Raw genomic sequence first — 57174 nt, forward strand, 5'->3', positions numbered from 1 at the left:
TCGAAGATGCGGTTGCGGATCGCTTCGGGAATGCCCGGCCCGTTGTCCTCGACCGAGAAGCCGGGATTGCCGCGCTCGCCGCGGAAGGTCCGCACCTTGATCAGCCGGTCGCCGGCAATGCCGGCCAGCGCATGCTGGCTGTTGATGAGGAAATTGGCCGCCACCTGCGTCACGTGGTCGGCGTCCGCCATGGCCAGCAGCGGACCGGACGCGAAATCGGTGTCGATGATGATGCCGCTCGAGCGTGCGCCATAGGCGGTCACTTCGAGGGCCGCGCGGATCACCTGGTTGAGATCGGTCTCGGCCTGCGCCGCCGGATGCAGACGCACCATCGACAGGAAGCTCTTGACGATGCGGCCGCAGCGCTCGGCCGCGGCACGCACCTTCTCGGCGCGGACCTTGGTCTGCGGGTCGGAGGCGAATTCGTGCAGCAGCGTCGATTGGGCGACCACCACCGCCAGCGGATTGTTGAGCTCATGAGAAACGCCCGCAAGCAGCGAGCCCATCGCCGCCATCTTCTCGTTCTGGTGCAGCTTCTCGCGCTGCCGGTTGATCTCTTCCTCGGCGCGCAGCCTGTCGCGCAGGTCGCGGATCGAGCCGAAGATCAGGCGGCGGTCGGCGACCCGCATCTCGGTCGCCGTCAGCTCGATCGGAAACACCTCGCCGGCGGCATTCTGCGTCACGGTCTCGAGCCGCTGGCCGACCATCGGCGCGCCGCGGCCCGACATGTAGTCGGCGCCCGAGGAATAGCCCTTGCGGTAGTATTCCGGAACGACCGTGTCGAGCAGGTCCTTGCCGAGGATGTCGCTGCGCTGGAAGCCGAACATCTTTTCGGCGGCAGGATTGAATTCGATGATCGATCCGGCCTCGTCGATGACGATGATGGCATCGAGCGAAGCCTGCAGCATGGTGCGGCGGATCACCTCGCTGGCATGGGCGTCGGAGGGCGAGTGTTCGATGGCGTCGCCGATGGCGAGCGCGATGATGTGCAGCGTCGCCTCTTCCTCGTCGGTCCACTCGCGCTCGTCGACGCAGTCATTGACGGCAAGCGTGCCCCACAGATGGCCATGGGCGAAGACCGACACCGACAGGAACGATTTGATGTTCTGCTTTTCGAAATCGGTTCTCAGGAACCCTTCGAGATTGCGCGTATGCCCGGCAAAGATCTTGCCCTGCCGTTCGTCCTCGGCGACGCGCTCCAGCAGCGGGTCCGAATTGACGATAGACTGCATGATGACGGTCGGCGAGGCCAGTTCGCCGCCGAAGTCGGGGTCGATCCAGTAGGCGGATACCGACTGGGCAAAGCCCTGGCCCGGCAGTTCGCGCAAGCGGAACAGGATGCCGCGCTGGCACTCGATGGCCCGGCAAAGGGTTTCCAGTATGCCGTCCATCTCGCGCTGCCAGTCGCCGGCCTCGCGCAGCCGGCGAACGACGCGCACGGCCGCCATTGCCGCGCCCTGCCTGAAACCCTGCATGTCCGCGCTTGTTGCTTCGCCCGTCATTTTCAGCCGCTATTCCAAAATCTTGCCAGTTCGGTCGGGCCAATCCGATCGGCCCCATTCGACCGGCGAGCAACGGCTGTGAACCTGAGGCCCTTCAGGCCCTGGCGCTCAGTTGCTGTCGCCGGTCGGCAGCGAGAAGATATAGCCTTCGCCGCGCACCGTGCGCAGAAATTTCGGGTTGGCCGGATCCGCCTCGATCTTCTTGCGCAGGCGCATGATGCGGATGTCGACGGCGCGCGATGATTCCGGATCCTCGGTGAAGCCGATCGCCTCCGAGATCGCGGCGCGGGTCAGCAGCCGGTTGGCGCGGGTCAGGAAAACCTCCAGCACGTCGAATTCGCTCTTGGCCATGTCGATCACGGTGCCGTTGGCGCCCGTGACCAGCCTGCCGTCAAGATCAGCCTGGAACGGGCCGAAGGCGACGGAACGGCGGTCCGTCCTGGTCTTCCTGTCGAGGGGTTCCGTCGGCTGCGGCACGCGGCGCAGCACGCTGCGGACCCTGGCCAGCACTTCGCGCAGTTCGTATGGCTTGACGATATAGTCGTCGGCGCCGAGCTCCAGGCCGACGATGCGGTCGAGCGCCGTGCCGGCGGCGGTCGCGTAAATGATTCCGATCGGCATTCTCGAGCGCAGCCAGCGGCCGAGCGACAGCCCGTCCTCGCCGGGCATGGCGATGTCGAGAATGGCCAGATGAAAGGCCTGGGTCTCGATCAGGCTGCGCGCGGCGGCGGCGGTTTCGGCGGTCGCCACATCATAGCCGGCGGCGCCGAGATATTCGGCAACCGCGTCCCTCAGGTCGGGCTCGTCCTCGACGATCACTATTCTTGCCCGCACGATGCTCTCGCTCCCACTTTCAGTGGAAAGTAGATTGGGTATAAACATCATGTCCAGCACTCATATCGGGTTGCAAGGGAACGGTTGGAAAACATGGCTGCACGAGCCGTCATTGCACTTGTTTCCGTCGCCGACGTGGTCGCGACCGAACTTGCCGACCATCTCGAGCGGCGTGGCCATGATGTGCGCCAGGCGCGACAGCCCTGGGAGGCGGAATCGCTGCTGGCGGGCGCAGGCATCGATGTCGTCGTCGTCGGTGACAGTCTCAGCCAGGCGGAAGGGCGGGACCTGCTCAGGCGTTATGGCGGCCAGGGCGAGGGCGGCCGGGACGGGCCCGATTTCATCCTGATCTGCCGGCCGTCCGATCTCGTCGACAAGGTGCTGGCGCTCGAACTGGGTGCGGCCGACGTCGTCGAAAGCCCGCTCAATGTCAGGGAATTGGCTGCCCGGGTCGGCGGCCTGCTGTCGCGTCGGGGCAGGGGCACGCAGGAACTGATCGTGCTGGAGAACGCAACCGTCGATCTGAGATCGGCCATCGTCATGCACCGTTCCGGTACGGAGGAACAGCTTTCGCCCGGTCAGGTGGCGTTGCTCAGGCTGTTCCTGGCGAGCCCCCGCAAGGTGCTGACGCGAGACGACATCATCGCAGCCGCACCGGCCGAGAACGCCGACGCCTTCGATCGTTCGATCGATTCGCGCATCGTGCGGCTGCGCCGCAAGCTCGACACAGAGACCATCACCACCATACGTGGCGCGGGCTACAGGTTCGATCCGCCGCAGCAATTCGCCGACTGACTTTAGCGTAACCGGGCTGTCTTTCTGGCTGAGCATCGGATTTTCCTCCTGCCGATGCTCCCGCGGTCAGCGCACCACCAGCAGCGACGGACCGGATGGCATGTCGCTGCTCACGACGAATTCGTTTGCGTGGGCACGCTCCTTGAGGAGCACGGTGGCCAGGGCGGCAAAGCCAAGCAGGCCCTGCGCGTAAAGCAGGGCGGAAAGTACAGAGGCGGCGAATTTCGTCTTCATCGTTCCAACTCCCCAGAAATGCCAATTCTTCAAAATGAGTAGTATGTCGCGGGTCGCTTCAGGAAACTCCCGAAGTGCCCGCGCCGCCCACGGAGCCCCCCGCTGCGGCGCGGGCCTTCGGTCCTCTCGGCAGCAAGTTGCCGGAGGGGCCGCGCAATGCCAGCAACCGAAGGCCAACCCGCCAGAGGGCCTTGAGCCGGGTGATGCGCAGGCTGGAAACAATCCAGACCGAGGCGGAAAACAGGGCGACGTGCAGGGTAGAGATTTCGCTCGAACTCATCGCCGCCAGCCTTGCCACCGGACCGCCGGCAACCGTGCCGACACCACCTGTGACTGCCGCCGCGATGCTGATCCTGAAGAGCCAGGACCGCGTGTTCGTTTTCGTTCCCATGGTCGTTGCCGTCTGCTTTCGTTACGTCAACCTTGCGGGTGGCCGGTATCCGGATCATGCCGCCTGAAGCCGCGCTTTGTTGCCGGTTGGTTTCGGGATTGCCCTTTGATCTTTCATATTGAAACAATTCGAACTTTCGTTTTGCGGGGAATACCTATGTGCGGCATCTCACCACCGTCTGCCGGCGTGATCGTCGTCGCCGTGGTCGCCTGGCTTGTTAACCAGAGGAAACAGATTCGAAACAGAAACGAGCATTTCGCGAAATCTCCCCGAAACACGCCGCATCGATAAGCCGCTCATCGAATTGGAGCCGGCCTGACCGGCAGAGAGAGGGGACGTCATGCACACCACCATTTCCGCCAAGCTCATCAACATCACCGCAGCCGCGCTCACGGGTGCTGCACTTCTGTTCGGCGCCAACGCAGCGCACGCCGCCAACAAGATCGTGGCGCGGGTCTCGCTTTCGCAGCAGATCATGGAAGTCTCGGTCGACGGCCGGCCGACCTTTGCCTGGAAGGTTTCCACCGGCGACCGGGCGCATGTAACGCCGACGGGCTCGTTCAAGCCGACGCGCATGCATGAGATGTGGTATTCGAAGAAGTACGACAACGCGCCGATGCCGCACTCGGTGTTCTTCAGCGGCGGCTACGCGGTGCACGCCACCTATGCCATCAAGCGCCTCGGCCAGCCGGCCTCGCATGGCTGCGTGCGGCTGCACCCGGACAATGCGGCCGATTTCTACCAGCTGGTCGAGACCTTCGGGCCGGCCAACACCAGCATCGTAATCGTCAAGTAGCAGGCTGCGGGCAGGCCGGCGGACTGCCGCGCCCGCTCAGGACTCCCTCCGGAACATCCCGGCGGTATAGAGCGCAGCCAAAAAAAAGAGGCCGGGATTTTCCCGGCCTCTTTTTTGTTCAGTCCGGCAATGCCGGCATCAGCTTCGGATCCGGCTTTTCCGCAAGATGCGGCAGGTCCTTGCTGGCGATGAAGGTATAGAACATCGGCACGACGAACAGCGTGAACATGGTGCCGACGAGGATGCCGGTGAAGATGACCAGGCCCATCGAATAACGGGCCGCGGCACCGGCGCCGCTCGACGTGATCAGCGGTACGACGCCCAGCGCCATCGCCGCCGTCGTCATCAGGATCGGCCGCAGGCGCACCTTGGCCGAGGCGATGATGGCGTCGCGCCGCCGCATGCCATGCGCCTCGCGCTGCTGGTTGGCGAATTCGACCAGCAGGATGCCGTGCTTGGTGATCAGGCCGATCAGCGTGATCAGACCCACCTGCGTGTAGATGTTGAGCGTGCCGAGGCCGAGATTGAGCGGCACGATGGCGCCAAAGATCGACAGCGGCACCGCCATCATGATGATCAGCGGATCGCGGAAGCTTTCAAACTGAGCCGCCAGCACCAGGTAGATGACGATGACGGCCGCTCCGAAAGCGATCAAAATGGTGTTGCCCTGTTCCTTCTCCTGCCGGGACTGACCGGAATAGTCGATGAAGAAGGTGTCGGGCAGGCTCTCCCTGGCAATATCCTCGAGGACCTTCAGCCCGTCGCCGGTGGTGACGCCGGGCAGCGGCAGCGCGGAGATGGTCGACGAATTCAGCTGGTTGAACTGTTCGATCGCCGCCGGCGAGGCATTGTTGGAAATCTTCACAACGGCCGATAGCGGCACCATCTCGCCCGTCACGCTGCGCACGAAATACTCGCCGAGCTTGTCGGGATTGTCGCGGAATTGCTGCGGCACCTGCGGGATGATGTCATAGCTGTTGGAGTCGCGGTCGAACTGCGCCACTTCGGCGCCGCCGACCAGCAGCGTCAGCGTGCGGCCGATGTCGGCGATCGGCAGGTTCAGCGCGGCGGCGCGGTCGCGGTCGATGGTCACCGTCACCTGCGGCGAGTCATAAGACATCGAGTTCTGCACGACGATGAAGCGGCCGGAGGCCTGTGCCTTGTTCTTGATCTGCTCGGCCGCCTTGTACACTTCCGCGGAATCTCCGGTCGAGCGCACCACAAGGGCGATCGGCAGGCCGCCCCCGGAGCCCGGCAGCGTCGGCGGTGCGAAGACGAAGGCCTGCACGCCCGCCACCTTGGCGAGACGAGCCGTGATGTCGGCCTGCAGTTCCTTGGAATTGCGCTTGCGCTCCGACCAATCCTTGAAGGCAAAACCGACGAAAGCGCTGTTCGTCGAGCCGCCGAAGGCGACCGCCGAGAACTGCGCCCGCGTTTCCGGAATATCCCTCACCAGGCCGAGCATCTGGTTCACATAGGTTTCGGTGTAATCCGATGTCGCATAGGTCGGCGCGGTCACCAGCGAGAGCAGGAAGCCCTGATCCTCTTCCGGCGCCAGTTCGCTCGAGGTCTTGGTGAACATGAAACCGGTCACGCCGACAAGCGCCAGCACGATGATCAGCGTCAAAGGACGATAGTTCAGAGAGCCGGTGACGGCCCGCTCATAGACGTGCTCGACCCGCGCGAAAATGCCGTCGACAATGCGCTGGAAACGGCCGGGCGTGCCGGACTTCAGGAGGCGCGCCGACATCATCGGGGTGATGGTGACGGCGATGACGCCCGACAGCACGACCGAGCCGGCGAGCGTCACCGCGAATTCGCGGAACAGCGCGCCGGTCAGGCCGCCGGTGAAGGCCAGCGGCGCGAACACGGCCGCCAGCGTCATGGTCATGGCGACGATGGCCGAGGCGATTTCGCGCATGCCGCTGAACGCGGCCTGCATTGGCGACATGTGGTCTTCTTCCATGTGGCGGTGAATGTTCTCCACCACCACGATGGCGTCGTCGACGACAAGACCGATCGCCAGCACCATGGCCAGCAGCGACAGGAGGTTGATCGAATAGCCCACCGAAAACAACAGGAAGCAGACGCCGATCAGCGACAGCGGAATGGTGATGATCGGCATCATCACCGAACGGAATGAACCAAGGAACAGAAGGATGACCACGACGACGATGGCAACCGCCTCGCCGATGGTCTTGAACACCTCCTCGATCGAGGCGCTGATCTGCCCGGTCGCGTCGTAGACGACCTCGATCGTCATGCCTTTCGGCAGGGTTTCCTGGATCTGCGGCACGAGCTTGGTGAGCGCTGCCGCCGTGGTCAGCGGGTTGGCCGCCGGGGTCGGGAAGATGGCGAGGAAGGTTCCGGGCTTGCCGTTGAAGGAGACCCTGGTGTCGGTATTCTCCGCGCCGAGTTCGACGCGCGCCACGTCGCGCAGCCTCACCACATTGCCGTCGGTCGAGCGCAGGGGCAGTTCGGCGAAGGCTTCCGGCGTCTGCAGCGTCGAGCGCACGGTGATCGACGAGACGACATATTCGTTCTGGGTGTTGCCGGGCGCCGACAGGAAGTTGGAATTGTTGATCGCCGTCAGCACTTCCGCCGCCGTCACGCCGCGCGCGGCAAGTCGGATCGGGTCGATCCAGACGCGCATCGAGTATTGCTGGGCGCCGAAGATTTGCACGTCGGCGACACCTTCGACCGTCGACATGCGGGGCCGGATGACGCGCTCGATATATTCGGTCAACTGCTCCTTCGTCATGTTCGGATTCTGCATCGAGATGTACATCATCGCGAACTGCTGGCCGGTGCCCTTGACGATGACCGGATCCTTGGACGCGTCCGGCAAGGTGCCGCGCACGCCCTGGACCTTGGACAGTACTTCGGTCAGAGCCACGTCCGGATTGGAGCCGAGCTTCATCTGCACCGTCACGGTGCTGGATGACGGGCGGCTGGACGAGGTGACGTAGTCGATGTTCTCGGTCGAGGCGACGGCGCGTGCGATCGGGGCGGAAATGAAGCCCTGGATCAGGTCGGCGCTGGCGCCCGGATAGGCCGTCGTGATGGTGATCGCGGTTTCGTCAACCTTCGGATACTGCCGGATCGACAGGTTGAAGATGCCCTGGAAACCCAGGAGCAGGATCATGCAGCCAAGGACCGTCGACAGGACGGGCCGGCGAATGAAGAGATCGGAAAAGCTCATTGCTGGTCGGCCTGCTTGTTCGCCGATTTGGTCGGGTCGATCGTGTTGTCGACGTTGACGGACATGCCATTGAAGAGGCGGTTCTGACCCGCGGTGACGACCTCGTCGCCGGCCTTCAGCCCTTCGACGATCTCGACCATGCCCTGATTGCGGCGGCCGGGCTTGACGAAGACCTGAGACAGCACCAGCGCGGGCTTGTCGCCTTCCGCCGCCGGCTTGGCCGGGTCGGCAGCCGGCTTGGTGGCATCGGAAGCGGCCTTGTCGGCTGGCTTTGCAGCATCGGCTGCAGGTTTCATGGCGTCAGCCGCCGGCTTCATCGCATCGGCTGCCGGTTTCATCGCATCCGCCGGCTTGGTGTCCGCCGGTTTGGGGCTTGCAGCAGCAGCGGGCTTTTCCTCCGGCTTGGCGGGCTGCGCCGGGGCCGCGTCGGCAGGCTTGGCCGGCTGCACCACGAAGATATAGTCGCCATAGAGGCTGGTGGTCAGTGCCGTCTGCGGCAGCGACAGCACGTTCTGCTCCTCGGGCAGTTCGACACGCACCTGCACGAACTGGCCAGGGGTCAGCTTGCCGTCGGGATTGGCGACTTCCGCCCGGATGTTCACCAGCCGGCTGGACGGGTCGATCTTGGGGTCGATGCCCCGGATTTCGCCGGCAAACGGCATGTCCGCGCCGCTCAGGCCCAGTCGGACCGTCTGGCCGATCTTGAGCAGCGGGAGCTGCTGTTCGGGTACCGAGAAATCGACCCGCATCGTGTCGAGATCCTGCAATGTCACCACGGCGGTGCCGGGCGCCATATACTGGCCGATATCGATCTTCGGAATACCGACCGTGCCGCCGAAAGGCGCCGTCAGTTGCTTCTGGTCGAGCACGGCCTGCAGCTTGGTGACCTGGGACGCCGAAGCCGAGGCCGCCGCACGTGCGGTGTCCAGCGTCGAGTCGGAGCCGACGCCACGCCTGGTCAGTTCGATGGCGCGGGTCAGCGATACCTGATCGAGGGCGGCCTGCGCCTTCTGTGCGTCGAGATCGGCGCGCTCGACGGCATCGTCGAGCTGCAGCAGCACCGCATTGGCCGCCACTTTCTGGTTGGCGTGGAAAAGGATGTCCTTGACGATGCCGGTAGTCTCGACCGTCAGGTCGACACCGCGCACGGCGCGCACCGTACCGATCGCCTCGACGCCCGGCGTCCAGCTCGACGGCTTGGCGATGGTCGTTGAAACGGTCGCCGCCGGCGGCTTCATCGTGGCGAAATACTGCTTGATGCCGTTGTCGCGCAGGAAGTTGAAGCCGACGATGCCGCCGACCACGATGACCAGCACAGCCAGAACGACGATGACGAGAAAGATACGAAGTATGCGCTTGAACAAGGAATTCCCCTCAGTCGAAATCCGGCGCGAAGCTCGGACATCGGGACACATATCGACTGCGGGTCCCGATTTCAAATAGTGGCGGCTTTACTGTACCGTCTGGACGGTCTTGTCAATTGGGCCTAAGCTTGCCACGGGAGGCGCCATGAAAGTCCAACGACCGAACTCGCGCGAGAAGATCCTCGCGGCGGCGGCTGATGTTGCCCGCGAATCCGGGCCTGGCAGCCTGTCGCTGGAAGCGGTGGCCAGTCGCGCCGGCGTGTCGAAGGGCGGGTTGCTCTACAATTTCCCAACCAAGGCCAAATTGATGCAGGGGCTGGTCGAAGGCTATCTGCGCGATTTCGAGCAGGCGCTGGAAACCGCCAACAGCAACGACGATGGCAAAAATCCGCTCGCCGTCTATATCAGGCTGTCGGCCGATGATTGCGAGGAAAAGCGACCCTCGGCCTCGTGGATCTTTTCGGCGATCGCCGAGGATCCCGATTTCATGACGCCGATAAAGACATACAAGCGGCAGCTTTTCGAACGGCTGAAGGGCGAAACATCAGACCTCAAATCGCTGCTGGTCTGTTATCTCGCCATCGAGGGGCTGCGCAGCATGAACCTCTTCGATTCCGACGTGTTGTCGAAGGACGAACGGCAATTGCTGGTGGCGTCCCTGCTGGAAATCGCGGGATCACCCGATGCCGAGCATGCCTCCGGGACGCAATCCTGAAGGCCTTCAGCCGGCAGGCGCCGTTTTTGCACTCAAAAAGCCTTGCCCGTGTCGGGGTCGAAGAGCCGCAGCGCGTCCTCGCTGAAGGTGAAGCTGCTTGCCTGGCCTTTCGCGACGCGGGACGCCGGCGGCAGGCAGGCCGTCAGCCGCTGTGTGCCGATCCGCGCGGTGGTGACCAGTTCGGGACCGGTCAGTTCGACGACTTCTATTTCCACCGGCAGTGACGGCGCGGCTGCATCCGCCGCGACCCGCAGTGCTTCGGGCCTGATGCCGACCACGACCCGCGCTCCGTCCCGCACCGCGTTGCGGAACCGGGTGGGCAAGGGCAGGCTCGCATTGGCGCCATCGATGGCCAGCATGGCCCCTTGAACCGTCGCCTGCAGCATGTTCATCGACGGCGCACCGACAAAGCCGGCGACATAGAGCGTTGCCGGCTCGTTGTAGATTTCCTCGGGCGTGCCGAGCTGTTCGATCCTACCGTCGCGCATGACCGCGATGCGGCTCGCCAGCGTCATCGCCTCGATCTGGTCGTGGGTGACGTAGACGACGGTGGTCTGCAGCATCTGGTGCAGGCGCTTCAACTCGGTGCGCATTTCCAGGCGCAGCTTGGCGTCGAGGTTGGAGAGCGGCTCGTCGAAGAGGAAGACCTGCGGCTTGCGCACCAGCGCCCTGCCGATGGCGACCCGCTGGCGCTGCCCGCCGGAAAGCTGGCTCGGCTTGCGGTCGAGCAAGGCTTCGATCTGCAGCAGCCTTGCCGCTTCGTTCACCGCTTTTTCGCGTTCGTCGGCGGCAACGCCGCGCATCTCCAGGCCGAAGCCGATGTTGCGGCGCACGGTCAGGTTCGGATAGAGCGCGTAGGACTGGAAGACCATGGCGATGTCGCGGTTCTTGGGATGGACGCCGAGGATCGAGCGGCCGCCGATCAGCACGTCGCCGCTCGTCGCTTCGGCAAGGCCGGCGATGATGTTGAGAAGCGTCGACTTTCCGCAACCCGACGAGCCGAGCAGCACCAGGAACTCGCCGCTCTGCAGCGCGATGTCGATGCCTTTCAGCGTTTCGACGCTGCCGTAATTCTTGCGGACGTTGCGGATTTCAAGCGCGCTCATGCGTGGCTTCCCTTGGATGCATCGGTTCGCCGTAGTGACGGGGCAAGGTTGATATGGCGCGCGACGCCACCTGCGTCGCGGCCGCGAGCGAGGCGGTCAGCGTCTGGTCCTGCGCCAGTGCGGCCAGGAAGGCCGCATTGAAGACATCGCCGGCGCCGATCGTGTCGATGACCTTGACGTCGGGCGCGGTCGCCGTGACCAGCGCTCCGCCCGGGCCGATGGCGATCGCCCCCTCGGGGCCGCGCTTGACGACGGCGGTCGCGCCCTTCTTCATAGTGGACTGGATTTGCCGCGCGGCTTCGACCGGATCGGGCAGGCCGGCCAGGGTCACTGTCTCCACCTCGTTGAACAAGGCAAGGTCGCAACGCGCGAGCCACATACGGGCCGCCTTGCAGTTCGCCGGGGTCCAACCCTCCATCGGCCAACCGGTGTCCAGCGCCACTGCTATGTCGTGCCCGTTCGCCCAGTCGAAGAAAGCCTCGTAGTCGTGGGTGAGATCGTCGGTGAGGAAGGAGCCGCACAGCAGCGCATAGCCGCCGGCGAGCCGCTTGCCGTCGAGCACCGAAAGTACGTCGGCAAGGCTGAAGCGGGGCAGGTGGCCGCGCGTGGTGAAAAACGTCCTCTCGCCGTCGGGATGGGTCATGCCGACCGAAAGCGTCGTGCTCTCCGGGCGCACAGGCCATTTGTCGGCGCGCGCACCGAACGCCTCACGCAGCCAGCGGCCGAACTGGTCGTCGCCGACATTGGCGGCGATCTCGAAATCGATGCCCAACGCCTGCCAGGCGAGCCCGGTGTTGCCGGCCTGTCCGCCAACGCGCAGATCGTCATGGTCGACGACGGTTTCCGTTCCGGCCTTCGGCCAAGGCGCGACCGGGCCCACGATCAGGTCGACATTGACATTGCCGATCACCGCGAGCGGACGCATCACTCGCTCCTGGTGATCTTGGTGGAGCGCACGGGCGTGCCGGCATTGTCGACGCGGCTGTCGGCGAAGGCGATCATCAGGCGCTGCGCCACCGGCAGCATGGCGAAGACCGCGGCCAGACCCGTAGCCGGCTTGAAGGAGAGCGTGACCGCGCCAGCGATCGGCGATTGCCCGGAAGCGTCGAAGATCAGGAGCGGCGCGCCGGCCTCGACCACGGAAAGGGCCATCGCTGTCACCAGCTCCGTGGTCGGATCGTTGCCGCGAAACAGGATGACGCCGATTTTCGGCCCGAGCATCTCCATCGGTCCGTGGCGCAACTGGCCGCCCTCGAGGGAAAAACACGGCAGCCGCGACAGTTCCGTCAGGCCGAGCGCCAGCGCTTCGGCCACGCCTTGCAGCCGGCGCCCCGAGGTGACGATGCTTGTCACCTTTTCCAGCGCGGCGAGTGCCAGCGTGATGTCGTTGTCCTGTGGCTGATCCAGCGCGCCAAGAGCGGCGCCTGGGTCCTCACCCAATGCAGCAAGCATGGCCAGATGCAAGGCGAAGCTCACCGTCAGGCTGCGGGTGGCGGCGAAGGCCTGTTCGGTGCCGCCGGCGCCGACAAGGCAAGGCGCGGTGCGGGCGAGGAAAGAGCCGCCTTCCAGCGTCAGGCCGAAGACATCGGCGGCTGTGCTGCCGGCCTCCGCAAACCACCTGACGACCTCTGCGCTCTCGCCGGATTGCGAGGTGATGAGCACCGTCCTGCCGTCCAGCCGCACCGGCTGGCCGAGCTGTTCCGAGAGCGGCATCGCCAGCGCATCGATGCCGAGCGCGCGGTAGAGCGGCTCGACGGCGCGCCCGACGGCGTGCGAGCCGCCCATGCCGAGCAGCAGCAGGCGCCCGGTCTTCCGGATCGAGGCGGCGACGTCTGCCGCCATGGCAGCGTTGTTCTCGAACGACGCACGCGCATCCGCATGCTGGCGCGCCATCTCGCGGTCGATGGCGACCAGTCCGGCGGGCCGAGGTTTTTCTGCAGTCATCGTCATCCTTTCACACCGCCGCTGGTCAGGCCCGAAATCAGCGCGCGCTGCATGACCAGGCCGATCAGCACCGGCGGCAGAGCGGCCAGCACGCCGGCGGTGGCGATCAGCCCGTAGTCGGAAACACGGCCGCCCGCCAAATCGGCGATGGCGACGGTCAAGGTCTTGGCGCGCTGGTCGGAGGTGAACAGCAACGCGTAGAAGAATTCATCCCATGCGAGGAGCACGGCAAACAGCGCCGATGTCGCCATCACGGGTGCCGCGAGCGGCAGCGTGATGATGCGCAGCGTCTGGAACAGGCCGGCGCCGTCGATCATCGCCGCAGCCTCGATCTCGCGCGGGATGGAATCGAAGCCCGATTTCATCAGCCATGTGGTGAAGGGTGCCAGGATGGTCAGGTAGACCAGCGCCAGGCCGAAGACATTGTTGAGCAGGCCAAGGTGCGACAGGCCCATATAGAGGGGCACGGCGAGCGCCACCGGCGGCAGCATGTAGGTGGCGATGACCATCGACAGCGACCAGCCGATCGCAGGCGTGCGCGACACCGCCCAGCCGGCTGGGATGGCCAGGGCCAACGCTGCCAGCGTCGCCATGCCTGCGATCTCCAGACTGTTGCGAAGCGACGAGGTGAAGGCGGCGCCGGCGCTGTTTTCGACGGTCGACAGCAATGTCTGGTAGCGGGAGAAGTCGGCGGCCTGCGGCCACCAGCGCAGCGGCTTGGCGGCGAGATCGGCGGCCGGCGAAATGCTCATGATGAACAGCCAGGCGATGGGCGCCAGGATGACGGCGGCGAGCAGCAGCGCGCAGGCATAGACGAAGACGGTGAAGGCGGGGCTTCTGCGTTCCATCAGGCGGCACTCCCGGCGGTTTTTCTCACCAGCGCCGCATAGGCGACGGCGAGCACCGTGACGAGCAAGGTGACGATCAGCGCCAGCGACGCGCCGGAGCCGGCGCGCTGGAACGAAAAGGCTTCCTGGTAGACGAGGATCGACAGCGTGCGCGTGCTGTTGGCCGGGCCGCCGCGGGTCATCACCCAGATGATATCGAAGACCTTGAAGGCCTCGATGGTGCGCAGCACCAGCGCCACCATCAGCGGGCCGGCGAGATAGGGCAGGATGACAAAGCGGAAGCGGTTGAACGGTCCCGCGCCATCGACGAGCGAGGCGGCGGTGATATCGCGCGGCACCGCCTGCAAGGCGGCGAGAGCGATCAGCGCCACCAGCGGAAAGTTCTTCCAGCAGTCGGCGACGATCAGGGCGGCCAGCGCCGTCCCCGGCTCCCCCAGCCATGAGCGGTAGGCGTCGATGAGATTGAGTTGCGTCAGGGCGGCATTGAGCGCGCCATATTCGGGATTGTAGATCAACCGCCACAGCGTCGCGTTGACCACCGTCGGCAGCGCCCAGGGCAGGATCATCAGGGCGCGCAGGATGGCGCGGCCGTGGAACTGCTGATTGAGGAGCAGGGCGGCGAGAACGCCGATCACCATTTCGGCGGCAACGGAAATCACCGCGAACAATGTCGTGGTGACCAGCGTGCGCGAGAAATTCGAGCTCGACAGCATGTTGGTGTAATTGTCGAAGCCGACGTAATTGCCGCCGGTGCCGACCAGCTTGGCGTCGGTGAAGGAAAGACCGACCGTATCGACCAGCGGCCAGCCGATGACGGCGACCATGACCACGAGCAGCGGCAGGATCAGCAACCAGGCACGAGTCGTCATCCAGGTGCTCGACATCAGAGCAGCCTCTCCCTAGCGATCTTGGTTTCAGACATAGCACGGGCGGCACAAGGCCGCCCGTAACTGGAGAAAAGTGCTCAGAGGCCGCTGTTTTTGGCAGCGGTGTTCAGGGCGTCTTCCGGCGAGGACTGGCCGAGCAGCGATTCCTGGATGGCCTGCTGCAGCGCGGTCGACAGTTCCTGGTATTTCGGCGTGGTCGGACGCGGATACATGGCTGCCAGGCCGAGCTTGGCGGCGGCGATCAGCTCTTCCTGACCCTTGGTGACGGCCGGGTCGTCATAGGACGAGGCCCAGATCGGCAGCGACAGCTTGGCATATTGGTTCTGCGTCGCCTGCGAGGTCATGTATTCGATGTATTTCCAGGCTTCGTCCGGATGCTTGGAGACCGCGGTGACGCCGAGGCCCATCGAGCCGTTGACGGCCGAAACTTCGCTGATGCCGGTGACGCCCGGCGCCGGCACGACGCCGACTTTGCCCGAGACCTTCGAGTCCTTCGGATCGTTGGCCATGTTGTACATGTAGGTCCAGTTCAGCGCGAAGGCGGCGTCGCCGTTTTCGAAGACCTTGCGCACGTCCTCTTCCAGGAATTCCTTGGAATTCGGGTTGGTGAGGCCGGACTTGTAGCTGTCGACCATGTATTTCAGCGCCGAGAGGCCGCCGCCATTCTGGAAGTCCGGCTTGCCGTCCTTGAGGAAGTCGCCGCCATAGGCGCTGACCAGCGTGGTGTAGTCGCAGATCGCGGCCTCGGCCTGCGACCAGCTCCAGGCGATCGGCGTCTTCAAGAGGCCCTTGTCCTGGATGATCTTGGCCTGCGCGCCAAGCTCTTCCCAGGTCTTCGGCGGCGTCTTGATGCCGGCCTTCTCCAGGATGTCCTTGTTGTAGAACAGATATTTGGTGTCGAGGATCCACGGCATGCCGTAGTATTTGCCGTCGTACTGGACCGTGGTCCAGGCGCCGGGCAGCACGCCCTTCTTCATGTCGTCGGTGATCTTCGACGAGACGTCGACCAGCACCTTGTTGGTGGCGTATTCGGCCGGCCAGATGACGTCGAACAGCACGACGTCATAGCCGCCGCCAGAACCCTGAGCGAGCACCGTCTTGTCGTGCAGGCCTTCATAGGGGACGAATTCGAGATTGACCTTGACGTCGGGATTGGCCTTGGTGAAGGCGTCCGTCATGGCGCGCACATCGGCTTCGCTATAGGCGGCCTGCGCCATGAACAGCGCGTTGAGCGTCGTTTCGGCGAAAGCGTGAGGGACGAGCAGTCCGCCGGCGAAGACCGCGCCGACCAGTGTTTTGGTGATTGTCCTAAGCATCTTCTTCTCCCATTTCCGGTGTTGACGGGTCGGCGATGCGGGCGTTGCGCATCGTCTTCCCGGATCCATGTCGCGTGACCCGATGCTTTATCCGGCTGACCAGTGGCGACAGGCGGAGCGCCTTGGCCATCTTGTTTTGGGACATTCGGTTTGCATTAAGTCAACTCGCTTGACTTAATTACTCGATCAATATTCTAATGGAGTCAAGAGGGGAAAAGCCGGTGGACGACATCAGCCCGATCCGCGCCAAAAGCGGCACCAACCAGGAAGGCACCAGCGCACACAACCGCCGGGTCATGATCGAGGCGCTGCGCCTCAATGGCGCCCTGTCGCGGGCCGATCTGGCGCGGGCGACGCAGCTCACCAAGCAGGCTGTCTCCAACATCATCGAGGATCTCGAAAGCGATGGCCTGGTCGTCGCACTCGATGCGGTGCGCAAGGGCAGGGGACAACCCTCGACCCCCTACCGGCTGGTGCCCGAGGGCGCCTTCGCCATCGGCCTGCATATCGACCGCCATCTGACGCGCGCCGTGGCCGTCAACCTGATGGGCAGTGTGCTGGCGCGGGCCGAGGCGAACCTGCCTTTCGATGAGCCGTCGAAGGGCGTCGAGATCATTCTGGAGCTGATCGCTGGTGTGCGCCACGACCTGGCCGGCATTTCGGCCCAGTCGGAAAAGCGGCTGGTCGGCCTCGGCATTGCCATGCCCGGTCCTTTCGGCCTGAAGGATTCGGACGACAAATGGATGATGCCGGCCTGGCAGAAATTTCCGCTGCTGGAGACGCTGGCCAAAGGCACGGGGCTGAATGTCGGCCTGCAGAACGATGCCGCCGCCTGCGCCACGGCGGAGCGCATCGTCGGCGCGGCGCACGGCGTCGACCACGCGGTCTGCCTCTATGTCGGCTACGGCATCGGCGCCGGGCTGATCCTCAATGGCGAGCTCTATAGCGGCGGCCATGGCAATGCCGGCGAAATCGGCATGGCGCTGCTGGCGCCGGCCGGTCCGGGCTCGACGCCGCTCGAGCACCGCGCCTCGCTGGCCTCGCTCTACCAGCATCTCGGCCTCAATCCGGCGGACAGCGATATCTACGAACAGATGAACGCCCTGGTGCTGGCCGGGGATGCGAAGATGATGGCCTGGATCGACGGGGCAGCGCATGATTTGCGCTGGAGCGTGCATCTCATCGAGACGATCTTCGATCCGCAGACCGTGATCCTGACCAGCGGCGCGCCGGAGGCGCTGGCGCGCCGGCTTGTCGAGGCGATGCATCCGCTGCTGCCGTCGATCGCCGACCGGCCAGGTCGGCACCTGCCGCGCCTTCAGCTTGGCACCACCGACCCCTGGTCCATCGCGTTGGGTGCCGCCGCGGCGCCGATCAGCCGCGCCTTCGATCCGCTGTTCTCGGCGATCCTGAAGACACGCTCCGCTCCGGCATAGGAGTTTCCAAGGCCGAAGCCCCCCTGTCTCTGCGTCACACAGGGTTCATCGTGCGGACATAGCGTCTTTCCCAGTTCTTTGCTGCAATGCAATAGGAGTGGGACATGGTGGACATAGTTTCTAGTGAGGCGGGCATTCCGAGACCGGATCATCCGCTGGACAGTTCGGGCGGCGCGATGTGGTTTCTGCCGGCCTTCGGCGTGCTGGTGCTGGTCGGCGTGGTCTATGTCGGCTACGCGCTCAGCCAGGATCTGGCGGTGGCCAAGACCGTGCCGTGGATCCTGCTCGGCATCGCCTTGCTGATCGCGCTCGGCTTCGAATTCGTCAACGGCTTCCACGATACCGCCAATGCGGTGGCGACCGTCATCTACACGCGCTCCCTGCCGGCCGAATTCGCTGTCATGTGGTCGGGCGTCTTCAACTTCCTCGGCGTTCTCACCTCCAGCGGCGCGGTCGCCTTCGGCATCCTGTCGCTGCTGCCGGTCGAGCTGATCCTGCAGGTCGGTTCCTCCTCCGGCTTCGCCATGGTGTTCGCGCTGCTCGTCGCGGCCATCCTGTGGAACCTCGGCACCTGGTTCCTCGGCCTGCCGGCATCGAGTTCGCACACGATGGTCGGTTCGATCATAGGCGTCGGCCTCGCCAACCAGTTCATGGCGCCCGCTGGCAGCGCCACCAGCGGCGTCGACTGGTCGCAGGCGACCAATGTCGGCATAACCTTGCTGGTGTCGCCGATCATCGGCTTCTTCGCCGCCGCCATACTGCTCTATGCGATGAAGCTTCTGGTGCGCAATCCGGCGCTCTACGAGGCACCGAAGGGCAACACGCCGCCGCCATGGTGGATCCGCGGCCTGCTGATCTTCACCTGCACCGGCGTCAGCTTCGCGCACGGTTCCAATGACGGGCAGAAGGGCATGGGCTTGATCATGCTGATCCTGATCGGCGTCGTGCCGACGGCCTATGCGCTGAACCGCACGCCGGACATCAACTATCTCGAAGCCTACAAGTCGGCTTCGGCCAATGTCGAAACGGCGCTGGGCAAATATGTGAAGCCCGGCGTCACCGTGACCGATGCCAAGGACGCCAAGGCGGCCGTCCAGGACGCCGTGCGCACCCGGAGCTGGAGCGACAAGACGACTGTCGCCTTGCAGACCTACATCCACAACACGACGGCTGGACTGCAGCCCTATGCGTCGGTCGACACCGTGCCGACCGACCTGGTCAGCAACGCCCGCAACGACATCTATCTGATCGGCGAGGCGCTCAAGCTGATCGACAAGAAGCAGCTGCTGCCGATGCAGGCCGCCGATCTCAAGGCGGTGACCGACTACCACAAGGCCGTCGACAATGCGACGAAGTTCATCCCGCTCTGGGTGAAGATCGCAGTGGCACTGGCGCTGGGTCTTGGCACCATGGTCGGCTGGAAACGCATCGTCGTCACGGTCGGCGAGAAGATCGGCAAGAGCCATCTGACCTATGGCCAGGGCGCGGCGGCCGAACTCATTGCGATGGTGACCATCGGCATGGCCGACCGGCTCGGCCTGCCGGTCTCGACCACCCATGTCCTGTCGTCGGGCGTTGCCGGAACGATGGCCGCCAACGGCTCGGGCCTCCAATGGTCGACGGTACGCAACCTGCTGCTGGCCTGGGTGCTGACCCTGCAGGCTGCCATGCTCGATCGCGCTGGCCTTCGTGCTGTTCATTGTCTTCCGCCAGGTGTTCTGAGCGGGCGCAGTCCACTACGCAGAAACGGCGCCGCTTGCGGCGCCGTTTTCTTTTGGGTCTTAGGAATCGAGGAAATGTCGCGGCCCACGCTAGCCTGTCGATTTCAGGTCGGATCTTCTCTGTGCAGATCGTGGATGGTAACGCCGTCGGCATTGGCCGGCAGCGTCAGCCATTTGCGATGGCGCAAGGTGCGCTGCGTGTCTTCCAGGCCGGTTTCCCAATGCTCGCGCATCGAGGTGCCGGAGAACTCGTAGTCCTTGGCGTGACCTTCATAGCCCTTGTGCTGGTAGATCAGGTGCACGATGTTGACCAGGCCGGCGTCCGAATAGTCGGCGATCAGCGCTTCTTCCGCCGGCGTCAGCTGGTCCTTGGGCACGCGCTTGAGCGCGTCGAGCAGGCGCATCTTCAGGCCATGGATGCGCTTGAAATTGTCGGTGTTCTGGCGCGTGCGGCTGGAATACATGATGTCCTTGTGGCGCGACAACACGTCCGGCATGCTGCGCGGCAGCACGCCGCGGGCGCTGAACAGGTCGACCTGGAACACCAGCGACGAGCGGTCCTCCTCCTGGTCGAGCAGATACTGTAGCGGCGTGTTGGAGACGATGCCGCCGTCCCAATAATACTCGCCTTCGATGCGGACCGATGGAAAGGCCGGCGGCAGCGCGCCGCTGGCCATGATGTGCTCCGGACCGATGCGCACTTTCTCCGTGTCGAAGTAGACGAAGTTGCCGGTCCGGACATTGACCGCGCCGACGCTCAGCCGCTTCTTGCCGTCGTTCAGCACTTCGAAGTCGATCAGGCTCTCCAGCGTGTCTTTCAGTTCTGCGGTGTCGTAGAAGCTGGTCGCACCCTCGGCGCCCTGCGGCTCGAACCAGGGATTGGGGTTGCGCGGCTTGAAGAAGCCGGGCTGGCCCATGGTCATCGTCATCCAGGACGAGGTGCGGTTGCGGATGTCGCGGTAGATGTCGCCTTCCGGCGTGTAGGACCAGATCTTGCGGCCCGAGATCGTCTGCCAGAACTGTTCAAGCCGCTGCAGGCGGCGGCTGGGTTCGTTGCCGGCGATGATCGAGGCGTTGATGGCGCCGATCGAGACGCCGGACAGCCAGCTCGGCTCGCAGCCGGCATCGGCCAGCGCCTGATAGACGCCGGCCTGGTAGGCGCCGAGCGCGCCGCCGCCCTGGAACACCAAAGCGATGCGGTCATACTGAGCCGAGATCTCCGCGATCGTGGCGGCGGCTTCCTTGTTTCGGTGGCGTTCAAGCACGAATTTTCTCCGGCTGGGTTGTGCTGGTTGCGAGCCGGCTGTGATCACTGAGATAGTCGTGGACGACCTCGCCCAACCCAAGCGTCAGATCGGCCTTGAAGTGGACGGCGGACACGATGTCGAGCACCGGCAGCTTGGCTACGTCGGCCATGACATGGGGCCTGAGATCAAGCGCCGCCGGCGCCGTCCAGGCTTCCTTCAGCGTGATGTCGGTGAGGTAGTAGCGCACGAGTTCGCAGATGCGCGGCGTACCGTCGACATGCGGGATGATCTTGATCAGGAAATTGGGAGCGGCGAGCGCTGCCAGCACGGAATCATGATCGGCTTCCCGATGCTTGTAGCCCATCGTGCCGGTGGCGCACAGGACGCTGCCATAGTGCAGCGTGCCGACGATCACCTCGCCTTCATGGACGATCTTGGGGTTGGCCAGCTTCTTGGGAAAACCCCAGAGCTCGCGGCCACCGGCGATCGGCGCGTCGTCGTCGAGGTACATGGAATGGACGTAGCCGCCATGCTGGCCCTTGTACTTCACCGGGATGACCTGGCCGGTCTCGGTGTAGTCGCCGAAGCCGGTGGAGTCAGGCATGCGGATGAATTCGTACTTGACCAGCGGCTCGTCGATTTCCAGCGGCGCCGGCACGACTGCTTCGAGCGCCTCACGCGTCGTGCGGTAGGTGATGATGATGTATTCGCGGTCGAAAAAACGGTAGGGCCCGGGCGGGAAGGACGGATTGGTCAGCGGCATCGCGTAGGCGCGCTTCACGACATCGGCGATTTCCAAGCTGCACCCCCAAGGTTCTGTCGGACGGATTTCGTTCAGGAATGACCGCGCGAATGCGCAGCCGATTATGTTGCACGGCACCATGACAGTGCCGTGTCAGCCAAACGACCATGGTTTCGCAGCGGGCGAGGCCGTGCCGGCGCTGTCGTCTGGCCGTAATCGCACCGACATATGGCTCTGTCATAGTCATGTTGCGACGCACAATTATACGCTCCCATTCCCCTCCCACTTCTCGCGAGATCATCATGGGTTCCCTGTCTTCGAAGAATGCCCTCGTCACCGGCTCGACCAGCGGTATCGGCCTGGCCATCGCCCGCGCCTTTGCCGCCGAGGGCGCCAATGTCACCATCAACGGTCTCGGCGATCCTGCGGCCATCGAACAGGAGCGCGCGGGCATCGAGAAGGACTTCGGCGTCAAGTGCCGCTATTCCGACGCCAACATGATGGATGGCGCCGCGGTGAGCGCCATGGTGCATGACGCCGAGGCGGCGTTCGGCAGCCTCGACATTCTGGTCAACAATGCCGGCATCCAGCATGTCGCGCCGATTGAGGACTTTCCCGACGACAAGTGGGAGGCCATCATCCGCATCAATCTTCTGGCGGCCTTCTATGCCATCAAGGCAGTGGTGCCGGGCATGAAGGCGCGCAAATGGGGCCGCATCATCAACACCGCGTCGGCGCATGCGCTGGTCGCTTCGCCGTTCAAGTCGGCCTATGTTTCGGCCAAGCACGGCATTGCAGGGCTGACCAAGACAGTGGCGCTGGAAGTGGCGCAGGACGGCATCACCGTCAACGCCATCGCGCCCGGCTATGTCTGGACGCCGCTGGTCGAAAAGCAGATTCCCGACACGATGAAGGCGCGCGGCATGACCGAGGAACAGGTCAAGCACGATGTGCTGCTCGCCGCACAGCCGACGAAGGAATTCGTCACCGTGGAGGAACTGGCGGCGTTGGCCCTGTTCCTGTGCTCGGATGCGGCCAGGCAGATCACCGGCACGACCTTGCCGATGGACGGCGGCTGGACGGCACAGTAGAGGGTCAGTCGAGGCGTTGCGTTTCCGGCTGGCACCACGCGGTGCCGGCGGGAAGGGGTACGGTCAGGTCCATGAAAATCATCCAGCTCTCCGATCCGCATCTGATGGCGCCGGGCGGCCTTCTCTATGGCTCCGATCCGCTGGCGAGGCTTGAGGCCTGCCTTGCCGACATCGGCGAGAACCATGCCGATGCCGATCTGGTGGTGATCTCAGGCGACCTGACCAATGACGGCGAGCGGGCCGCCTATGCGGCGTTGCGGGAGAGGCTGGCGCGATTTTCGCCACCCTGTCGACTGATGCTCGGCAACCATGACGACCGGGCGTTGTTTTTCGAGATGTTCCCCGAGGCTGCCAAAGAGCGCGGGTTCGTGCAGAGCGTCTTCGACGGCAGCGAGGGGCGCCTGATCCTGCTCGACACGCTGGACAGCGGCCATGTCGAGGGCAAGCTGTGCGCCGCACGGCTCGACTGGCTGGACGAAAAGCTCAGCGAGGCGCGCGGCCCGGCCTTCCTGTTCATGCACCACCCGCCGTTCCGGATCCACATGCCGGTGCTCGATGAGGTCAGGCTTGGCGACGCCGATGCCTTCCATGACGTCCTGTCGCGCCACGGCAATGTCCGCCACATCTTCGCCGGCCATGTCCACCGGCCGATCGCCGGCAGCTGGCGCGGCATCCCCGTCAGCACGCTACGCAGCACCAACCATCAGACCGCGCTCGATTTTTCGCAGAGCTGGAGCCTGGGCCACGAGCCGCCGGCCTATGCCGTGATCTTCATCGACGCGGATGGGGTCATCGTGCATTTCCATGATTTTCCCGTGCCGCCGGTGTCGGATCGAGTCCCGTAGAGGCCTCCACTCCGGACGCGACGCGGCGGTCGCCGCGACCCATTCACGGCGCCAGCTCCCCGTGCATTCCCCTTGCGCCGAGGATCATGTCCGGGCGATCGCCTGCCCGCGCATCGTCCTGCACGGTTGCCGTCCCTCATAGAGCTTTTTGGGCTCACACGCGGTCTCCGCGAAAGGTGCCAAAAAGTGTATGAAATTGGACATTAGTCTTGACAGAAATACAGATGTTCAATACCCGTCAAGCGAATGAACAAGCCTGCAATGTGGGAGGAATGAGCGGTATGGCTTCCAATGTTTCGTTGACGGGCCTTGCCCGCGATCTCGAGGAACGCGGCAAGTCGGGCAAGCCCATCCGCATCGGCCTGATCGGCTCCGGCGAGATGGGAACCGACATCGTCACCCGCGTTGCCCATATGTCTGGCATCGAGATCGGTGCGATCTCGGAACTGAACCTGCCGGCCGCCAGCAGGGCTGTTGATATCGCCTTCCAGGAAACCGGCCATGCGCGTGAAGTGTCGAGCGCTTCGGCGATGACGGCCGCCATGGAGGCCGGCAAGGTCGCGGTCACCAACGACGCCAGCCTGGTCATCAACAATGACCTGATCGACGTGGTGATCGACGCGACCGGCGTTCCCGCCGTCGGCGCCGAAATCGGCCTGCGCGCCATGGAACATGGCAAGCACCTGGTGATGATGAATGTCGAGGCCGACGTCACCATCGGCGCCTATCTCAAGAGCGAGGCCGACCGGCTCGGCGTCACCTATTCGCTCGGCGCCGGCGATGAGCCGTCCTCCTGCATGGAACTGATCGAATTCGTCTCGGCGATGGGCCATCCGATCGTCGCCGCCGGCAAGGGAAAGAACAATCCGCTCAACATCGACGCCACGCCGCCCGCCTATGAGGACGAGGCCAGGCGCCGGCACATGAATGTGCGCATGCTGGTCGAATTCGTCGACGGCTCCAAGACCATGGTCGAGATGGCGGCGATCGCCAATGCCACCGGGCTGGTGCCGGACAAGGCCGGCATGCATGGCCCGGCGGCGACGCTCGGCGAACTCTCGAAAGTGCTGGTGCCGGAAAAGGATGGCGGCGTGCTGTCCAGGGTCGGCGTCGTCGACTACTCGATCGGCAAGGGTGTGGCGCCCGGCGTCTTCGTCGTTGCCGACATGTCGCATCCGCGCATTTCGGAACGCATGGAAGATCTGAAGATGGGCAAGGGCCCATATTTCACCTTCCACCGCCCCTATCACCTGACGTCTTTGGAAGTGCCGCTGACCTGCGCCCGCGTCGTGCTCTACGGCAAGGCCGACATGGTGCCGCTGGCGAAGCCCGTGGCCGAAGTCGCCGCCGTGGCCAAGAAGGACATGCAGCCCGGCGAGAAGCTCGATGCGATCGGCGAATATTGCTACCGCGCCTGGATCATGACGGCGCCGGAAGCGCATGCCGCCAAGGCCATTCCCTGCGGCCTGCTGCAGGGCGGCTCGGTCACCGCGCCGATCAAGAAGGGCGAGCTCATCACCTACGCCAATGCGGCGCCTGCCCCGGGCTCCAAGATCGCCGAACTGCGTGCCCGCCAGGACAAGCTCGTCTACGGAACCGTGGGAGCCTGATCATGGCCGGAGCCAGCAAAGCCGTCGCGGACAGTCGCGCCAACCTGCCTTTCGTCTATCGCCAGTACAGCGCCGAGCAGCTCAAGCAGGTGCTCTACAAGATGTACCTCATCCGCCGCTTCGAGGAGGGCGCGGAGGAAAGCTACGTGCGCGGCCTGATCCACGGCACCATGCACCTGTCGATCGGCCAGGAAGCCAGCGCCATGGGCATCTGCATGCCGCTTGGCGAGGATGACCAGATCACCTCGACCCATCGCGGCCATGGCCATTGCATAGCCAAGGGCGCCGAGGTGAAGCGTATGTTCGCCGAGTTCTTCGGCAAGACCACGGGCTACTGCAAGGGCCGTGGCGGCTCGATGCACATTGCCGATGTCGCCAAGGGCAATCTCGGCGCCAACGGCATCGTCGGCGGCGGCATCCCAATCGCCGTCGGTGCGGCACTTTCCTCCAAGATGATGAAGACCGGCAAGGTCGTCGTCTCCTTCTTCGGCGACGGCGCCAACAATGAGGGCGCCTTCCACGAGGCGCTCAACATGGCTGCGGTCTGGAAGCTGCCGGTCATTTTCGTCTGCGAGAACAATGGTTACGGCATGTCGACATCGACCGCCCGTTCGACCGCGGTGAAGAACATCGCCGACCGTGCGGCCGCCTATTCGATGCCCGGCATCATCGTCAACGGCAATATCTTTTCGGAGGTCGCCGAGGCGTCATACAAGGCCGTCGAGCGCGCCCGTGCCGGCGAAGGGCCGACGCTGATCGAATCCAAGACCTACCGCCATCGCGGCCATTCCAAGAGCGACCGCAACCGCTATCGCACCAAGGAAGAGATCGAGGACTGGATGTCGAACCGCGACCCGATCACGCTGTTCGAAAACGAGTTGCGGGAGTTCGGATTCATCGACGACAAGGGCATCGAGGCCATCCGCGACGCGGTCGCACAGGAGATCGCCGACGGCATCGAGTTCGCCAAGGCAAGCCCGTCGCCTGACGTCAGCGAGACCGGGAATTACGTGTATACGGAGCAGGCGTGATGGACGCGTTGGTGCGTGAACTGAGCTACGCCCAGGCGATCCAGGAAGCCATGGCGATCGCCATGGACATGGACGAACGCGTCTTCCTGATGGGTGAGGATATCGGCGTCTATGGCGGCGCCTTCCAGGTGACCGGCGATCTGGTCGAGCGCTTCGGCACCGAACGGGTCATCGACACGCCGATTTCGGAACTGGGTGGAGCGGGCGTCGCCGTCGGTGCAGCCCTCACCGGCATGCGGCCGATCTTCGAGTTTCAGTTTTCCGATTTCGCCACGCTCGCCATGGAGCAGATCGTCAACCAGGCTGCCAAGATGCGCTTCATGCTGGGCGGCGAGGTTTCGGTTCCCGTGGTGATGCGCTTTCCCGCCGGTTCGGGCACCGGAGCGGCGGCGCAGCACAGCCAGAGCCTCGAGGCCTGGCTCGGCCATGTGCCGGGCCTGAAGGTCATCCAGCCGGCGACGCCCTATGATGCCAAGGGCATGCTTCTGGCGGCGGTCGCCGACCCCGATCCGGTGATGATCTTCGAGCACAAGCTGCTCTACAAGATGAAGGGCCGGGTGCCTGAAGGCTATTACACGGTGCCGATCGGCAAGGCCGATATCCGCCGCGAGGGCCGCGATCTCACCATCGTCGCGACCTCGATCATGGTGCAGAAGGCGCTCGACGCCGCCGCGACGCTGGAAGCCGAAGGCATCGACGTCGAAGTCGTCGACCTCCGGACCATCCGGCCGATGGACAAGCAGACCGTCATCGACAGCGTCAAGAAGACGTCGCGGCTGATGTGCGTCTACGAAGCGGTCAAGACGCTGGGCATCGGCGCCGAGGTCAGCGCGATGGTCGCCGAGAGCGAGGCGTTCGACTATCTCGATGCGCCGATCGTGCGGCTGGGCGGCGCCGAGACGCCGATCCCCTACAATCCGGAGCTGGAGAAGGCGACGGTGCCGCAGGTTCCCGACATCATCAGCGCCGCGCGCGACCTCGTAAAAGGGGTCCGCTGAAACATGCCGACTGAAGTCATTCTTCCCAAGGTCGACATGGACATGGCGACCGGACAGATCTCGCGCTGGTTCGCCGAGGAAGGCGCCCGGGTCAAGAAGGGCGACGTGCTGTTCGAGATCGAGACCGACAAGGCGGCGATGGAGATCGATGCACCGGCCAGCGGCGTCTTGCGCGACGTCACCGGCAAGGAAGGCGTCGATATTCCGGTCGGTGCGCCGGTGGCGTGGATCTATGCCGACGACGAGGCCTATGGGGCCAAGCAGGACGCGGCTCCAATCTCCCCACCCGTGGGGGAGATGTCGGCGAAGCCGACAGAGGGGCGCGCTGCCCTGCCGGACATCTCCCCCACAAGGGGGGAGATTGGCCAATCGCCGTCGGGCGCACGCGCGACACCGCTTGCCCGACGTTTGGCCCGTGAGGCAGGTCTTGCCCTTGCCAGCATCATCGGCACCGGCCCGCATGGCCGGGTGGTCAAGGCGGATGTTGACGCGGCGGTTGGCAAGGGCGCAGCCAAGGAAGTCCCCGCGGTGGCTCCTGAAGCTCCCGCTGCTTCCGCGCCGGCGGTCAAACCGATGTCGGACGATCAGGTGCTGAAGCTGTTCGAGCAGGGCTCCTACGACCTCATCCCGCACGACAATATGCGCAAGACCATTGCGCGCCGCCTGGTCGAGGCAAAATCCACCATTCCGCATTTTTATCTCACGCTCGACTGCGAGCTCGACGCGCTCCTGGCATTGCGCACGCAGATCAATGCCGCGGCACCCATGAAGAAGACCGACAAGGGCGAGGCGCCAGCCTACAAGCTGTCGGTCAACGATATGGTCATCAAGGCGATGGCTTTGGCATTGAAGGCGGTGCCGGATGCCAATGCCTCATGGACAGAAAGTGCCATGGTCAAGCACAAGCACGCCGATGTCGGTGTTGCCGTCTCGATCCCCGGTGGCCTGATCACGCCGATCATTCGGCATGCGGACGAAAAGACGCTGTCGACCATCTCCAACGAGATGAAGGATCTGGCCAGCCGCGCCCGCAGCCGCAAGCTGAAGCCAGAAGAATATCAGGGCGGTACGACAGCCGTCTCCAACCTCGGCATGTTCGGCATCAAGGATTTTGCCGCCGTCATCAACCCGCCGCATGCGACGATCCTGGCGGTCGGCGCCGGCGAGGAGCGGGCGGTGGTCAAGAATGGCGAGATCAAGATTGCCACCGTCATGTCGGTGACGCTGTCGACCGACCATCGCGCCGTCGACGGAGCACTCGGCGCGGAACTGCTGGCCGCCTTCAAGAACCTCATCGAAAACCCGATGGGCATGCTCGTCTAGCGCCAGTCGGGCGCCTTTGATGAGTGTTGGAACATAGCTCCTAGGTCTGGCGTCCAGTTGCGCCAACAGGCTCGCGGAAGGCCAGGTCCGCGGGCCCTCCTGTCGTGCCGTCAGGGCATCTCATGCCAAGCTGTCGCTTGATCCGATCGCGCATGTGCGCTGTCATCCACCAGTCATATGCGCCGTGCAGGGAGGAAGAGACGGGGAGCCGGCCAGGGCCGGACCGGTCATGCACAGACAAGACAGGAGGTCTCATGAAGACGCTATTCATCAAGCTGCTGGCCAGCCAGCTGGCGCTCGCGGCAACTTTGTTTGCCGGCGTGGCAAATGCCGAAACGCTGACGCTCTACACATCGCAGCCGGAAGCGGACGCAGCCAAGACCGTGGATGCCTTCAAGAAGGCGCAGCCCGGCATCGACGTGACCATCTATCGGTCCGGAACCAGCGATATCCTGACCAAGATGGCGGCCGAGTTTGCCGCCGGCAGCCCGCAGCCCGACGTGCTCTTGATCGCCGACGCGGTCTCGATGGAGCTGTTGAAGAAAGACGACCGGCTGCTGCCCTATGCCGAGGCCAAGCTCGACGGCATCGAGGCGGATGCCTATGACGCCGACAAGACCTATTTCGGCAGCAAGCTGATCACCACCGGCATCGTCTACAACACCGCGGCCGCCGAGAAGCCGGAGCATTGGGCCGATCTCGCCAAGCCCGCCTATGCCGATAGCCTGGTCATGCCGAGCCCGCTCTATTCGGGTGCGGCGGCCTATCTGCTTTCGGGCTTTGCCGGCGATACCAACTATGGCTGGGATTTCTTCCAGAAGCTGAAGGCCAACAACACCGTCAGCGTGCGCGGCAATGGCGCGGTGCTGAAGTCGGTGGCCTCGGGCGAGAAGCCCTATGGCATCCTCGTCGACTTCATGGCGATGAACGCCAAGAAGAAGGGTTCGCCGGTCGAGTTCGTGTTCCCGAGCGAAGGCGTGCCGGCGGTGACCGAGCCGGTCGCCATCATGAAGACCGCTAGGAATGTCGACGGCGCCAAGAAGTTCGTCGACTTCATTCTGTCGGATGAAGGCCAGAAGCTGGCGCTGTCCATGGGCTACCTGCCGGCGCGCGCCTCGGTCGGCCGTCCCGAATGGCTGCCGGAAGGCGTCAAGGTCAAGGTGATGCCGTTCGACACCAAGGCAATCGTCGCCAAGACCGACGCCGACAAGGCGAAGTTCCAGGAACTGTTCGGCGGCTGATCCGGCAGTCGTGGCGGGATGCCGTCCGGATGGCATCGCGTCTTCGACAAATTCCGGTCGCACCGGTGATCGATCTCGGGAAATCAATCATGTCGACACGCATCAGGGAAAGCCGGGGCCAGGAGATGGTCCTGACGGCGGCTGTGGCCGTCGTCATCGTGCTGCTTTCGCTGCTGCCCATGCTGCGCCTCGTCAAGGAGATCGTGGCACCTGGCGGCACCTTGTCGACCATGACCATTGAGGTCGGGTTGCGGAGCCCGGCGACATGGATCGCGACATGGCACACGCTGGTCGTCGGCATTGGCGGCACCTTGCTTGCGGTGCTGTCGGGAACGCTGGTGGCGGTGCTGGTCTCGCTGACCGACATACGCGGCCGCGGTGCCCTGGTGCTCTGCTACGTCATGCCGCTGATGATCGCGCCGCAGGTGACGGCGCTGGCCTGGCTGCAATTGTTCGGCCCGGCAAGCCCATTCCTCAAGCTGTTCGGCGCGGCACCGCCGCTCGGCACCAAGAACGCGCTCTATTCGACCTCGGGCATCATCCTGTTGCTTGGCGTGCAATATGGCCCGCTGGTGTTCCTGCTGGTGCGGGCCGGGCTGCGCAAGCTGCCGCGCGAACTGGTCGAGGCGGCACGCGCCGGCGGCGCCGGTTGGTGCACTGTGCTGGTCACCATCGTACTGCCTTTGATGACGCCCTCGATCATGGCGGCGGCCGCACTTGCCTTCGTCTCCTGCGTCGGCAATTTCGGCATCCCGGCCTTCCTCGGCATTCCCGCCAATTATCTGGTTCTGCCGACCTTGATCTATCAGAAGCTGGCCGGCGGCGGTCCGGCCGTGCTCGGCGAGACCGCGTTCCTGTCGGTGCTGATCGGCGTCATCGCCATGGCCGGCATCCTCGCCCAGGAAGTGATGAGCCGCCGCCGCGACTACCGCATCTCTTCGACATCGCTGGCGGCCGAACCCTACGAACTCGGCCGCTGGCGCCCCGCCGTCCAGGCCGGCATGTGGCTGCTGATCGTGCTGGTGCTGTTCCTGCCGCTGTTCGGGCTGGTGCTGACCTCGCTGGTGCCCGGCTACGGCATCGCGCTCACCGCCAAGACGGCGACGCTCGACAATTACCGCTTCGTGCTGTTCGAGCATGATGCCGCAAAGCGCGCCTTCTTCAACAGTTTCTGGCTGTCGATCGCCGCCGCCTTCTTCGCGGTCATGGTCGCCGTGCCCGTCGGCTATCTCATCGCCTGGGGCAAGCAGCGCTGGGTGCGGCTGCTCAATCTGTCGGTCGAGCTGCCCTATGCCTTGCCCGGCGTGGTGCTGGCGATCGCCTCGCTGCTGCTTTTCCTGCGACCGATCCCGATGACCGGCATCCAGCTCTACAACACGGTCTGGATCATCCTCTACGCCTATCTCGCCCGCTTCCTGGTGCTGGCGCTGCGGCCGACCATCAGCGGCTATCACCAGATCGACCGGGCGCTGGAAGAGGCCGCACAGGTGGCGGGCGCCGGGCTGTTCACGCGCCTGCGCACCATCGTCTTCCCGCTGGTCGCACCGGCGGCGATCGCCGGCGGTCTTTTGATCTTCATGACGGCGCTCAGCGAGCTCACCGTCTCGGCGCTGCTTTGGTCGTCGGGTTCCGAGACGATCGGCGTGGTGATGTTTTCCTTCGAGCAGGGCGGCGATTCCAACTACGCGGCGGCGATGTCCGTCATCACGGTCGCGGTCACCTTCGTGCTGATGCTGGTGACCAATCTGCTTGCCCCTCATCTTCCGAGTGGAGTTCTGCCATGGCGCGACTGAGCCTGGACCGTGTGACCAAGAGCTTCGCCGACTTCGATGCGGTCAAGGATGTCTCGATCGACGTCGCCGACGGCGAGTTCCTGGCGGTGCTTGGGCCTTCCGGTTGCGGCAAGACGACATTGCTGCGGCTCGTCGCCGGCTTCGAGAAAGTGAGTTCGGGCGAGATCCGCATCGGCAGCGATGTCGTGTCGAACAGCGGCGGCAGCGTCGCGCCGGAAAAGCGGCGCGTCGGCATCGTCTTCCAGAACTACGCGCTGTGGCCGCACATGACGGTTGCCGAGAATATCGGCTATTCGCTTAAGGTGGCGAAGCTCGACAAGGCGGTCGCGCGCCGGAAGGTCGAGGACGCGCTCGCCCTGGTCAATCTGCAGGGGCTGGGCGAGCGCAGGCCGGCCAATCTCTCCGGCGGCCAGCGCCAGCGCGTCGCACTCGCGCGCTGCCTCGTCGCCGCGCCGTCGCTGGTGTTGTTCGACGAGCCGCTTGCCAATCTCGATGTCCATCTGAGAGCCTCGATGGAGGATGAGTTCGCCGCCTTCCACAAGCGCACCGGCACGACCATCGTCTACATCACCCATGATCAGGCCGAGGCGATGGCGCTGGCCGACCGCATCGCGGTGATGGACCATGGCCGTCTTGCGCAGCTCGCGACGCCGCGCAAGCTATATCATGAGCCGGCAAATGAAATGGTCGCCTCCTTCATCTCGCAGGGCATCCTGCTGCCGGCGGATGTCCTGACGGACGAAGAAGGCGGCCATTGCAAGGTCAGGGTTCTGGGAACCGAACTGCTGGTCCGCTGCCGCCCCGGCGAGCGGCCACGTGCGGGTGCCAAGATCTGCTGCCGGTCGGCCGATCTCGACATGTCGCCGGACGGGGCCGGCTTCGACGGTCTCGTCAAACGGGTGATCTATCAGGGAGGGGCGGCCCGAATCGAATTCACGCCTTCCGCTGGCCCTGATCTCACCTTGCATTTCGAACAGCCAGATCCGGTTACGCTGGAGAGTGGGGTCCAGGCACGGCTGCGCATAAAATCCGGCTGGCTGATCCCGGCTGCGGCCGCGGAACAGAGCCTTGGGGCTTGATAAATATCGGCTTGTCGTGAATGTCAGGACGGACGCTGCTCATTGAGGCGCGTCAGCGGCCCGTGCAGGTGCGCCTGTGTCGACCATACCGATCACCGAGCTGTCAGCGGCAAAACCGCGCCAATCCGATGCCTGTGCTTGAAGCCGCCGCTATTTCATTCCACATCGGGCGTAATGAACGGCAAGATACGAGAGTGGGTTCGCAATTGGCGATGGGCCTTGGCCGCATCGCTGATCCTGCATGCCTTGATCGGAGCGTTCTTGTTCTTTGGCGTGCCGAGATCCGAGCAGCAGCCGGATCAGCAGGAACAGCCCGTCAATGTCACGATTGTGCCGCCGCCCGAGAAGCCCAAGCCGAAACCTGCTCCAGAGCCACCGGAGCCTAAGGCTGAAAAGAAGGCTGAAAAGCCGCCTGAACAAAAGCCCCCTCCGGAGCCACCGAAAACGCCAGACGACCATGTTCTGAAGCGGGTCTTCCAGTACGGCCAGAAAGATACGGGCCCGGAGAAATCGCTCGACGGAAGCAGCGCCAAACCCAACACGCCGTCACCGGCCAAGGATGAGCCGGCGAAGCCGCCGGTAGTACCGACACCCGCGCCGACCCAGCCCGCCCCGGCTGCAACGCCACAGCAGAAGGCAGAGCCCAGCAAGCCTGACGAGAAGCCGGCAACCGCCGCGCCGGACGAAAAACCTGCGCAAAGCGAGGAAAAGCAGGCGACCGAGGATACTGACAAACAGCAGCCCGACAAACAGGAGGCGGCGCCGCAAACCGACGAGGAGCAAGCCGTCGTGGCGCCAAAGCCATTGGCGGCCGAGGCCGGCAACAAGCCAGCGCCCGCGGCCGGAAAGGCAAAACCCAAACCTGCAAAGACGATGAGTTTCAAATCGGCGCGAGCCTTCAAAGCCCCAGGCGGCAAAGCAGCGAAGTCAAGTCCCGCGAACACTGCCGCTGCAGGATCGCCGATCTATTCCGGCCTTCCGGGTGTTCGAAAGCTCTTCTCGCAGGGGGCAACCGGCGATGCATTCGCCACAAGCTCCATGGAGAACGTGCCGCGCGGTCAGCGCGTGGCCACCCTTTGCGGCAATGTTCTGAGCCAGGAACTGCAAAGTGCCGACTATTCGATCAAATGGGTGCCAACCATTCAGCTGGACAAAGGCAATGTCCTCAATCCTCCGCTGGCCGCCTTCAGCACGAGAAACACCTGGTACAATCTGAACTTCCGGTGCGAGGTCGACGCCGATGCGACGAGGGTGCTGTCGTTCAACTTCCGTGTGGGGTCAATAGTCCCGCCCGGCGAATGGGCCAGCCGTGGATTCACCAAGTATCCGCTGAATTAGGCCGGCACGCCGATCCCGGCCAATTGCCGGCTAACTTCTTGCCAGTCGGCGCAGACGAAATCGGCGCCGGCCGCCGTCAGCCGCGCGCCATGCTCGGCATAGGTGTGGCCACCACCGGTGTAGCCGATCGCCGTCATGCCGGCGGCGACCGCGCCCTGGATGCCGAAGGGCGAATCCTCGATGACGATGCAGTCGGCCGGATCGGCGCCCATCCTGAGGGCGGCGAACAGGAAGATGTCGGGCGCCGGCTTGCCGTTCTTGACCATGGAGGAGCTGTAGATCGCCTCGCCGAAGAAATGCGCCAGACCGGTGACGGCAAGGCTGTGGTTTATCCGCTCGACGGAGGATGATGAGGCAACGCAGCGGTCGCCCTCGAGCGTTTGCAGAAATGCCGCGATTCCCGGCGTAGGCCTCAATTCCTCGGTGAACAGCACCTTGGTCTCGGCCCAGATGTCGCCATCCGCGGCAGCGGGAAACTGATGGCCGGTCAATTCCTTGATCCGCACGATGATGTCGGACTGCTTCATGCCGACGCACTGGGCGATGATGCCGCCATGGACGCCGGGCATGCCGTGCTTTTCATAGACGCGCTCATAGGCCCTGGCGGCCAGCGGCTCGCTGTCGACGAGAACACCGTCGCAATCGAAAATGATAGGCCTTCCTCGCGCCACGCGCATGTCTCCTCACGTCAAATCTCGCACATCGCTATCGTCAAAAAGTCAAATGTTCAATAGTGCGATGTCTCGGCGCGTTTTGAGCCTGAAAGGGTGGGCAGTCAAAGCTGGCGCAGAGCATCGCTTGCGCGGCCGGATCCGAGCGCCCGTTGCATGGCTTGCCGGGACTGCGCGCGGTCCGGCGTGATCCAGTTCGGTTCGGCTCCGAGGAAGCGGTCGAGGAAAGCCACTGCGTAGGCCGGCATCTCGGTCACGTTCTCGCGATAGGACCACCAGGTGCGCAGATCGTCGGCGCATTTGTCGATGCTGGGCGCCTTGCCGAACTCCTGCTCGTAGATCGCCGATATCACCGAGACGCAGTAGTTGGTGTAAAGGAAGCCTTCCGGCCAGAAGCGGATGATTTCCAGCGTGCCGGCATTCTGCTCCGTCTCGATGAGATCGGCGAGGCCGGAGATTTCCCGGGCCGGCGCCTGCTTGATCAGTTCGCGCAGCACGAGGCCGGCGGCAAAGACGATGAAGTCGGCGCGGTCGATCGCGGCGAAGCGCTTCTGCGCCTCCATGATCTCGACCCAGTCGAGAAAGGCCCGCGTCAGCTTCGCCTCGTCGATCTCGAAACGCACGCCAAACGTGTCCGCGACCACCTTGGCGCTGCCGCGGAAGGTGGCGCGGAACCAGCGCAGCTGCCGCAACCGGTGGCGCAGGTCGGGCATAAGGGCCAGTTCGTCCCTGAAGGGCAGTTCCATTTCATGCATCCCGTTTGACGACAGGCTAGCACAGCCACGCCGCCGCCGAAATCGGCAGACGGCTCTGTGGATGGCGTTGTGGAGGTCAATATCATACATATTGACATTCGCGGAAACAAATGTTCTCACTTTGCTGTTGTCGCGCGCCGGTCCAAGGTGCGGCTCAACATAGGCTTCGGGAGGAGAACCGAATGGCGATTTGGCAGTGGGGACTGCTTCTGCTGGTTATTGTGTGGGCGCTGCAGTCGCTCGGCGTCTGGCTGCAGATGCGGCACTATTCGGATGTCTTCCGGGGTGTCACCGACCAGTACAAGGACGGCTTCGTCGGGGCCGGCAATTTTCGCGGCCGGCTGGCCAAGGGCACTATCGCGCTCGTCGTGGTGACGCCTGACCTGATCGTGCGCCGCCTGATGGTGATGAGCGGCCGCTCCGTCTTCACCAAGTTCAAGAGACATGAAGAATTCGAGGGTGTTCCCCTCGATCGACTCCGGTCCAACCCTGCGATCATGGGGGAGGGGGAACCCGGTGTGGCCGAGGCCGTGAAGCGGGCGATCGAACAGATCGACAAAACACGGTCGGAGCCGGGGAAGAAGCCGGGCCTGGCCGGCTTGAACGTAGCAAGGGCTTAGAGGACGCCGCGCACCGACTGGGATAACCGGCGGGCGGCATAAGGAGGAGAAATGTCTGTATTTTCGTTGTTGGCGCAGCATGCCGACATGGCCGTGCACAATCTGCATGTCGCAGGTGCCATGGTCTCGGATGCTGCTTTGCATGGCAAGCTCGCCGTCGAGCATGCTTCCGACCATCTCGTTGTCCTTGCGCAGGCAGACAGCGGACCCATCACCGTCGATCAGTTCAAGGAAAAACTGAAGGACGTCCAGCAGGAAGAGCAGCTCGGCTGGCTGACCGCCATCGGCAAGTACTTCATCGGCATCTTCCAGAAGGGCGGTGAAGTGTTCGCCGGCTTCGTCACCGGCATCATTCCGACGCTGGTCGTGCTGATGACCGCCTTCTACGCCGTCACCGAACTGGTCGGCGAAGAGCGCGTGCATGGCCTGGCGCGCGGCGCCGGCAGGATCGCCTTGACCCGTTACACGCTGCTGCCGCTGCTGGCGGTGTTCTTCCTCACCAATCCGATGGCCTACACGTTCGGATCGTTCCTGGAAGAAAAGCACAAGCCGGCCTTCTATGACGCGGCCGTCTCTTACGTGCATCCGCCGCTTGGCCTGTTCCCACACATCAATCCCGGCGAGTATTTCGTCTGGGGCGGCATTCTCGTGGCTCTGCTCGAGCTCGAGAAGAAGGGCGTTGTCGTCGCCGGTTACCACGTCAAGGTGGCGATCTGGTACGCCATTGTCGGCCTCGTCGTCATCCTGCTCAAGGGCATGCTGACCGAGCGCATCACCACCATCATGGCACGCCGCCAGGGCGTCGAGCTGTAAGGGCGGGGAGGACATCATGGCCAAGACATTCAAAGCCGTTAAGATCTCCCGGGGCAACACAGGCTGGGGCGGCCCGCTCGTCATCGAGCCGACCAGCCAGCGCGACAAGGTCGTCTCCGTCACCGGCGGCGGCATCCATCCCGTGGCCCAGCTTATCGCCGACATGACCGGCGCCACGGCCGTCGACGGTTTCAAGGCGCCGCCGGTCGAAGGCGAGATGGCGGTGGTCGTCGTCGACTGCGGCGGCACCGCACGCTGCGGCGTCTATCCGCGCAAGCGCATCCCGACCGTCAATCTGACGCCGGTCGGCCAGGCTGGGCCGCTCGCCCAGTTCATCACCGAGGACATCTACGTTTCGGGCGTGAAGCCGGCCAACGTCACAATGGCGGACGGATCCGAGGCGGTCACCACTGCGGGGGGAGCAGCATCGATGAGTTCAAACAACAACACCGCAGCCGCTGCACCACAGCCGCTGCCGAGCGAAGGCGGGCTGATCGGCCTGATCAGCTCGATCGGCCGCGTCATGGGCCGGGTGGTTGGCATCTTCTTCAATGCCGGCCGCCGCACGATCGACCAGGTGGTGCGCAACGTGCTGCCGTTCATGGCCTTCGTGACCATGCTCATCGGCCTGATCCTCTATACCGGCATCGGTGACGTGCTCGCCCAGCCGATGGGACCGCTGGCCAACAACATTGTCGGCCTGCTGATCATCTCGGCCATTTGCGGCCTGCCGTTCCTGTCGCCTATCCTCGGGCCAGGCGCCGTCATCGCGCAGGTCATCGGCGTGGCCATCATCGGTCCGCAGATCGCCAATGGCACGATTTCGCCGGCAATGGCCCTGCCGGCGCTGTTTGCCTACAATACCCAGGTGGGCTGCGACTTCGTCCCCGTCGGCCTGGCGCTCGGTGAAGCCAAGCCGAAGACGATCGAAATCGGCGTTCCGGCGGTGCTCATCAGCCGCCAGATCATGGGCCCGGTCTCGGTGCTGATCGCCTGGGTCGTCAGCCTGATCGTGTTTTAAGGAAAGTTGAAAATGAGGTTCGCCACATGACGGTTCTGTTGAGAACACGGGTCACTTCCATCGGGCCCGAAGTGGCGGATCTTGCCGAAGGGGGCGTGGTCATCCTGTTTGCGGATGGCTCGCCGCCGGAGCTTGCCGAGGTTTCGGTGCTCCACAAGACGGAGCTCGGACCCAGCGACGGCGCGCCCCAGAAAGGCGCGTCGATCACCCTTGGTCCGGTTTCCGCTGTCATAACCGCCGTCGGCTCCAACGCGTGGAGCAAGGTGCTCGAGATGGGCCACGTCGTCATCTCGTTCAACGGCGCCACCGAGGCCGAGAGGCCGGGCGAAATATGTGCGTCGCAGGTCGATGCCCAGGCGCTCGTGGCCGCCCTGAAGACGGATGCGATCATCACCATCGCCGGCTGAAGCATCCGCGCCGCAACCATCTGGTTTTGGCTCCAGAGCAATTCCAGGAAAAGTGTGAAACGGTTTTCCGTCCGGAATTGCGTTAGAACAAAGAGTTAGAGCAATTCGTCGTTTCCGAGAAACGACGAATTGCTCTAGAAAAAGCAGAGTATTTGCCATGGAACGCTCGACCATCGTCAGAGTGCATGAAGGTTTGCACGCCCGTCCCGCCACGCGGTTCGTCAAGCTCGCCAAGGGCTTCGAATCCGATGTCGAGCTGGTCAAGGACGGCAAGGCGGTCAGCGCCAAGAGTTCCGTCAAGCTGATGCTGCTGGCGGTCAAGGAAAACCAGGAAGTCACCGTGCGGGCCAACGGCGCCGACGCCATCGAGGCGATCGAAGCGCTGATCGGCTATCTGGAAAACCCCAAGGCGGGTCTCGACGACGAAGCCGAGCCGCAGAGCCCGGCCAATGATGCCGGCCAGGCGGCACCCGCACCGGCGTCTGTGCCGGCCGCGCCAGGCGAAGCGAACGGCTTGCGCGGTGTCGCCGCAAGCGAGGGCGTCGCGATCGGGCCGGCCTTCGCGCATTTCCCGCCTGACATCGCCGGGCAGGGCCGCATGCTGCAGGCCGAAGAAATCGCTGGCGAGATCGATAGGTTCCGCGCCGCCGTTGCTGCCGTCCAGGCGCGCATGGACCGGGCCTTGGCGCAGGACAGCCTGTCGGCCGGCGACCGAGGCATCGTCGCGGCCCTCAGGGATATCGCCGCCGACGACAGCCTGACCGGCGAGGCCGAGAAGGCGATCAAGGGCGGCAACGATGCGGTCTCGGCCGTCATCACCGCAGCCGCCACCATCGCCGCCGATTTCAGCGCCGTCGACGATCACTATCTCAATGCGCGGGCGGATGATGTCCATGCCGTCGGCCGGCAGATCTGCCTGGTGCTGCTCGGCCAGGACGACGTCAGCCTCGAAAGCATTCCCGAAGGGGCCATTCTGATCGCCGACGATATCGGCGCCTGGGATCTGGCGCGTGCGCCGCTGAAGCGCATTGGCGGGGTGATCTGCGGCCATGGCGGCGCCACCTCGCACATTGCCATCATCGCCCGCTCGCACGGCATTCCGGCGGTGCTGGGCCTTGGCGAGCAGATCAACGCCTTGCGTGCCGCGCGCGACGTGGCGCTCGACGGCAACAGCGGTCATGTGATCATCGACCCGGACGAGGCGACGCGTGCCGAATACGCCGGCCGCGTCGAGGCGGCCGCCAAGGAGCGCGCCGGCCTGACCGCCTTCAAGACAGTGACGCCGAAACGCGCCGACGGCAAGCTGATCGAGGTTGCGGCCAATATCGGCTCACTGGAAGAAATCGAGGCGGCGCAGGAAGCGGGCGCCATGGGCGTCGGCCTGTTCCGCACCGAGCTCCTGTTCATGCGCCATATGCATCTTCCCTCGGAGGACATGCAGGCCGAGACCTATGCGGCGCTGGCCAAGGCCTTCGCGCCCTATCCGGTCATTGTGCGCACGCTCGACATCGGCGGCGACAAGCCGATCGCCGGGATCGAGTTTCCCGACGAGGAGAACCCCTTTCTCGGCTGGCGCGGCATCCGCATGTGCCTCGACCGGCCCGATATCTTCAAGCGCCAGCTCAGGGCGCTGCTGAGGGCGGCCGTGCACGGCAACATCAAGGTGATGCTGCCGATGGTGTCCGATATTTCCGAAGTCACGCGCACCCGCGCACTGGTCGATGAATGCGCCGCCGAACTCAAGGCCGAAGGCGTGCCTTACGCGACATTCGATCTCGGCGTGATGATCGAAACGCCGGCTGCCGTGCTGATCGCCCCGGCATTGGCGAAAGAGGTGGCCTTCTTCTCGATCGGCACCAACGACCTGACCCAGTACATCATGGCCGCCGACCGGCTCAACCCGACCGTGGCCAAGCTCAACGACGTCACCAATCCGGCGGTCATGTCGGCGATCGAGATGACCGCCAAAGCCGGCGTCGCCGCCGGCATCATGGTGGGCATGTGCGGTGAGGCTGCCGGACGCCCGGAGCTGATCCCGGCCTTCATCGAGATGGGACTGACCGAGCTTTCGATGAGCCCGGCCTCGATCCAGCGCGCCAAAAAAACGATCACAGCCATGACGGCCGGAGACTAGATCCCCGCGACAGCTGCTGGAGCTTACGGCAAGTGGGCAAGCAAGGTGGCAAAGACTGGCGTCAGTTCCTCGACCGGGCTTGCCTTGGCGCAGGCCTGCACGATGCGGTCGTGACGGATATCGGCAGCCAGGATCGCGATCTCCAGCATGTCCGGCTCCGGCGCGCCGTCGCGGCCGGTTGTCGCCAGGCCGCAGGCCAGAACCACCGGCGCCAGGCAGCTTACGTCGAGCGCTCTCTCGCCGGCCATTTCCGGCGCGGCTTCGCCAAAGCGCACCGGACGCTGGCTGAGCAACTCGACCAGCAGCGCCGCGCAGGTGGCCGCGATTGCCTGCAGTCCAGTATCCGGGGCGGTCAGCGCGGCCAGCAGGTCGCCATGGCGCTTGCGCATCGTGGCATGCGCGGCGGCGAAATCGGCCTCATGAATGCGGGCATTGTCGATCTTCAGCCCGGCGAGAACCGCCTTCGTCAGATAGTACATGTCGCGCCGGAACAGGCGCTCGGCACTCAACTGCTGGTCTTCGTTTCCGGCCGGGAAATAGGTGCCGAGGCCTTTCACGGTCGTGCCGTCCACCTTGATCGGGCGCTCGTGCGGGACAAAGGATTCGGCGATCGACAGCGCTTCATCGACGGCGCTGGCGGCATGGCTGAGCAGGCCTTCGATGCCCTTGCCCGGAAACGGCGGCAGATGGCTGGTCGCTTCGCGCAACACGCTGGCGTCACCGGTGCCGTCATGACGGCTTTGCCGGATGATGTCGCGGACTTCCCGCAACCGGTCCTTCAAATTGACGCGCACGTCTTCGGAGATTTGTCGGAGCATCGCGGTCTGCCTCGAAAGTGGCTTGCAGGGCGGCCGGCAAGGGCCCGTCGCCGACTCTACATTGTTCCTATCGATTGGTAGATCAATAGGCGATACTAGACCAGCATGCAGAATCGGCGACGGCGCGCTCGTCCGTCGCCGCGGGGGAGGGATGACTTGGCCAGGCGACGACAAACCGAAGAGGGGCGGGCCGAAGGGGGGCGTGCAGGAGCCGAGGCGACCGAGCAGGTCGCCAGTGAAAGCCGGACGGACCGCCTCCGGATTCGCGCTGCCTGGATGTATTTCGTCGAGCAGATGACGCAGAACGAGATCGCCGACGTGCTCGGCGTCGGCCGCGTCACCATCGTGCGCATGCTGGCCGAGGCGCGCTCGCGCAACGAAGTGAAGATCACCATCGAGAGCGAATTGTCGGAGATCGTGCGGCTGGAGCGCGCGCTGGAGCGGACGTTCGGCCTGCAGCAGGCGCTGGTCGCCCCGCTCACCGCGCCCAATGCCGATCCGATCCCGGCAATCAGCGCCAAGACCGGGGCTTTCCTGTCCGACACGATGAAGTCAGGCATGCGCGTCGGCGTCGGCTGGGGCCGGACGCTGTTCTCCAGCCTGCCCTTCATCAGCGCCAAGTCGCTCTCCGATTTCAAGGTCATTTCGCTGCTGGGCGGCGTCGGCGTCGTGCGGCGATACAACCCGGCCGAGTTCGCCTGGCGCTTCGCCCAGATCTTCCAGGGCGACGGCTATCTGATCCCGACGCCGGCCGTCGTCGACAGCGTCGAGACCAAGATCGCGCTGGTCGAGCGCTGCGGCCTGCAGGAGGTTTTCGAAATGGCCAACGTGCTCGATGCGGTTCTGCTGAGCGTCGGCGGCATCGCTTCGGCCACCACCTTCTCTCGCGGAGGGTTCCTCAAGGAAGCGGATCGGGAGGCGCTGCTCGAGCGCGGCGCCGTCGGCGACCTTCTGTTCCATTTCTTCGACCGCAATGGCGATCTGGTCGACCATCCCGTCAACAGCCACGTGATGTCGGTCGAAGTCGACCGCCTGCGCGCGGCCCCGATCCGCATCCTCACCTCGGGCGGCGAGGAGAAGACCGAGGCGCTGCTCGGCGCGATGAGCCTGATCGCGCCGACGATCCTGATCACCGATGAGGAAAGCGCCAAGCGCATGCTCGAGGCGTTCAGCGCAAGCTGAAGGATCCCGTGATGTAGTTGGGCCAGGCCCGGTGCTCGTCGAAAACGGCGGCGAGATCCGGTGTGTCCGCCAATATCCCGCCGAGCACCAGCGCCGTGGCGATGCCGGCGCCGTTGCCGCCCGCTACGTCGTGCTCGACGCTGTCGCCGACGCAGACGACGCTGCCGCGCTCAGGCTCGCCGGCCAGCGCCAGGGCCGCATCGAAGATCGCCGGATAGGGTTTGCCGATGCGCGTGACGCTGCCGCCCAAGCTTTCGTAGAGATCTGCGATCTCGCCGGCGCCGAAGCGGGGGCCGACCGCCGTCAGCATGATCCTGTCGGGATTGGTGCAGAAGCCCGGCACTTTTCGCGCCGCCGCCGGGGCGAGCAGGCGGCGATAGTGGTCAAGGTCGTGGCGGTCGCCTTCGCTGGCCGAGATCAGCACCAGTTCGGCGTCTTCGCCGGCCTGCGTCAGCACGAAAGGCAGGCACTCGATCGCCGTACGGTCGTTGTCGCGGCTGATCAGCAGGCACTTTGTCCCCGGACGCAGCTTTCCCGATTCGGCCATGTCGTTGAAGGATCGCCACGCCACCTCCCCGGAGGAGACAAAATGGTCCCAGCTTCCGGCGGCGAAGCCGAGTTTCAGCAGGCGGTCCTCATTGGGCCTGGCGCGCTTGCCGGAATTGGAGATCAGAACGACTGTCTTGCCGGCACGCTTGAGTGCCGACAAGGCCTCCACCGCGCCGGGATAAGGCGCCTGGCCGTCATGCAGCACGCCGAACTGGTCGAGCAGGAAAACCTGGTAGCGCTCGGCCAGCGGTCCGATGCCGTCGAGGCGTTCGATTGTTTTCGCGCTCATAGCAATCCCGCCTTGCTTGCGCCCTTCAGCGCCAGCCGCGCTGTGCCGGCAGCCGCCTCGTCGGAAAGAGTGGGCAGGAAATCGACGCCGAGCTTGCGTTTCCGGATCGCCGTCCAGGCCGCGTTTGCCGCGCCGCCGCCGACGCTGCGGACCGAAGTCAGCCCAGGCGCGCCGAGTTCGGCCAGCCTGCGGTAGCCGAGCGCCTCGATCGCGGCCATGCCTTCGAACATCGCCTTGAGATAATCGGCATCGTCAGCCGGTCGCGGCGAAAGGCGCGGCGGCAAGGCGGGATCGGCGATCGGGAAGCGTTCGCCTGATGTGCCGAGCGGATAATAGTCGAGCCCGGTCTCTGTCGTGGGGTCGATTGTCGCGCTGAGTTCGATGATCCGCGCCAGTGGAAAATGCTGTGCCAGCACCTTGCCACCCGAATTGGATGCACCGCCGGCCAGCCATGTGTCGCCGAGGCGATGGCTGTAGATGCCGAAGCGTGGCGCGGAAATCGGCCGGTCGGACAGGATCTTGATGGTGAGCGAAGATCCCAGCGCCGTGACGCCGTCGCCGGCTGATGTGGCGCCGGTCGCCAGGAACGAGGCGCAGCCATCCGTGGTGCCGGCGACCACCACCACATCGGGCGATAGGCCGAACAACTCAGCGGCGGCCGCGGTGAGCGTGCCGGTGACATCGCCTGGCTCGACGACATCAGGCAGCAGGTCCATGTTCATGCCGGTGGCCGCGATCCAGTCCGGCCAGCGGCGGGCCTCGACGTCATAGCCTGTCTTCAGCGCATTGTTCTCGTCGCTGACGTGGAAGCGGCCGGTAAGATTTCCAGCAATCCAGTCGGCCTGGTGCAGCACGGCTGCGATGCCGGGCAGATGCTGGAACCGCAACGCCTTGGCGAGGCCTGATGTCGCGCCGTGCGCTGCGCTCGCTTCCGGCGCCTCGCGGGCGATGGCGGCCAGGATGCCGGCGTCGTCGACCTTGTCGTTGTACATCAGCGGTTCGGCCAGCGGCCGCCCGGCGGCGTCGATCGGCAGCAGCGTGCCGGACGTGCCGTCGACGGCGATGGCGCGGACAGCAGTGCGGTCGATGCCCGAAAGCAGTTCCGTCAGAGCTGCCTCGACCGATTGCCGCCATACCGAGGGGGCGCGTGGATCTTGGCCGAATCTGTCGAGCCGAACGGCGGACTGGCCGGCGATCGAAAAATCCGGGCGCATGGCCACGGCGCGCGCGCCCGACGTGCCGATGTCGATGCCGATGACAAGGGGCATCATGTCTTCTGTCCTTTGCTAGCCGCCGGAGGCATTGAGCTTCTGGCGATACTGCTCGGCGTCCCAATTGACCAGTTCGTCGTTCTCGGCGGCGGTGAGATAATTGAGCCGCGCCGCGACATCGACGCGTGCCGTCACATCGGCGAGGCAGCGCTGCATGGCGTCGGCGCCGGCACTGGCGTCGCCGCGCATCAGCACGCCGGCGCCGGGAAACAGGATCGCCATGGGGGCCGCACCGAGGCGCGCGGTGACGCCCGCCGCGTTCTCGCCCGGCTTGGCCACCACCGAGCCCTGGCCGAGGAAGATGACATGGTCGGGATAGAGGCTGCCGGCCCCGGCCATGCGGCGGCTTTGCGGATCGAGCGCGACCGCATGGGCTTCGACATCCACCGGCAATCGGTAGACGCTGCCGTCGGCGAGCGCCGTCAGGGCCGTGATATCGGGCGCTGCAGTCTCGCGCGCCGGCCGTGCCAGCAGCGAGCGGACGCGATGGAGCAGCCGCTCCGCCTCGGCGACGGTCTCGGCGGCGACGACCAGCCCGTGATTGCCAAGGATCAGCACGTCGACACCAGGCCGCAGTTTCTCGGAAATGCCACGGGCGAGCGGCAGGCCCGGCCGGCAATAGGGCACATAGGCCCATTCGATGCCGCCGAGCCGCCTGGCGACCTCGGCTTCGCCGTCGGCCTGCACGGCCAGCGAGATCGTGTCGACGCAGTGCACATGGAGAACCACGCGTTGCGGCATCAAGGCGTGTACCGTGGTTTCGATTGACGGGCGCAGGCCGCGCGGATTGAGTTCGTCGATGGCGAAGGCCTGCGGCTTGTCGGCGGCCGGATCGCGTTGTTCGACCGCCTCGAGCAGCGGCGCCATCGCCACCGGCACCATGATGTCGTCGCTCAGCGCATCCTTCAGCCAGGTGCCGGAGGCCTTGATCCACAGCGTGTCGCCGGCCTTGAGCGAGGTGTTGCCGCCCGCCGCCTGAGTCATATGCGGGTTGAGACCGATGCTGGCTGAAAGCGCCCGCAAGGCTGCCAGTTCCTGCGCGTCAGCTTGGGTTGCCATGGCGCCTTTCCCTCAACGCTTGCCCAAGATCCCGCCTTCGGGACCGGTGTTGGCGCTGATATCGCAGATGCGAGCGACTTACGTCAACAGTGATCTACTATCATCAAAACTGGCTTGCAATCTGACTAATGTTGAGTAAGTTGCACCAACTGCCGTGGAAAATGGCACTTGGGAGGAAAGAGTTGAGCGACTCCGGCCGCCAGCGTCAGATCGTCGAACTGCTGCGGGACCGTCCGTTCGCCTCGGTGCGCGAGCTGCAGGAACGGCTTGGCGTTTCGGCGGCGACGGTCAGGCGCGACATCGACCGGATCGATGAAGCCGGCGAGGCGCGCAAGGTCTATGGCGGCATCTCGGCGCTCGACGGCGCCTCGCATGCCGGTGTCGCCTACGCCCGGCCCTATGACGAGAACCGCGACCTCGCGGTCGAAGCCAAGCGGCAGATCGCGACCATCGCCGCGACCATGGTGCGCGATGGCGATGCGGTCATCGTGCATGGCGGCTCGACCTGCTTTCATCTCGGCGTCAAGCTCGCCGAGCGCAACATCCGGCTCTACACCAATTCGATGCCGCTCGCGGCCTATCTCAGCGACCATGGCCATTGCAGCCTGACCGTTGCCGGCGGCGACCTGCATCGCGAGCCCGGCATCATCCATTCGTCGGCCCAGGCGACGCCCTTCTACGCCTCGAAATTCTTTCTCGGCGCGCAGGGCCTCAATCAGGAAGGCGTGCTGGAATCGCATCCGCTTTTGGTGCGCTCCATTGTCGATCTCAGCCTCTGCGCGGATCAGATCGTGGTGCTGGCCGACAGCCGCAAACTGTCGATCCACGCTCGCAATGTCGCGCTGCCGCTGTCGCGCATCGGCACGCTGATCACCGATGACGGCCTTTCGGATGCCGATGCACGCATGCTCGAGGATGCCGGCGTCATGGTGCGGATCGCGTCCACTTCGGGAGCCGTCCCGTGAAAGTGGCGGTCCTCGATTTCGGCAAGACCAATTCGAAGCTGTTCGTCTTCGGCCAGGACGGACGCATCCTCGACGAGCGCCGCACCCAGCCGAGATGGACGCGCCAGGGCGGCTTCAGCGTGCTCGACGAGGCCGCACTGCATGGCTGGGCGCTCGGTGCCGTCACCGAGGTGGTCGAAAGCCATGGCGTGGAAGGGGTGATGGTGTCGGGCCATGGCTGCACCTTCGCCCTGGTGGACGACGCGGCGCTGACGCATCCGATCCTCGATTACGAGCAGGAGCCGCCGGCCGAAATCGCCGCCCGGATCGATCGCCGCATTCCGGATTTTGCCGAGACGTTCTCGCCGCGCCTGCCGCTCGGCTTCAACTATGGGCGTCACATGCTGTGGCTGCAGGAAGTCGATCCCGACGCGTTCGCGGCGGCGAAATCGATCCTCGGCTATCCCCAGTACTGGAGCTGGCGCCTCGGTGGCCGACCCGTCTCGGAAGTATCCTACCTCGGCTGCCATTCGCATTTGTGGGCGCCGCGCAAACGCGACTTTTCCTCGTTGGTCGATGCCGAGGGGTGGCGCGGCCAGATGCCGGCCTTCGCGCGCGCCGGCACCGTGATCGGCGAGCGGCAACTTGGCGGCGCGGCGCGGCCGATCGCCATCCACAATGGCGTCCACGACTCCAATGCGGCGCTCCATGCCTATCGCCGCCAGGAGCTTGGCCGGCTGACCGTGGTGTCGACCGGCACGTGGGTCGTCGTGCTCAATCCCGATTGCCCGCTGGACGTGCTCGACCGTGACCGCGACATGCTGGTCAATGTCGATGTCGATGGCGGCCCGGTACCGACCATCCGCTTCATGGGCGGGCGCGAATTCGCCGCCATCAGCGGCGGCTGGCAAGGCGCGATCCCGCATGGCGCGGTCCAGCAAGCGATCGACGCCGGCATCATGGCGCTGCCGAGCTTCGCGCCGGGCGGACCGATGCCGGACCGTCCCGGCCAGCTGGTCGGGCGCACGCCAGATGCCGCAGAACGCGCCGCGGCAGCGCTGCTCTATGTGGCGCTGATGGTCGATCTCTGCCTTGACCTCATCCATTCGCAAGACACCGTCATCGTCGATGGCGGGCTGAACACTGGCGGCCTGCTTGCCGGGCTGCTGGCTGAGCTGCGTCCGGGCCAGGCCTTCCTGCAAGGCGCCACGCTGGAGGGCAGCGCCACGGGGGCGGCGGCGCTCGCCTTCGAGAGCGTCGGGCGCGACTTCGCCGCCGAGACGCCGGAGCCGGTACAGGCGACGCGCTTCACTGGTTTCGCCGGCTATCGCAACGTCTGGCGCGATCGCGTTGCCGGGCAGGACGCCGCCGTCAAAACGGCAAGAGGTGCGCGATGACCGCGACCGCTGAGACGCAGAGGGCGGGCCAGCCGGTGCTGGAGATGCGTCACATCTCCAAGACGTTCGGGGCGATCCGCGCGTTGCAGGATGTCTCACTCACCGTCCATGCCGGCGAGCTGCACGCGCTGATGGGCGAGAACGGCGCCGGCAAGTCGACGCTGATGAAGGTCCTGTCGGGCGCCTATCGGCCGGATACCGGCGGCGAAATCCTGATCGACGGCGTGCCCGCCGCGACCGGTGATCCGATCAAGGCGCGCGCCGCAGGCATCGCGGTTATCTATCAGGAGCTGTCGCTGGCGCCCAATCTGACGGTGGCGCAGAACATCTTCCTTGGCAACGAACCGCGCCGCTTCGGTATTGTCGACCGCGATCAGTGCAATCGGCGGGCGAACGAAATCATTGCGCGGCTCGGTGTCTCCTTCTCGGCACGTGCGCTGGTCTCCAGCCTGTCGCTCGGCGAGCGCCAGCTGGTCGAGATTGCGCGCGCGCTGTCGACCAATGCGCGCATCATCGTCATGGACGAGCCGACGACGTCGCTGACGTCGCGCGAGACCGACAGCCTGTTCGAGGTGATCGCGACGCTGAAGGCGCAAGGCATCGCCATCATCTACATCAGCCATCGCATGGAAGAGGTCTACCAGCTCGCCGACCGGGTCAGCGTGCTGCGCGACAGCGGCTATGTCGGCACGCTGGAGCGCGCCGACCTCAACGCCTCGCGGCTGGTTTCGATGATGGTCGGCCGCGATCTCTCCGCCTTCTACAAGAAGGATCATCGTCCGCCGGACGCCAAGCGCGCCATCGCACTCTCGGTGCGCGGCATGTCCGACGGACGCCTGCTGAAAAACTGCTCGTTCGACCTGCACAAGGGCGAGGTGCTGGCCCTCTCTGGTCTCGTCGGTTCAGGCCGCACCGAGCTTGCCCGACTGATCTTCGGCGCTGACAGGCGCAGCGCCGGCACGCTGGAACTCGACGGCAAACCGATTTCCATTGGCTCGCCGCGCGAGGCGCTCGACGCGGGCATCGCCTACCTGACCGAGGATCGCAAGGAACTCGGCCTGTTCCTCGACATGTCGATTTCCGACAACATCAGCATGGGCGTGCTGGCCAGGGACGCGCGGACCGGTGGATTGCGCGACTTCAGCGCCGCCGAAAGGCGTGCGGCAAAGGCGATCGCGGACCTGTCTATCCGCACCCGCTCGGCGCAGGCCAATGCCGGCTCGCTGTCGGGCGGCAACCAGCAGAAGGTGCTGCTCGCCCGGCTGCTGGAGACGGAGCCGAAGGTCGTCATCCTCGACGAGCCGACGCGCGGCGTCGATGTCGGCGCCAAGTCGGAAATCTACCGGCTGATCGACAACCTCGCCAACCGGGGCATCGCCATCCTGATGATCTCCAGCGAATTGCCCGAGGTGATCGGCGTAGCCGACCGCGTGCTGGTCATGCGCGACGGCACTATCGCGGGCGAGGTGACGGCATCCGGAGGCGAGCCGCTGCGGCAGGAGGCGATCATGGAACTTGCGACGGGAGCGGCCCAGGGATGACCGACAGAACGACGACGAGCGTGGATCAGGCGACGGTCAGGAGCCGGCGGCTGCGCACAGCCTTCGCCGCACTTGGCATGCTGCCGGTGCTGGTGCTGCTGGCGGCGGGCTTCCAGTTCATCAATCCCCGCTTCCTCACCGAGACCAACCTGCTCATCGTCACGCAGCAATCGTCGATCAACATCGTGCTCGCCGCCGGCATGACCTTCGTCATCCTGACGGGCGGCATCGACCTGTCGGTCGGCTCCATCCTCGCCGCCTCGGCGATGGTGGCGGTAATGGTGTCTCTGGTGCCGGACTGGGGCCTGCTCGGCGTGCCGGCAGCCATCCTCGTCGGCCTCGGCTTCGGTCTCGTGAACGGGCTCCTCGTCGCCTATATCAGGTTGCCGCCCTTCATCGTCACCCTGGGGTCGCTGACGGCCGTGCGCGGCATTGCCCGCCTGCTCGGCCAGGACACCACCGTGTTCAATTCGGACCTGCCGTTCGACTTCATCGGCAATGGCTCGCTGTTCGGGATTCCCTGGCTGGTCGTCATCGCGCTGTCGGTGGTCGTTTTGTCCTGGCTGGTGCTCAAGCGCACGGTGCTCGGCACCTGGATCTACGCCGTCGGCGGCAATGCCGAGGCGGCGCGGCTGACCGGCATCAAGGTGCCGCTGGTGCTGCTTTTCGTCTATGGCGTGTCCGGCCTGCTCGCCGGCCTCGGCGGCGCCATGTCGGCGGCAAGGCTATACGCCGCCAACGGCCTGCAGCTCGGCCAGTCCTACGAGCTCGACGCCATCGCCGCCGTCATCCTCGGCGGCACCAGCTTCGTCGGCGGCGTCGGCTCGATCTGGGGCACGCTGATCGGCGGCCTGATCATCGCGGTTCTGTCCAACGGGCTCATCTTGGCCGGCGTTTCGGACATCTGGCAGTACATCATCAAGGGATTGGTCATCATCGTGGCGGTCGCCCTCGACCGCTACCGGCTCCAGGCAGGGGCGAGAACGTGAGTGACCTGGTCGCCGGCATCAAAGACCGGCTTGTGTAACGCACCGTGAGAGGCTCGGTGCATCAGGAGGAAGTAAGCGTAATGAAGACCATCGCCAAACTGCTCTGCGGCGCCGCTTTCGCGGCCGTCGCCATCGCGCCGGCATCGGCCAAGGACCTCAACAAGGTCGGCATCTCGGTCGGCCTGCTCGGCAACCCCTTCTTCGTCGCCACCATCAAGGGCATCGAGGACGCGGCCAAGAAGATCAATCCGAAGGTCGAGGTGACGTCGGTGTCCGCCGACTATGACCTCAACAAGCAGGTTTCGCAGGTCGATTCCTTCATCGCCGCGGGCGTCGACGTGATCATGCTCAATGCGGTCGACGCCAAGGCGATCGCGCCGGCGGTGAAGAAGGCACAGGCTGCCGGCATCATCGTTGCCGCCTTCGACGTCTCGGCGCCGGGCGCCGACGTCACCGTGATGACCAACAACGTCAAGGCCGGCGAAGAGGCGTGCCAGTACCTGGTCGACCACACCGGCGGCAAGGGCGACTACGTCATCCTCAACGGTCCGGCATCGTCGTCGATCCTTGAGCGGGTCAAGGGCTGCAAGAACGTGCTTTCGCAGCATCCCGACATCAAGATCCTCTCCGACGACCAGAACGCCGAAGGCTCGCGCGACGGCGGCCTGAAAGTGTTCCAGTCGCTGCTCACCCGCTTCGACAAGATCGATGCGGTGTTCGCCATCAACGATCCGACGGCGATCGGCGCCCAGCTTGCCGCCAAGCAGCTCAACCGCTCGGAGTTCATCTTCACCGCGGTCGACGGCGCGCCGGATATCGAGAAGGAGCTCTCTTCCGGCACCTCGATGATCAAGGCCTCGGCCTCGCAGGATCCCTATGTGATGGCCGGCCAGTCGCTGACGATGGCCGCCGAGCTGCTCGCCGGCAAGAAGCCGGCGGAGGCCACCGTGCTGCTCGATCCCAAGCTGATCACCGCCGAGAACCTGAAGGACTACAAGGGCTGGACCGCGGCCCGCTGATCCCTCCAACACGCGCGGCCGGATCGATCCGGCCGCGCCTTTCCTCATCGCGACACACCGGAGACGATCATGGCGCGCATCGGAATCCATTCTTTCGTCTGGTCGGCGAGTTCGGCGCAAAGCGCGCTCGAACGCACGCTGGCCAACACCAGGGAGGCCGGTTTCGACCTGATCGAATTCTCCTATCTCGACCCGGCCGATGTCGACATTGCCGCGCTTGCCAAACGCATCGCCGATCTCGGCCTCGGCGTGGCGATCAGCATCGGCCTGCCTGGTGACGGCGACATATCGAGCGCCGACAAGGCGGTTGCGGCGCGCGGCGTCGAGATCCTCAACCAGACTATTGCGCTGACGCGCGATCTCGGCGGCAGCAAGGTCGCCGGCATCCTGTCGGCCAGCCACGGCCTGCAGGTAGAAGCGCCGACGCGCGATCAATGGAACCGCAGCACTGCTGCGCTGGCCAAGGTCGCCGAGACGGCCAAGGCTGCCGGCGTCACGCTCAATCTCGAAATCGTCAACCGCTTCGAAAGCAACCTGCTCAACACCGCCGCGCAAGGTCTTGCCTTCATCGAAGACACCGGCTCGGACAACATCTTCCTGCATCTCGACACGTTCCACATGAACATCGAGGAGGCCGATGTCGGGCTGGCCATCCGCCACGCCGCGGGCAAGATCGGCTATGTCCATATCGGCGAGAGCCATCGCGGCTTCCTTGGCACCGGCAATATCGACTTCGCGGCGATTTTCGACGCGCTGACCGCCATCGGCTATGCCGACGATCTCAGCTTCGAGTCCTTCTCGTCGGAGATCGTCGACGAGAACCTGTCGAAGAAGACCGCGATCTGGCGCAATCTGTGGACCGACAATATGGCGCTCGCCAAGCACGCGCGCGCCTTCATCGGCCTCGGGCTGGAGACGGCGCGGCGCAAGGCGGAACTGGTTTCGGCCCGTCAGAAGCCGTAGGACAGCCGCGGGCGGCAGGACGTCCTAGGCTGTGCGCAAAAGCTTCTGGCCTCATGGCGCGTGCATTGCTCCCGTGCCATGCATCGGCTATCCGACCTCTGCGACACATGAAGCGGAAGGAACCCGGCATGACGAACAAGACGATCCTCAAATTCGGCCCCGTCGAGCACGCGGAAGCCGGCGACCTGCCCGGCTGGATCGTGGTCGAGGGTCACCCGACCATGCAGACCGCCGTCCAGCACACCACGGAGGACGGCAAGGTGATGTCGGGGACCTGGCGGGCGTCGCCCGGCACCTATCACGCGACCTACACCGATTATGAGTTCGTGCACATGATCGCCGGCCGCATCATCATCACGCCCGACGGCGGCACGCCTGGCGAAGTCGGCCCCGGCGACGCTTTCGTGGTGGAAGCCGATTTTAAGGGCACGTGGAAGATCGTCGAGCCGGTGACCAAGCATTTCGTGGTCAGGGTGGCCTGATCACCCCGACCGTAGAAGCAGGCAGGTCGGCAATGTGCCGACCTGCACGTGGCGGGGACCACGCGGTTCGATTTGTAACGCCCCCGCTTTATTTGTATCTGATCTGCTGATACATAGCCCGTGTGACGAGCGCGGGCCATATGTCGAATGAAATCATGGTTGTCGATCCGCTTGAGCGGCTCGACCTGTTGAAGAGCCTCGCGAGCGAGGTCCGGGTCCGGATTCTCGACCTGCTGCACCGCAAGGGGCCGAAAAACGTCAATCAAGTGGCCGAGGAACTGGGTCTTCCGCAATCGACAATTTCGGCAAACATCCAGGTTCTTGTCGATGTCGGTTTGATCGAGACGAAATCACAGAAGGCGCGCAAGGGAAGCCAGAAGGTCTGCTATTCGACCTTCTCCGAACTGGTTGTCGTCTTCAAGGACCGCACCCCCGCGCAAGACCTCGGCGTCATAGAAGTGGCGATGCCGCTTGGACTCTACACAAGATGCGAGGTTTCCGCTCCCTGCGGCCTGTGTTCAAAGGACGGCGTTATCGGACTTCTCGATGTGCCCGATACCTTCCTCGATCCCGACCGTATGCGGGCCGGGCTGCTGTGGTTCACGCGCGGCTTCGTCGAATACCAGTTTCCCAACAATGCGACGCTTGCCAATGCCAAAGTCGGCGGGCTGGAGCTGGCGATGGAGCTTTCGTCCGAGGTGCCGGGCACGTCGAAGGATTGGCCATCGGACATCACGGTCGCGATCAACGGACATGAGATCGATACCTGGACGGCGCCGGCCGATTATGGCGACAAGCGGGGCAAGCATACGCCCGGCTGGTGGAAGCTGGCTGGATCGCAGTATGGCGATCTCGTGCACTGGCGCGTCACGAACAACGGTACCTATCGCGGTAACGACAAGGTTTCCAAATGCTCGCTGGCTGACCTGGAGCTTGAGCGGCACCGCTCGATCCGGATACGAATCGGCGTGAAGGAAGATGCGCGTCACCCTGGCGGCATAAACATCTTCGGCAACGGCTTCGGCAATTACAGCAACGACATCGTTCTGCGCCTGCTGAAGGCTTGAGGGCATACTGGATCGGTTTACGGTCTCACGGAAACGGCGAACTGCTCTAACTCTTTGTTTTGACGCAATTCCCAAAGGAAAGCGCACCGCGCTTTTCCCGGGAAAACCGCACACACCTTTCCTGGAATCGCGTCAGGCCCTTGACGGGCGGACGAACTCCGCCCTTAACTGACCCATGACCCGGATATAAATCGGAAAGTCGGATTGATAATCCGCAGTGGGAGGGATCATGAAGGCCAGAGTCACGGCGAACGCGGCTTATGCCGTCGCGGATATCGACAAACGCCTCTACGGCTCGTTTCTCGAACATCTCGGCCGGGCGGTCTATACGGGCATCTACGAGCCCGGACATCCGCAAGCCGACGCACAGGGGATGCGCAAGGACGTCATTGAGCTGGTGCGTGCGCTCGACACGCCGATCTGCCGTTACCCCGGTGGCAACTTCGTGTCCGCCTACAATTGGGAAGACGGCATCGGTCCGAAGGAGAACCGCCCGCGGCGGCTCGATCTTGCCTGGCGTACCACCGAGCCGAACCTGGTTGGCATCCACGAATTCGCCGACTGGGCCGAAAAAGCCGGCACCGAGATGATGCTTGCCGTCAATCTCGGCTCCCGCGGCCTCGACGAGGCACGGGCCTTCGTCGAGTATGTCAACCACCCGGGCGGCAGCTACTGGTCCGACCTCAGGGCCAAGAACGGACGCGCGCAACCCTGGAACTGCCGCCTCTGGTGTCTCGGCAATGAAATGGACGGCCCCTGGCAGGTCGGCCACAAGTCGGCGAGCGAATACGGCCATCTCGCCAACGAGACCGCCAAGGCGCTGCGCGGCCTCGACCCCACGGTGGAACTGGTCGTCTGCGGCTCGTCGCATTCCAACATGCCGACCTATCCGCAGTGGGAAGCAACCGTGCTGGAAGCGACCTACGAGCAGGTCGACTACATCTCCCTCCACATGTATTTCGAGAATTACGAGAAGAATACGGCCGAGTATCTGGCTCTTCCGGCCAAGCTCGACCGCTACATCGGCACGGTCGCCGGCATTATCGACTACGTTAAGGCCAAGACCCGCTCGAAGCGGGACGTGAAGATCTCCTTCGACGAGTGGAACGTCTGGTACCACCAGCGCAAGCAGGACGCCGAGCGCATGCGCGGCTGGGACTGGCCGGAAGCGCCCAGGCTCCTGGAAGACATCTACAATTTCGAGGACGTGCTGCAGGTCGGCTGCATCATCAACACCTTCATCCGCCGGTCGGATGTTGTTCGCATCGCCTGCATTGCACAGCTGGTGAACGTGATCGCGCCGATCATGACCGATCCCGGCGGCAGCGCCTGGCGGCAGACGATCTACTGGCCCTTCATGCTGGCCTCCAGGCACGGCCGTGGCACCGCGCTGCAGCTCGCGGTCGAGGTACCCACCTATGACGCGGCCGCGGCCGACAAGGTGCCGTGGCTCGACATTGCAGGCGTGCACGATTCGAACGCCGGCACGCTGACCTTCTTTGCAATCAACCGGCACGGGTCCGAGACGATAGAGGCCGAAATCGCCCTCGAGCGGTTCGCCGCCAAGTCCATCGAGCACACGATCATCCGTCATGACGATCTCGAGGCCTGCAACACGAAGGATGCGCCGGACAACGTATCGCCGGTCAAAGGCAACGGGGCGGCGCTCAGTAGCAAGGGAATGACGCTGAACTTGCCGCCGCACTCCTACTCGATGGTGCGCGTGACGCTCTGAGTTAATATCCTGACATCGGATATGTATCGCAAAATCCGTTGCAGGTGGTTCGGTTTGGTGTAGCATTGAAATGTTCAAGGCGGATCTAACCGCCGTACTCGGGAGGAAGCTGAGATGAACTTTCGCAGGATGATGGCTATAGCGGTGGTAGCGGCCGGAGGATTTTGGGCCGTCGCGGCCCAGGCCGAAGAAACCGTCGCATGGTGGGATTTCCTCGGCGGCGGTGACGGTGTGCGCATGAAGCAGATGATCTCCGACTTCAACGCCGCCCATGCCGGCAAGATCAAGATCGACGCCACGACGCTGGAGTGGGGCACGCCCTTCTACGCCAAGGTGCAGACCTCGGCCGCGGTCGGTGAGGCGCCTGACGTCATGACCTATCACGCCAGCCGCATCCCCTTGGCGGTGAGCCAGGACATTCTCGAAGAAATCACCGCCGACGACATGAGCAAGATGGGTCTCTCGGCCGCGGACTTCGCCCAGACGACGATGGGCGCCGTGACGGTCGACGGCAAGCAATACGCAGTGCCGCTCGATACCCATCCGATCGTCCTGTACTACAATCGCGTCCTCCTGAAGAAGGCAGGCGTGCTCGGCGACGACGGCCGTCCCTTGGGTATGAAAAACAAGGAGGAATTCACCGCGACACTGCAGAAGTTGAAGGATGCCGGCGTCGAGTTCCCGTTGGGGAGCGTCACCGCCGACGGCAACTTCATGTACCGCACCATTTATTCGCTGGTGTGCCAGCAGGGCGGAGAACTTCTGACGGGCAAGGAGTTCCTCGCGGGCGACAATGCCGAAAAGCTGGCGAAAGCCTTGACGGTTCTGCAAGGCTGGACGAAGGCCGGGCTGCAGTCGACCTATACGGACTATCCTGCGACCGTCGCCCTGTTCACCTCGGGCAAGGCAGCGATGATGATCAACGGCGTCTGGGAAGTTCCCACGATGACCGACCTCGCCAAGCAGGGCAAGCTGTTCGACTGGGGCGCCGTCGAGATCCCGGTGATCTTCGACAAGCCATGCACCTATGCGGACAGCCATTCTTTCGCGATCCCGAAGAACAAGGGCAAGGAGATCAGCCCGCAAAAGCGTGCCGCCGTCCTCGAGGTGATCTCATGGATGGACAAGCACTCGCTGTTCTGGGCCACGGCAGGCCACATCCCGGCATACAAGCCGGTCACCGAGTCGGCCGAATACAAGGCAATGGAGCCCAATGCGACCTACTCGACGCTGACGGCCAACATGATCTTCGATCCGAAGTCGCCCAAAGCCGGTGTCGCCGGGCCGATCTTCGACATCATGTCCAACTATTTCGTGCCGACCCTCAACGGAGAGATGGATCCGGCCGAGGCGGTGAAATCCATCAAGGAAGAGCTGAACGGCATGTAGAGCTCAAAGACTGGGACCGCCCTGCCCAGAACGGTCCCAGCCATCCTTGAGGAAGAGCCATGCTTCGCAACTCCCGCACTGAACGTCTTGTCGCGCTGGTGCTGGTCGCTCCCTTCCTGGCGATCTACCTGCTGGCGTTCGTCTATCCGACGGTCCAGATGTTCCGCATCTCCTTCACCGATGCGCCGCTGATCGGCGCGGGCCGGTGGGTAGGTTTCGACAACTATTTACGGCTCGACAACGACCCGATGTTCCGGCGCGCGCTCTGGAACACCGCTTACTTCGTGCTGATGACGGTCGTCCCCGGGACATTCATCGCCCTGCTGATCGCGCTTGGCGTGTCGCGGCTCAAGGGAAGGTTCCAGTCGATCGTGCTGGCGCTGTTCTTCCTGCCCTACATCCTGCCGGTGTCCGTCGTCTATCTGATCTGGGACTGGACGCTGAATTTCCAGTTCGGGATCGCGATGCATGTGCTGGACTGGCTGGGAATCCCGCGCGTACCGGTCTTCAAGTCGCGCGTCTGGTTCCTGCCGGCGGTGGCCGGGGTGACGATCTGGTGGACCGCGGGCTTCTCGATCCTCCTCTTCCTCGCCGGACTGCGGTCCATACCGGCGGAAATCTACGAAGCCG

The 57174-nt window shown here is 64.3% G+C and carries 51 protein-coding genes and 1 pseudogene (2 of these 52 only partly in view); 33 read left to right on the forward strand and 19 right to left on the reverse strand.

The genetic code is table 11. The features are described 5' to 3' along the window. Both JG746_RS07645 and JG746_RS07650 read right to left on the reverse strand, forming a co-directional pair. Positions 1-1502, reverse strand: the 5' portion of a protein-coding gene (locus tag JG746_RS07645) for a PAS domain S-box protein (protein WP_202357591.1). The gene continues 586 nt to the left of window position 1, outside the view; 1502 of the gene's 2088 nt are visible here — the first part of the coding sequence; it begins with the start codon at positions 1500-1502; the stop codon falls past the left edge of the window. 108 nt (positions 1503-1610) lie between these two features. Next, positions 1611-2384: a response regulator gene (locus tag JG746_RS07650; RefSeq protein WP_199644843.1), complete on the reverse strand. Its 774-nt coding sequence runs from the start codon at positions 2382-2384 to the stop codon at positions 1611-1613. Between the two features lie 45 nt (positions 2385-2429). On the opposite strand from JG746_RS07650, the gene JG746_RS07655 reads away from it, so the two are divergent. Beyond that, positions 2430-3131, forward strand: a complete 702-nt coding sequence (locus JG746_RS07655) for a response regulator transcription factor (RefSeq protein ID WP_202357592.1) — start codon at positions 2430-2432, stop codon at positions 3129-3131. Positions 3132-3197: 66 nt separating this feature from the next. Here the strand turns inward: JG746_RS07655 and JG746_RS07660 are convergent, their stop codons facing one another. Next, a complete protein-coding gene (locus tag JG746_RS07660; protein ID WP_202357593.1) occupies positions 3198-3365 on the reverse strand; it encodes a hypothetical protein in 168 nt (55 codons plus the stop codon). Between the two features lie 203 nt (positions 3366-3568). Here JG746_RS07660 and JG746_RS07665 point away from each other — a divergent pair, with 203 nt between their 5' ends. Together JG746_RS07665 and JG746_RS07670 are read left to right on the forward strand one after the other, a co-directional pair. Next, a complete protein-coding gene (locus tag JG746_RS07665; RefSeq protein ID WP_202357594.1) occupies positions 3569-3823 on the forward strand; it encodes a hypothetical protein in 255 nt (84 codons plus the stop codon). A gap of 273 nt (positions 3824-4096) precedes the next feature. Next, positions 4097-4552 carry a L,D-transpeptidase gene (locus tag JG746_RS07670; RefSeq protein WP_069090292.1) on the forward strand — a complete coding sequence of 152 codons (456 nt, stop codon included), beginning with the start codon at positions 4097-4099 and terminating at the stop codon, positions 4550-4552. A 118-nt stretch (positions 4553-4670) separates the two neighbouring features. On the opposite strand, the gene JG746_RS07675 is transcribed toward JG746_RS07670, so the two are convergent. Together JG746_RS07675 and JG746_RS07680 are read right to left on the reverse strand one after the other, a co-directional pair. After that, complete coding sequence (locus tag JG746_RS07675; RefSeq protein WP_202357595.1) at positions 4671-7754, reverse strand: efflux RND transporter permease subunit; 3084 nt, start codon at positions 7752-7754, stop codon at positions 4671-4673. Then, positions 7751-9118, reverse strand: coding sequence for an efflux RND transporter periplasmic adaptor subunit (locus JG746_RS07680; RefSeq protein WP_202357596.1), 1368 nt, complete (start codon positions 9116-9118; stop codon positions 7751-7753). Before JG746_RS07680 ends, JG746_RS07675 begins: the two co-directional genes overlap by 4 nt. A gap of 145 nt (positions 9119-9263) precedes the next feature. Between JG746_RS07680 and JG746_RS07685 the strand changes: the two genes are divergently transcribed. Continuing rightward, a complete protein-coding gene (locus tag JG746_RS07685) occupies positions 9264-9833 on the forward strand; it encodes a TetR/AcrR family transcriptional regulator (protein WP_202357597.1) in 570 nt (189 codons plus the stop codon). 32 nt (positions 9834-9865) lie between these two features. Here the strand turns inward: JG746_RS07685 and JG746_RS07690 are convergent, their stop codons facing one another. From JG746_RS07690 to JG746_RS07715, 6 genes are all read right to left on the reverse strand, one after another. Beyond that, entirely contained in the window at positions 9866-10939 is a 1074-nt protein-coding gene (locus tag JG746_RS07690) for an ABC transporter ATP-binding protein (protein WP_202357598.1), read from the reverse strand. Then, positions 10926-11864, reverse strand: a complete 939-nt coding sequence (locus JG746_RS07695) for a PfkB family carbohydrate kinase (RefSeq protein ID WP_202357599.1) — start codon at positions 11862-11864, stop codon at positions 10926-10928. The genes JG746_RS07690 and JG746_RS07695 overlap by 14 nt, the downstream gene beginning before the upstream one ends. Beyond that, positions 11864-12889, reverse strand: a complete 1026-nt coding sequence (locus tag JG746_RS07700; protein WP_202357600.1) for an SIS domain-containing protein — start codon at positions 12887-12889, stop codon at positions 11864-11866. Before JG746_RS07700 ends, JG746_RS07695 begins: the two co-directional genes overlap by 1 nt. Beyond that, positions 12886-13731 carry a carbohydrate ABC transporter permease gene (locus JG746_RS07705; protein ID WP_202357601.1) on the reverse strand — a complete coding sequence of 282 codons (846 nt, stop codon included), beginning with the start codon at positions 13729-13731 and terminating at the stop codon, positions 12886-12888. The genes JG746_RS07700 and JG746_RS07705 overlap by 4 nt, the downstream gene beginning before the upstream one ends. Next, positions 13731-14615, reverse strand: a complete 885-nt coding sequence (locus JG746_RS07710) for a carbohydrate ABC transporter permease (protein ID WP_202357602.1) — start codon at positions 14613-14615, stop codon at positions 13731-13733. The genes JG746_RS07705 and JG746_RS07710 overlap by 1 nt, the downstream gene beginning before the upstream one ends. Before the next feature lie 80 nt (positions 14616-14695). Then, complete coding sequence (locus JG746_RS07715) at positions 14696-15934, reverse strand: extracellular solute-binding protein (protein ID WP_202357603.1); 1239 nt, start codon at positions 15932-15934, stop codon at positions 14696-14698. Positions 15935-16155: 221 nt separating this feature from the next. Here JG746_RS07715 and JG746_RS07720 point away from each other — a divergent pair, with 221 nt between their 5' ends. Next, positions 16156-17370 (forward strand): ROK family transcriptional regulator, encoded by a 1215-nt coding sequence (locus JG746_RS07720; protein ID WP_202357604.1) that lies wholly within the window; start codon positions 16156-16158, stop codon positions 17368-17370. A 104-nt stretch (positions 17371-17474) separates the two neighbouring features. Then, positions 17475-19092 (forward strand): annotated as a pseudogene (locus JG746_RS07725) (inorganic phosphate transporter). A gap of 103 nt (positions 19093-19195) precedes the next feature. Here the strand turns inward: JG746_RS07725 and JG746_RS07730 are convergent. Together JG746_RS07730 and JG746_RS07735 are read right to left on the reverse strand one after the other, a co-directional pair. Further along, positions 19196-20356 (reverse strand): patatin-like phospholipase family protein, encoded by a 1161-nt coding sequence (locus tag JG746_RS07730; protein WP_202357605.1) that lies wholly within the window; start codon positions 20354-20356, stop codon positions 19196-19198. Continuing rightward, positions 20349-21137, reverse strand: coding sequence for an acetoacetate decarboxylase (locus tag JG746_RS07735; RefSeq protein WP_202357606.1), 789 nt, complete (start codon positions 21135-21137; stop codon positions 20349-20351). Before JG746_RS07735 ends, JG746_RS07730 begins: the two co-directional genes overlap by 8 nt. A gap of 245 nt (positions 21138-21382) precedes the next feature. On the opposite strand from JG746_RS07735, the gene JG746_RS07740 reads away from it, so the two are divergent. From JG746_RS07740 to JG746_RS07785, 10 genes are all read left to right on the forward strand, one after another. Next, positions 21383-22171 carry a 3-hydroxybutyrate dehydrogenase gene (locus JG746_RS07740; protein ID WP_202357607.1) on the forward strand — a complete coding sequence of 263 codons (789 nt, stop codon included), beginning with the start codon at positions 21383-21385 and terminating at the stop codon, positions 22169-22171. Positions 22172-22242: 71 nt separating this feature from the next. After that, positions 22243-23016, forward strand: a complete 774-nt coding sequence (locus JG746_RS07745) for a phosphodiesterase (RefSeq protein ID WP_202357608.1) — start codon at positions 22243-22245, stop codon at positions 23014-23016. A gap of 281 nt (positions 23017-23297) precedes the next feature. Next, a complete protein-coding gene (locus JG746_RS07750) occupies positions 23298-24626 on the forward strand; it encodes an NAD(P)H-dependent oxidoreductase (RefSeq protein WP_202357609.1) in 1329 nt (442 codons plus the stop codon). A gap of 2 nt (positions 24627-24628) precedes the next feature. Beyond that, the gene (locus tag JG746_RS07755; protein ID WP_202357610.1) at positions 24629-25657 is read left to right on the forward strand and encodes a thiamine pyrophosphate-dependent dehydrogenase E1 component subunit alpha; all 1029 of its coding nucleotides are present in this window, start codon (positions 24629-24631) and stop codon (positions 25655-25657) included. Next, positions 25657-26655 carry an alpha-ketoacid dehydrogenase subunit beta gene (locus JG746_RS07760; RefSeq protein ID WP_202357611.1) on the forward strand — a complete coding sequence of 333 codons (999 nt, stop codon included), beginning with the start codon at positions 25657-25659 and terminating at the stop codon, positions 26653-26655. Before JG746_RS07755 ends, JG746_RS07760 begins: the two co-directional genes overlap by 1 nt. A gap of 3 nt (positions 26656-26658) precedes the next feature. After that, entirely contained in the window at positions 26659-27978 is a 1320-nt protein-coding gene (locus JG746_RS07765; protein ID WP_202357612.1) for a pyruvate dehydrogenase complex dihydrolipoamide acetyltransferase, read from the forward strand. Between the two features lie 254 nt (positions 27979-28232). Then, a complete protein-coding gene (locus tag JG746_RS07770; RefSeq protein WP_202357613.1) occupies positions 28233-29219 on the forward strand; it encodes an ABC transporter substrate-binding protein in 987 nt (328 codons plus the stop codon). A gap of 89 nt (positions 29220-29308) precedes the next feature. Continuing rightward, positions 29309-31012 (forward strand): ABC transporter permease, encoded by a 1704-nt coding sequence (locus JG746_RS07775; RefSeq protein WP_202357614.1) that lies wholly within the window; start codon positions 29309-29311, stop codon positions 31010-31012. Next, entirely contained in the window at positions 31000-32091 is a 1092-nt protein-coding gene (locus JG746_RS07780) for an ABC transporter ATP-binding protein (protein ID WP_202357615.1), read from the forward strand. The genes JG746_RS07775 and JG746_RS07780 overlap by 13 nt, the downstream gene beginning before the upstream one ends. Before the next feature lie 174 nt (positions 32092-32265). After that, positions 32266-33429 (forward strand): DUF930 domain-containing protein, encoded by a 1164-nt coding sequence (locus tag JG746_RS07785; RefSeq protein WP_202357616.1) that lies wholly within the window; start codon positions 32266-32268, stop codon positions 33427-33429. Here the strand turns inward: JG746_RS07785 and JG746_RS07790 are convergent. Beyond that, positions 33426-34100 carry an HAD family hydrolase gene (locus JG746_RS07790; RefSeq protein ID WP_202357617.1) on the reverse strand — a complete coding sequence of 225 codons (675 nt, stop codon included), beginning with the start codon at positions 34098-34100 and terminating at the stop codon, positions 33426-33428. The genes JG746_RS07785 and JG746_RS07790 overlap by 4 nt on opposite strands. Positions 34101-34204: 104 nt before the next feature. Beyond that, positions 34205-34846: a hypothetical protein gene (locus JG746_RS07795; protein WP_202357618.1), complete on the reverse strand. Its 642-nt coding sequence runs from the start codon at positions 34844-34846 to the stop codon at positions 34205-34207. A 191-nt stretch (positions 34847-35037) separates the two neighbouring features. Between JG746_RS07795 and JG746_RS07800 the strand changes: the two genes are divergently transcribed. The 5 genes from JG746_RS07800 (at position 35038) to ptsP (ending at position 39850) form a co-directional block, all read left to right on the forward strand. Next, positions 35038-35475, forward strand: a complete 438-nt coding sequence (locus tag JG746_RS07800) for a transcriptional regulator GutM (protein WP_095787930.1) — start codon at positions 35038-35040, stop codon at positions 35473-35475. Positions 35476-35526: 51 nt separating this feature from the next. Next, entirely contained in the window at positions 35527-36288 is a 762-nt protein-coding gene (srlA, locus tag JG746_RS07805) for a PTS glucitol/sorbitol transporter subunit IIC (protein ID WP_027054143.1), read from the forward strand. Positions 36289-36304: 16 nt separating this feature from the next. Then, positions 36305-37309 (forward strand): PTS glucitol/sorbitol transporter subunit IIB, encoded by a 1005-nt coding sequence (gene srlE / locus JG746_RS07810; protein WP_202357619.1) that lies wholly within the window; start codon positions 36305-36307, stop codon positions 37307-37309. Positions 37310-37335: 26 nt separating this feature from the next. After that, positions 37336-37716, forward strand: coding sequence for a PTS glucitol/sorbitol transporter subunit IIA (locus JG746_RS07815; protein WP_202357620.1), 381 nt, complete (start codon positions 37336-37338; stop codon positions 37714-37716). A 157-nt stretch (positions 37717-37873) separates the two neighbouring features. Continuing rightward, on the forward strand, positions 37874-39850 hold the full coding sequence (ptsP, locus tag JG746_RS07820) for a phosphoenolpyruvate--protein phosphotransferase (RefSeq protein ID WP_202357621.1): 1977 nt from the start codon (positions 37874-37876) through the stop codon (positions 39848-39850). 23 nt (positions 39851-39873) lie between these two features. Here ptsP and JG746_RS07825 read toward each other — a convergent pair whose 3' ends face one another. Continuing rightward, positions 39874-40668, reverse strand: a complete 795-nt coding sequence (locus JG746_RS07825; protein WP_202357622.1) for a hypothetical protein — start codon at positions 40666-40668, stop codon at positions 39874-39876. 156 nt (positions 40669-40824) lie between these two features. Between JG746_RS07825 and JG746_RS07830 the strand changes: the two genes are divergently transcribed. After that, on the forward strand, positions 40825-41850 hold the full coding sequence (locus tag JG746_RS07830) for a sugar-binding transcriptional regulator (protein WP_244730696.1): 1026 nt from the start codon (positions 40825-40827) through the stop codon (positions 41848-41850). Here the strand turns inward: JG746_RS07830 and JG746_RS07835 are convergent. From JG746_RS07835 to JG746_RS07845, 3 genes are read right to left on the reverse strand one after another with little or no spacing between them, the layout of a single operon-like run. Next, positions 41837-42688, reverse strand: a complete 852-nt coding sequence (locus JG746_RS07835; RefSeq protein WP_202357623.1) for a TIGR01459 family HAD-type hydrolase — start codon at positions 42686-42688, stop codon at positions 41837-41839. The genes JG746_RS07830 and JG746_RS07835 overlap by 14 nt on opposite strands. Further along, the gene (locus JG746_RS07840; protein ID WP_202357624.1) at positions 42685-43959 is read right to left on the reverse strand and encodes an FGGY-family carbohydrate kinase; all 1275 of its coding nucleotides are present in this window, start codon (positions 43957-43959) and stop codon (positions 42685-42687) included. Before JG746_RS07840 ends, JG746_RS07835 begins: the two co-directional genes overlap by 4 nt. Positions 43960-43974: 15 nt before the next feature. Then, positions 43975-45018, reverse strand: a complete 1044-nt coding sequence (locus JG746_RS07845; RefSeq protein ID WP_202357625.1) for a class II aldolase — start codon at positions 45016-45018, stop codon at positions 43975-43977. A gap of 182 nt (positions 45019-45200) precedes the next feature. On the opposite strand from JG746_RS07845, the gene JG746_RS07850 reads away from it, so the two are divergent. The 11 genes from JG746_RS07850 to JG746_RS07900 all read left to right on the forward strand — a co-directional run. Beyond that, entirely contained in the window at positions 45201-45983 is a 783-nt protein-coding gene (locus JG746_RS07850) for a DeoR/GlpR family DNA-binding transcription regulator (RefSeq protein WP_202357626.1), read from the forward strand. Beyond that, a complete protein-coding gene (locus tag JG746_RS07855; RefSeq protein WP_202357627.1) occupies positions 45980-47359 on the forward strand; it encodes a carbohydrate kinase in 1380 nt (459 codons plus the stop codon). The genes JG746_RS07850 and JG746_RS07855 overlap by 4 nt, the downstream gene beginning before the upstream one ends. Continuing rightward, on the forward strand, positions 47356-48900 hold the full coding sequence (locus tag JG746_RS07860; RefSeq protein WP_202357628.1) for a sugar ABC transporter ATP-binding protein: 1545 nt from the start codon (positions 47356-47358) through the stop codon (positions 48898-48900). The genes JG746_RS07855 and JG746_RS07860 overlap by 4 nt, the downstream gene beginning before the upstream one ends. After that, positions 48897-49889 (forward strand): ABC transporter permease subunit, encoded by a 993-nt coding sequence (locus tag JG746_RS07865; protein WP_202357629.1) that lies wholly within the window; start codon positions 48897-48899, stop codon positions 49887-49889. The genes JG746_RS07860 and JG746_RS07865 overlap by 4 nt, the downstream gene beginning before the upstream one ends. Positions 49890-49969: 80 nt before the next feature. Then, complete coding sequence (locus JG746_RS07870; protein ID WP_202357630.1) at positions 49970-50908, forward strand: ABC transporter substrate-binding protein; 939 nt, start codon at positions 49970-49972, stop codon at positions 50906-50908. A 69-nt stretch (positions 50909-50977) separates the two neighbouring features. Then, positions 50978-51871, forward strand: a complete 894-nt coding sequence (locus JG746_RS07875; RefSeq protein WP_202357631.1) for a sugar phosphate isomerase/epimerase family protein — start codon at positions 50978-50980, stop codon at positions 51869-51871. A gap of 128 nt (positions 51872-51999) precedes the next feature. Beyond that, entirely contained in the window at positions 52000-52353 is a 354-nt protein-coding gene (locus JG746_RS07880; protein WP_202357632.1) for a cupin domain-containing protein, read from the forward strand. A 140-nt stretch (positions 52354-52493) separates the two neighbouring features. After that, positions 52494-53420: an ArsR/SmtB family transcription factor gene (locus JG746_RS07885; RefSeq protein WP_202357633.1), complete on the forward strand. Its 927-nt coding sequence runs from the start codon at positions 52494-52496 to the stop codon at positions 53418-53420. Between the two features lie 229 nt (positions 53421-53649). Then, the gene (gene arfA, locus JG746_RS07890; protein WP_244730698.1) at positions 53650-55155 is read left to right on the forward strand and encodes an arabinosylfuranosidase ArfA; all 1506 of its coding nucleotides are present in this window, start codon (positions 53650-53652) and stop codon (positions 55153-55155) included. A gap of 114 nt (positions 55156-55269) precedes the next feature. Continuing rightward, the gene (locus JG746_RS07895; protein ID WP_202357634.1) at positions 55270-56544 is read left to right on the forward strand and encodes an extracellular solute-binding protein; all 1275 of its coding nucleotides are present in this window, start codon (positions 55270-55272) and stop codon (positions 56542-56544) included. 59 nt (positions 56545-56603) lie between these two features. Continuing rightward, on the forward strand, positions 56604-57174 hold the 5' portion of the coding sequence (locus JG746_RS07900) for a carbohydrate ABC transporter permease (RefSeq protein ID WP_202357635.1). The gene runs 314 nt beyond the window's last position; the window shows 571 of its 885 coding nt (coding positions 1-571); it begins with the start codon at positions 56604-56606; the stop codon falls past the right edge of the window.

Source organism: Mesorhizobium sp. 113-3-3 (genome assembly GCF_016756495.1).
Lineage (GTDB): Bacteria > Pseudomonadota > Alphaproteobacteria > Rhizobiales > Rhizobiaceae > Mesorhizobium.

What these genes read in the sequence shown, in the direction of transcription:
- JG746_RS07765 (WP_202357612.1), top strand. Translation starts at nt 26,659, where the DNA reads ATGCCGACTGAAGTCATTCTTCCCAAGGTCGACATGGACATGGCGACC.
- JG746_RS07835 (WP_202357623.1), bottom strand. Translation starts at nt 42,688, where the DNA reads ATGAGCGCGAAAACAATCGAACGCCTCGACGGCATCGGACCGCTGGCC.
- JG746_RS07685 (WP_202357597.1), top strand. Translation starts at nt 9,264, where the DNA reads ATGAAAGTCCAACGACCGAACTCGCGCGAGAAGATCCTCGCGGCGGCG.
- JG746_RS07885 (WP_202357633.1), top strand. Translation starts at nt 52,494, where the DNA reads ATGTCGAATGAAATCATGGTTGTCGATCCGCTTGAGCGGCTCGACCTG.
- JG746_RS07845 (WP_202357625.1), bottom strand. Translation starts at nt 45,018, where the DNA reads ATGGCAACCCAAGCTGACGCGCAGGAACTGGCAGCCTTGCGGGCGCTT.
- JG746_RS07750 (WP_202357609.1), top strand. Translation starts at nt 23,298, where the DNA reads ATGGCTTCCAATGTTTCGTTGACGGGCCTTGCCCGCGATCTCGAGGAA.
- JG746_RS07775 (WP_202357614.1), top strand. Translation starts at nt 29,309, where the DNA reads ATGTCGACACGCATCAGGGAAAGCCGGGGCCAGGAGATGGTCCTGACG.
- JG746_RS07875 (WP_202357631.1), top strand. Translation starts at nt 50,978, where the DNA reads ATGGCGCGCATCGGAATCCATTCTTTCGTCTGGTCGGCGAGTTCGGCG.
- JG746_RS07800 (WP_095787930.1), top strand. Translation starts at nt 35,038, where the DNA reads ATGGCGATTTGGCAGTGGGGACTGCTTCTGCTGGTTATTGTGTGGGCG.
- JG746_RS07840 (WP_202357624.1), bottom strand. Translation starts at nt 43,959, where the DNA reads ATGATGCCCCTTGTCATCGGCATCGACATCGGCACGTCGGGCGCGCGC.
- JG746_RS07780 (WP_202357615.1), top strand. Translation starts at nt 31,000, where the DNA reads ATGGCGCGACTGAGCCTGGACCGTGTGACCAAGAGCTTCGCCGACTTC.
- JG746_RS07825 (WP_202357622.1), bottom strand. Translation starts at nt 40,668, where the DNA reads ATGCTCCGACAAATCTCCGAAGACGTGCGCGTCAATTTGAAGGACCGG.
- JG746_RS07655 (WP_202357592.1), top strand. Translation starts at nt 2,430, where the DNA reads ATGGCTGCACGAGCCGTCATTGCACTTGTTTCCGTCGCCGACGTGGTC.
- JG746_RS07795 (WP_202357618.1), bottom strand. Translation starts at nt 34,846, where the DNA reads ATGGAACTGCCCTTCAGGGACGAACTGGCCCTTATGCCCGACCTGCGC.
- JG746_RS07860 (WP_202357628.1), top strand. Translation starts at nt 47,356, where the DNA reads ATGACCGCGACCGCTGAGACGCAGAGGGCGGGCCAGCCGGTGCTGGAG.
- JG746_RS07695 (WP_202357599.1), bottom strand. Translation starts at nt 11,864, where the DNA reads ATGCGTCCGCTCGCGGTGATCGGCAATGTCAATGTCGACCTGATCGTG.
- JG746_RS07665 (WP_202357594.1), top strand. Translation starts at nt 3,569, where the DNA reads ATGCGCAGGCTGGAAACAATCCAGACCGAGGCGGAAAACAGGGCGACG.
- JG746_RS07715 (WP_202357603.1), bottom strand. Translation starts at nt 15,934, where the DNA reads ATGCTTAGGACAATCACCAAAACACTGGTCGGCGCGGTCTTCGCCGGC.
- JG746_RS07785 (WP_202357616.1), top strand. Translation starts at nt 32,266, where the DNA reads ATGAACGGCAAGATACGAGAGTGGGTTCGCAATTGGCGATGGGCCTTG.
- JG746_RS07770 (WP_202357613.1), top strand. Translation starts at nt 28,233, where the DNA reads ATGAAGACGCTATTCATCAAGCTGCTGGCCAGCCAGCTGGCGCTCGCG.
- srlE (WP_202357619.1), top strand. Translation starts at nt 36,305, where the DNA reads ATGGCCAAGACATTCAAAGCCGTTAAGATCTCCCGGGGCAACACAGGC.
- arfA (WP_244730698.1), top strand. Translation starts at nt 53,650, where the DNA reads ATGAAGGCCAGAGTCACGGCGAACGCGGCTTATGCCGTCGCGGATATC.
- JG746_RS07660 (WP_202357593.1), bottom strand. Translation starts at nt 3,365, where the DNA reads ATGAAGACGAAATTCGCCGCCTCTGTACTTTCCGCCCTGCTTTACGCG.
- ptsP (WP_202357621.1), top strand. Translation starts at nt 37,874, where the DNA reads ATGGAACGCTCGACCATCGTCAGAGTGCATGAAGGTTTGCACGCCCGT.
- JG746_RS07740 (WP_202357607.1), top strand. Translation starts at nt 21,383, where the DNA reads ATGGGTTCCCTGTCTTCGAAGAATGCCCTCGTCACCGGCTCGACCAGC.
- JG746_RS07865 (WP_202357629.1), top strand. Translation starts at nt 48,897, where the DNA reads ATGACCGACAGAACGACGACGAGCGTGGATCAGGCGACGGTCAGGAGC.
- JG746_RS07690 (WP_202357598.1), bottom strand. Translation starts at nt 10,939, where the DNA reads ATGAGCGCGCTTGAAATCCGCAACGTCCGCAAGAATTACGGCAGCGTC.
- JG746_RS07670 (WP_069090292.1), top strand. Translation starts at nt 4,097, where the DNA reads ATGCACACCACCATTTCCGCCAAGCTCATCAACATCACCGCAGCCGCG.
- JG746_RS07710 (WP_202357602.1), bottom strand. Translation starts at nt 14,615, where the DNA reads ATGTCGAGCACCTGGATGACGACTCGTGCCTGGTTGCTGATCCTGCCG.
- JG746_RS07815 (WP_202357620.1), top strand. Translation starts at nt 37,336, where the DNA reads ATGACGGTTCTGTTGAGAACACGGGTCACTTCCATCGGGCCCGAAGTG.
- JG746_RS07745 (WP_202357608.1), top strand. Translation starts at nt 22,243, where the DNA reads ATGAAAATCATCCAGCTCTCCGATCCGCATCTGATGGCGCCGGGCGGC.
- JG746_RS07870 (WP_202357630.1), top strand. Translation starts at nt 49,970, where the DNA reads ATGAAGACCATCGCCAAACTGCTCTGCGGCGCCGCTTTCGCGGCCGTC.
- JG746_RS07880 (WP_202357632.1), top strand. Translation starts at nt 52,000, where the DNA reads ATGACGAACAAGACGATCCTCAAATTCGGCCCCGTCGAGCACGCGGAA.
- srlA (WP_027054143.1), top strand. Translation starts at nt 35,527, where the DNA reads ATGTCTGTATTTTCGTTGTTGGCGCAGCATGCCGACATGGCCGTGCAC.
- JG746_RS07705 (WP_202357601.1), bottom strand. Translation starts at nt 13,731, where the DNA reads ATGGAACGCAGAAGCCCCGCCTTCACCGTCTTCGTCTATGCCTGCGCG.
- JG746_RS07760 (WP_202357611.1), top strand. Translation starts at nt 25,657, where the DNA reads ATGGACGCGTTGGTGCGTGAACTGAGCTACGCCCAGGCGATCCAGGAA.
- JG746_RS07700 (WP_202357600.1), bottom strand. Translation starts at nt 12,889, where the DNA reads ATGACGATGACTGCAGAAAAACCTCGGCCCGCCGGACTGGTCGCCATC.
- JG746_RS07895 (WP_202357634.1), top strand. Translation starts at nt 55,270, where the DNA reads ATGAACTTTCGCAGGATGATGGCTATAGCGGTGGTAGCGGCCGGAGGA.
- JG746_RS07675 (WP_202357595.1), bottom strand. Translation starts at nt 7,754, where the DNA reads ATGAGCTTTTCCGATCTCTTCATTCGCCGGCCCGTCCTGTCGACGGTC.
- JG746_RS07755 (WP_202357610.1), top strand. Translation starts at nt 24,629, where the DNA reads ATGGCCGGAGCCAGCAAAGCCGTCGCGGACAGTCGCGCCAACCTGCCT.
- JG746_RS07650 (WP_199644843.1), bottom strand. Translation starts at nt 2,384, where the DNA reads ATGTTTATACCCAATCTACTTTCCACTGAAAGTGGGAGCGAGAGCATC.